Origin of the sequence: Butyricimonas sp. RTP31003st1_G1_RTP31003_210430, from assembly GCF_040920905.1 — a bacterium.
GTDB lineage: Bacteria > Bacteroidota > Bacteroidia > Bacteroidales > Marinifilaceae > Butyricimonas > Butyricimonas paravirosa.
This window is the reverse complement of sequence record NZ_JBCOSQ010000001.1, coordinates 47,426-105,096: the sequence shown is the minus strand read 5'-3', so window position 1 is coordinate 105,096 and position 57,671 is coordinate 47,426. Positions and strand designations below refer to the sequence as shown.

Genomic DNA, 57,671 nt, shown 5'->3' with positions numbered 1-57,671 from the left:
CCGAAATTTATATCTATAAAATCGGGCTGAACCTCTTCAACTATTTTTGCCGCCTCAACCATGGAATCAATAAACCGTCCATAAATCTGTATCGTCACCGGACGTTCATTCTCTTCTATCGTCAACTTCTTAACCGTCTTGTTAATAGAACGCACCAATGCATCCGCCGACACGAATTCCGAATAGAGCCAGTCGGCCCCATAGCGTTTACAGAATTTCCGGAAAGGGGGATTGGTAACCTCTTCCATCGGGGCCAGAATCAACGGCCGATCTCCTACATCTTTTCCTCCGACAATCATCTTCAATTAAATAAGTTTTGCCACAAAAATAATAATTTCTATCTTTAACTCACGAAATAAAGAGAATGGATATGTCGATACTTAAAATTATACTTATCGGAATCCTCTGTCTGGCTCCGGAAAAAGACGGTTGGGTGAGAATAAACGGGGATAACTATATCTCGTTCTCGTTCCCCAGTCGCGGAGAACGCTTTAAGAAAGAGGTAAACAATATGCGGTCATGGATATTCCAGACCAAAAATATTACCTGTGTGTTCGGAGCCGTTTGTACCCAGCTCACCAAAGAAAAAGGCGTGCTGGACGAGTACACGATCAACCAGCTATACATCTCCATGAAAAAAGAATCTGTCTCCATGCCCACGGCAAAACTCACCGGGGAGAAAAGGATTCCCGACGTGGACATGGACATCCGGGAAATATCTTACACCATCATGAAAGACGGGGAAGAAATGACGTATTTCAAACGATTTATCTTCCGGGACAATTGCATGTACCAACTCACGATAGGCGGGAAAACTGAAGACTTGGAAGAACTCGAAAGCCAGAGAGACAAGTTTTTCAACTCTGTCAAATTTGATCAAAACACGCGTAAATAAACAGCTTACAATATAATATCATGAAAAGTATTATTATCACCTTGACCTTATTATGCAGCTTTTCCTTTTTTTCTCAGGCAGAAAAAACGAATCAAGCCGATACCATAAAGAACATACATCTTCAGGAAAAACGAGAAAAAGGAGAAGTCTGGAAAACGCAAGTGCTAAGTGATCCTCTCCATAGTAGGGTATATCAACGCAGCCAGAATCCGCGTTTCCGGGGACACTGGAGTGGTTTCAACCTAGGCTTTGCCGATTTCTCTGTTAGTAATGAACAATTGGATGGAGCCGGAGATTATTTAGATTTGGAACGTAAAAATTCGCTCGTCATGCAATTCAACATGTTCCAGTATAGCATGCGCCTCAACAAGCTAAACAATATCGGTTTAGTTACCGGTTTGGGATTAGAGTATCAACGTTTCCGCTTTGCTAACAAAAATAGCATCGAACGAGGTGACGGCGGACAAATCTACCCGATGGAAGTTGAAAACGTCAAAAAGAGTTCTTTCAAGAACCTTTACCTGACCGTACCCCTTATCTTCGAATGGCAATTCCCGGCCAAGAAATACCAACGTGCCTACGTGGCGGCCGGAGTGATGGGCGGTTTAAGATTGCATACCAAAACAAAAGTCGTTTACAAGAACGAAAACGGTGATACCCGTCGCATGAAAAATTCCGGTAATTATAGTATGAACCCGGTAAAAGCAGATGCCGTGGTTCGTGTCGGATATTACAAACTGGCATTATGGGGAAGTTACACTCTTACGAACATGATGGAAAAGAACAAAGCCCCCGAAATCCACCCGTACACAATCGGGTTTGGGGTAAATTTCTAAGTTTAATATAAGAAAAAGTCATTTTTCAAACTCCCTCCCGGCTTCGCCGTATTGAGCCCGGAAACCGGTCTCGAACCAGCTCTTGCTCGGCAATTCGGAAGCAAGTTTCCCCATTGCTCTCGCTTACTCGCTGGTTTCCCTCTATAAACAGAGGGAGAGTTGAAATACCCCCTGTCTTCGGGAAGAGTCACCAGCACCTCCTCTGTTTATAGAGGAGGTGGCACGAAGTGACGGAGGAGTTTTTGAAATTAAATGACTTTTTGAACTGCCCCTTTTTACTTACCCCCGAAAATCATTTCCAGTTCCTTATCCAACTCCCTGGAATCCCCCAAGTAGCGCCCCACAATCCTCCCCTCCTGATCAATGAGTACCTTCGTCGGGAAAGTAGTTACGGAAAATAACCTCACCACATCACACCCTTCCTGCCCTTCATTATTCAATATCTGGGCCCATGTCATCTTATCTTCCTCAATTACTTTTAGCCAATTATCCCGAAATTTCATATCATTCTCCTGCGCCACATTGATAAAATACACCCCCTTGGGTGCATACTTCTCATGTAATTCCACTAGATGCGGATGAGATCGACGACACGGAATACACCATGTCCCCCAAAAGTCGATAAGAACATATTTCCCCTTCAAATCAGACAAACGAATGGTATTCCCTTCTTTATCTACCTTCGAAAAATCCGGAGCAGGCTGTCCCGGTAATGATTTTTTAGTCATGGCAATCTGTTCTGACGTACTCTTCCCCATCTCCGTGTTTCTCACCCTTTCACTTAAATTCAGAAACAATTGTTCATATTTTTCAAAAGGCAGAGACGTACGGACACCGGGTAACAAATGAAGTGATACATAGCTATCCGGATTCAACGGGATAAATTCGTACTCCATTTGTTGACACGCTTCCCGAATGGCACTGATTTCTTGTTTTAATGGCTCCTTATCCACATCTTCCGAAGAATACAACACCCGCATCAGTTCCCATTTCTTTCGTTCCAACGGCCCCTTTTTGCCCCACAGCCGCATATAGTCCTCATTCACTTTTCCCCCGTCAATTCGAGCAATAGGCCATCTCTCTCCATCAAACTGCACACGAATCCTTTGCCCCATTTCTGCAAAAAAGTTAATAGAAGGAGATGGAATAATTCCATCTCCATAAGTAATTCTCTGCGCAGGATCATCATTAATAATAGACACTAACGTGTATTCCGGCGCAGAAATCTCAACCTCTCCCTTACCATTCTTTAAAGGTACTTTTTCCCCCTTGAACTCCCGGCCTGCCATCCACACGATCCGAACAGTATCAAGCGGGTAATTCTCTGCCGTGATGATCACTTTCGTTTTGTCATTCGAGACACAACCCGTTACCATTCCCACGACTATCCAAAATAGAAAAATGACTATTTTTTTCATCTGAACGATTTTAGTAATTAATTACTACCCGTATCATGGATTTTGCTCCCACCCCGGATTAAATTCCATCACATATTCCGGAATACGCACGGTCAACCGGTTCTCTGTAAGGGTATAAGTTTTCCCATCAAAGGTTCTTGTTTTCTCGATCAAGGCACTCCCCACCGGATCATTCCATAAACGCCGCATATCAAGCCAACGATGTCCTGTTGCAACAAACTCCTTTATTCTCTCCTCCAACACCCACCTTAAAATAACCTGTGAATCAGAAGATGACAATTCTGTATAAGTTGCAGGAGTGAGACGATTCTCCCTCAATTCATTAAGATACTTCAACGCTTCGGTCGTCCGGTTACTTCGCGCATAACACTCGGCTATCATCAAATAGATGTCAGGCATCGAAATACCCGTGTTCGAATAATGCCCCTCCTTAATCACCCGATCAGGCTCATCCGCATCCGTCCCTATTTTACTAAGCATCAATTCCTTCCTTCTGTCCCCATCAGCGGGAAACAAACTCATCAGATGATTCGATGCCAACACGGCAATACCTCCGGGATAAAGAGAACCTTTCGTGGGATCGAACATATATTCATTGATCATCACATCTTCCACGTCAGCGACCGGATTATAAACCGAGGGTAACCCGGATGGGTCGTAAGGTGAAGGTGTTGCATTCTCATAATTAAAAAGAGCATAGCTATAATTAAACCGGGAAGTTGTCGTCGCCAGTAGTTCAAAGAAATTCTCCAACTTGGTCAAAGCACGCCCGTACTCATTCATGTGATAAAGCACCTTTGCTTTTAACCCGATAACATTCAACCCCGCAGCCTGATAGCGGGATGCCTTTGTCGGGTGGGGCGGCAAATACTTGATAGCAGAATCCAAATCACTGATGATAAAGTTGTACACTTCCCGAACAGGCGTTCTCTCCCGTTTGGTTTCCGTCACGTCATTCTTCTGAATAACAGGTATTCCGGGATCATTCTCATTAGCCAAAGCATAAGGTTTCGCATAAACACTGACAAGATTGAAATAAGTCAAAGCCCTGTACGCTCTCGCCTCTGCCTCGATCACCAATAAATTCCCCATCGCCTCGTTTGGCACATTCCTCACTTCGTCAACAATTTTATTGAATGTGTAAATCATCCCATATTGCTGGTTCCAATGTGTGTTACTCATCGTCTGGTCGTATATCTCATCGCTCCATAGATATGCCCTCCGGAACTGTTCATTCCCGGACCAGCTATTGTAGAAACTCTTAGACCAGTAAACATCATCCCCCATAACGGCAAGAATCGGGTTCGCATTATATTTCAGATAAAACGGATAAAGCATATTTTCGTAATCCTCAATAAAGGTAGGAATCGACACGCTTGATGAAGGTGCAACATCCAGAAAGTCATCACACCCGGCAGAAAAAAACATCACCACCACGGACACCAGACAAATGAATGTTTTATGACATTGTTCCGTCAAGATGCTCCATTTATTTATTATTGTATTATATCTCATAGCATTTGGATTAAAAATGAACGTTCAATTTCAACATATACTCCGGCCCGTATTTCAATGTCCGCTGTCCCCCGATCATCGAACCCACAAATCTCGGATCAACCCCTTCCTTATTCGCTTTCCAGCAATACGGGTTAGACACCTGCACGCTCAACATACATTGTTTCAACTTCAACGGGCTTACTATCGAACTTGGCAAATTATAACTCAACGTGATATCGTTGATATAAATGTACGACGCGTTGATAATATTAATATCCGCCGCCGGGTAGTACTCACGAACGTGTCTGGACTCCCCTACCGGCAACCATCTGGGTACATTCGTATCATCCCCGGCCTTTCTCCAAGCATGCTTCATATCCTTGTGAATCGGGTTCTTCCAAATATCCCCATTCAAGGCCTGACTATACAATAAACGTCCGCTGATATTCGTACCGGGAACATCATCTCTCATCTTGTGTCCCAAATTATAAATAATCTGTATCGAAAGAGTCAAGTTTTTATACGAGAACGTGTTGGAAAGACTTCCGGTAAAAGGAGGCTGGGCCGTTCCGGAATGTACGAGAGCATTAATATCACTGATTGCCTTATCAGTCGCCTGCCCGTTCTCATCATAGACCGTCGGTTCCCCGATCTCGTTCAGTCCCGCCCATTTATACGAGAAGATACTGTACGCCTCATATCCCTGTATAAAAACAGGCTGGTAGGTACTGATATACTGCGTGATATTCGGTTCCACGTAAATATCGACAACTTTATTCCTATTATAAGCAAAATTGAAACTGGAACTCCATTTAAAATCATTCTTTGCAATATTGATGGAACTCAACATGATCTCGATTCCCGTGTTCCTCATCTTACCGATATTGGTTGAGATCGTGGCAAAACCTCCTGTCGGGTCTATCGTCTGTTGTCCGATAAGATCATTTGTATTCTTCCGGTAGAAATCAACCGAACCGCTTAACCTGTTTTGCAAGGTAGAAAAATCTATTCCCAAATTGGTGATCGTCGTTTTTTCCCATTTCAGATTCTTCAAGGCAGGAGAAATAATATTCATCGAACTTTGAGTCTGCCCGAACGAGAAGTTCCCATATCCCGCAGAACTAATGATGTCGTAAGGTCCCCCGACTTCAGAATTCGGCGTGTTACCGGCAATTCCCCGGCTGATTCTAAAAGTAAAGCGATCGAACAAGTCCCTGTTCCAAAAATCTTCATGATGCAAGTTCCATAGCACCCCGACAGACCAGATCGGTTTGTAACGAATATCCGTACCGAACAAATTTGCCTGATCAACACGAATACTGGCATTCAGCCCGTATTTACTCTTGTAATCATAAGCCGCATTCGCGTATAAAGAAAAGAAACGCTTATCGTATTTCACGTACCCGGTCCCAAAACCGTTCGTGAAACTTTGCTGTGAACTCGTCTGGCTATTCGGGTCAACAATCGTTCCTCCCGTCACCCCGGCAATCATTTGCTGTTCGTTAAGACTTATATGCTGCTTGGTGTTTTCATTATAGCCATAAACGATACGATTGTCTATTTCATGAATATTTTTACGGATTTCCGTTCCCGCAAGCATCGTTATATTGTGTTCATCCCGGATACTCAAATCATACGAAATCTGATTCCGCACAATCCATTCGATCGTGTTACTCCATGTTTTATCCTGAATAGCGCCAACAGGAACACGGGAAACCGATCCGGCAGTCAGCGGGGTTTGTTGTGCAATCAGATTTCTCACTTTAAACGATTCCGCTTTGTCCAACTTCTCGACTTTACCATACCCGTTCTGGTATTGAAACTGAGATTCGAACGTCAACCCGTCGTAAAGTTTTATATCCAACTTTCCTTGTATTCTGGCATTGAATACACTCTCTTTATTTTTCTGAAAATCAAGCTCATTCAACAACACATAGTCATAATGCATCATGTTCCGTTTATCCAACTCCTGACCTGTCCACGCAACGGCCTCATCGCTATAAAACATATGCATTTGCGAAGTCGGATTCCCGTCAGCATCTTTCAATCGCTCGTAAGGAATCATACCCACCGCATCGGGAAGATACTTGTACTTTTTGTTCATATATGAAATATTGGCCCCCACGGACAACTTTAACCACGAAGTCAAGTTGAAATCATTCTTGGTATCAATGATCAAGCGATCCTCGTTCACCGTTTTTTGCTGGGGTTTTGTATTCCTGTAATTCACGGAGAGAAAATAAGCCGCTTTATCACTTCCGCCATATAAACTGATGTTGTGCTGGTGAACCGTCTTCCAGCGGTAAAGATAATCCTCGATCTGTTTCCTATTATCGGAATTCCGAAGTTTATCCAATTCTCTCTCAACCTCTGTCGCGGAGTATTCACCCGTTTCTCCCTTGTATAAAATTCTTTCCACGGGAGTAATTATCCCGTACCTGCCCAACACGTTCGTACCGTAATTCGTTTTCACCGGGTCAAACACGCTCACGGCAAAGTTCACGTAATCCCTAGCCCGCATGTAATCGAGATAATCGAAATCCGGTAATCCCTGTAATTGCAAAGACCCCGTGTAGCTGATCCGTGTTTTCTCTTGCAATCTCCCCCGCTTTGTCGTTATAACAATCACTCCATTGGCTGCTCTTGCCCCCCAAATGGACGAGGCTGTCGCATCTTTCAGCACACTGACATTCAACACGTCCTCCGGGTTCACCGTTGCCTCCAGCGTGTTTAGCTCCATCGACATTCCATCCACGACAAACAAAGGCTCCCGGGAACTATTGATGGATGTCGCACCCCGCAAAAGGTATTTATCCGTTCCGGACGGATTCACCACGAAACCGGGAATCAACCCGTTCAACCGACCAATGATACTGGGATCGCTTTTCAGGCTAAGCTCCTCTCCCTTAACAACCGAGAAAGAGCCGGCACTCCGTTCCTGTGACAACTGGTAGTAACCGGTAATCACCACCTGCCCCAGTTCCTCCGTATTGGGCAACAACACGATCTCAAGCGGCTTATTCCCGTCCACCACGATCTCCCGTGTTTTCATACCCACGAAAGAAATCACGATCGTGATATTCGGCACGTCCTCCGTCGATAAACTGAAATTTCCATTAACATCCGTGACAACGCCCGTCAATGTCCCTTTAACGAGAACGGTTGCTCCCGGTAAAGGCGCCCCGGTGTCATCCTTGACAATTCCCGTTATACTCCTTTTTTCTTTTTCCTGTTGAGCGTGGATCGAAATCTTTTTTACCACGATCACTTCATCCCGGTATTTATAAGTAAATCCTTTAGGTTCCAACACTTCCGTCAGGATCTCATTCAACGGCTTGTCCACGATGTCCAGTGTGATTTTTTCCTCATTCTCGAAAAGCTCGGAATTATAAAGAAAAGATAATCCTGTCTTGTCCTGAATAACCTGAAAGAACTCTTCCATGCTAGCTTTTTCCAACTTTAAGGAGACCTTCATGTGCTGCGAAAAAACACTCGCCGAAAGATTAAAACAAAACACAAAAAGAAACAAAACATTGAGTTTCATGATTTTTTTCAATTTTTGATACGCTAAAGCCGACGTGCCGGCTTTAATTAATCGCTTTTTTTTCATACATTTGAATTGTATTTAGTTAATAATACATCAAAGAAGGCGGGCTACATCGGTGCAAAAGATTACAGTCCGCTTTCTTTTATTTAGTATAAGGTAATCTCGTTACCTTGTATCTTGTAATTTACCTCCCCGGTTTCCCGTAGTAATTCCAGGAACACGTTGATCGTGTCGTAACGCTTAAGATGCCCCGTAAAAAGAAGTTCTCTCGATTGATCGGATTCAAAAACAATAGAAATATCATACCAACGTTCAAGATCCTTGGCAATTTGTTCCAAGCTCTTCCTGTTGAACACGTAAAGGCCATCCTTCCACCCCGTGTATTCTTTCGTGTTCACGATGTTCTTCTCCAATTCTCCGGAGACACGGGCAACCAACTGTTCACCCGGCTTTATTTCGACCTGCCGAGAACCGGAATAAGTGACCTTCCCGCTTACCAACGTGGTTGCCATATCCTCATCCGGGTAAGCTTTCACGTCAAAAGAAGTCCCGTGTACCCGGATTTCACCCAAAGCGGTTTCGACAATAAACGGCTTACTACCCGATGAAACATCAAAAAAGGCCTCTCCCGCCAATATCACCCTTCTCTCTTTGCCCACAAACTTTACCGGAAACTTCAAACTCGTTCCGGAATTGATCCAGATCTTCGTTTTATCATCCAGTTCCACGTAAAACTCCCCCTTTGCCGGGGTATATAATTCATTATATATCAATTCCTGAATATCGGAGGAGTACCGGATAGAACCGTCCTCGTAGGAGATATGTACGCCCTCCTGTTCATGTTGTACCAAAGATTGTTTATCCACCTGTACCATCCTGCCGTCTGCAAGGCGTAATTGCGCTTGTTTTGAACCGGGCATGATGATTTTCTCCGTCGCATCCCGAATCATCCTATTTTCCACCTTATTGGCCCCACCATCCTGCAAATACCACGTAACGGCTACCACCAAAAGAAACACCGCAGCCACCGCGGACAAGCGATAGATCATTCTCTTTCTCTTCACATGGCGCATACCAGCAACACAAGACTTGAATTCTTTATACCCCTCTGCATAAGGGAATCGCTTATCCTCCTCCATACCTTCCACAAGTAACCGATGATCCATCCATCTCTGGTAAACTTGTTCCAAGGTCTTATCCTCCAAAAGACAATTCAATTCCTTTTGCCCCACCTCGGATATATCTCCCACATAAGATTTCTTAAATAGAGTAATGGCTCTTTCTAATCTTTTATCCATACAACTTTCAATCATAATTTCACTCTATATAGTGAACGACATTTGTTTTGGTATGACAAGAAAGTTGATTTTTTCTTATCTTTTTTAAGCCGACAGACGAAATTATAGCCACAGACGACTAAAGAGGAAGATTTTGTCCGGCCAATAAAAATAAAAGATAAAACGAACCGCCCAATTTTGAACGCAGATACTTGAAACTCCTATTTTTCTGAGTTTTTACCGTGTGTATGCTTATTCCCAGTTTATCCGCGATCTCCTTCCCGGAAAGTCCCTCCAAACTAAGATGGATGATCTTACGCTGTTCCTCCGGTAATTCCTGAATACAAAGGCGTAGTTGACGAGTTAACTCCTCCTGCACTGTCAGGGCAAAATGCTGGTCGGAAATCTCGACTTCCTCTTCCCCGTAAGATTGTAACAACGTGTGATGAAGACGCTCCGTCCTAAGATATTGAATAGCATTCGTGTACACCGCTTTGTACAAATAACAAGTTAACTTCTCCATGTGAGAAAAGTGAAGATCGGCTTTCCAGATCCCAATCAGCGAATCCTGCACCACGTCTTGCGAAACAGATTCATCCCCCACTATTTTATACACGTAACTACACAAGGCAGTATAATAATCCCGATAAAGATACTCCCAGGCCTTTGTGCTTTTCTTGTTGAATCCGTCCAGATAATCTGCCATTGAATTCATATTTAATGCAAAAATAACATTTTGCACTATTTTTCTCAGAATCGTTCACCTTATACTTCCTAAAAATTAATGCTCACGACTACTAATCACAAAGGTAACGGAATTTTTTATAAATTCGTCCCTCAAATACTCAAACACAAATTTTATAAAAATGAGAAAACTATTCCTACTTCTATCTTTAGGTGTTTTTTTGTTCTCTTGTAAAGAGGCCAAGAAAGAAACGAAGCCAAGTCCCTATCAAGCGCTTGCAGATCAGTATGCTGAATTCCCGTTAACAACAGATTTAAACCAATTGACCGAAAACGAGAAGAAAATGATTCCCATACTTATCGAAGTTGCCGATATCATGGAGAACATCTTCTGGCAAAACGCTTATGGAGATAAGAGTGCATTGATGGCACAATTCGCTCAGGATTCTGCCGCTCTGAAATATCTTTCCATAAACTATGGTCCTTGGGATAGATTAAACGACAACAAACCTTTCATCGACGGCGTGGGAGCAAAACCTCTTGGAGCAAACTTCTACCCGGCTGACATGACGAAAGAAGAATTCGATGCACTGGATGATCCTCGCAAAACGGACTGGTATAGCGTTATCCGTCGGGATGCAGCCGGAAAGCTTATCGTGCTTTCATTCCACGAAGCTTACCCGGAAGAAGTGGCAAAAGCATCCAAATTACTGGAAGAAGCTGCCGCACTAGCCGAAGACCCGGGATTGAAAAACTACTTAACATTAAGATCAAAAGCCCTTTTGGACGACGATTATCTGGCCAGCGACCTAGCTTGGATGGATATGCAAAACAACACCCTAGACTTCGTAGTAGGTCCCATCGAAACTTATGAAGACCAACTTTACGGGTATAAAGCTTCTCATTCCGGACAAATCCTCGTGAAAGACAAAGAGTGGAGCAAACGCTTGTCTGAATACGCTCAATACTTGCCCAAATTACAGGAAAATTTACCGGTTCCTGCCAAATACAAAAAGGAAAAAGCAAATGCTAACCCGGACATGAACGCTTACGACGTGATTTATTACGCCGGAGATTGCAATGCCGGAAGTAAAAATATCGCTATCAACCTGCCGAACGACCCGAGAGTACACGCGGCAAAAGGAAGCCGTAAACTGCAATTGAAAAACTCCATGCAGGCTAAATTCGAGAAAATGGTTGTGCCGATTTCCAAATTGTTAATTACGCCCGATCAACAAAAACACATTAGTTTTGATGCTTTCTTCGAAAACGTGATGTTCCACGAAGTCGCTCACGGGCTGGGAATTAAATACACGCTGAATGGCAAACAAGACGTTCGTTCCGCCCTGCAAAACTATTACACCTCTATTGAGGAAGGTAAAGCGGACATCCTTGGGTTATTCTGCGTGACCAAACTTGCAGAATGGGGAGTATTGGAAAACAAAGACCTTATGGATAATTACGTGACTTTTATCGCCGGAATCTTCCGTTCCGTTCGTTTCGGTGCTGCCAGCGCCCACGGAAAAGCCAACATGATGCAGTTCGCCCATTTCATGGAAAGCGGAGCTATCAGCAAGGATGAAACCACGGGATACTACACCGTAGATTTCGAAAAGATGAAAAAAGACATCGAAGTGATTGCCGGAGAGTATATCACGATCGAAGGAGACGGTGACATCCAGAAAGCTAGTAAATTAGTGGCAGAAAAGGGTATCGTTCCCCCGACTTTACAGAAAGACCTGGATCGTATCGCAGGAGCTAACATCCCGAAGGATATTTTCTTCAAACAAGGAACTAAAGTTCTAGGGTTATAATCCGGAATGATATTATACAAAATACCCAAATTCAAAATCAACATGAACTTGGGTATTTTTATTATTTCAAATATTCACGAAAGAAAGATTCTATCTTGTCAAAAGGAATAACATTTGCCTGATTATCGTACAAATCCACGTGGCTTGCACCGGGAATAATCAAAAGTTCCTTGTTATCACCTTTCAATTTTTTGAATGCATCTTCACTAAAATAGCGAGAATGAGCCTTTTCACCATGAATCATAAGCACGGCATTCCGTATTTCATCGCTGTAAACCAACAAGGGCATATTGATAAATGAAAGTGACGATGTCTTATTCCAGCCATTATTGGAATTAAGTGAACGTTTGTGGTAACCACGCAGCGTTTTGTAGTAAGCGTAATAATCCTTCACGAATTGCGGGGCATCATCCGGTAATGGATCGACCACTCCCCCGGCTAGTTCATACGTGCCATTCTTGGCATCAAGTGTACGCTGGGCATTGAGTTGCCGACGAAGCTCATACCGTTGGTCGGCATCCATCGCGTCAAAATACCCGTTGGCATTCACACGGCTCATGTCATACATCGTGGAAGTAACCGTAGCTTTAATACGCGTATCCATGGCGGCAGCGTTAAGAGCCATACCACCCCACCCGCAAATACCTAAAATTCCAATACGTTCAGGGTCAACATCATCGCGAGTCGAAAGAAAATCAACAGCAGCACTGAAATCTTCCGTGTTAATGTCCGGCGAGGCCACGTACCGGGGCTGACCTCCGCTTTCACCCGTGTAGGAAGGATCGAAAGCGATCGTCAGAAAACCACGTTCCGCCAGCGTTTGCGCGTAAAGCCCGGACGATTGTTCCTTGACAGCCCCGAAAGGACCGCTCACCGCAATGGCAGCCAACTTTCCCCCGGCATTTTTCGGTATATACATATCCGCAACAAGCGTGATACCGTAACGGTTACGGAATGTCACTTTCTCGTGAACAACCTTGTTGCTCTGTGGAAATACTTTATCCCATTCTTTCACTAATTCTAACTTTTCCATATTCTTCTCTTTTACTTGATTTGTACTTGTTTGGCCGCTTACGATTGTTCCGGCAAGGAACAACATTCCTGTTGCTACAATTGTCTTTATACTCATACTATTTCAATTTTAAATTTCATATCCATTACTTCTGATTTTATGATGTAAAGGTATGAGATTCAATCGGTATGGATTGTATACAAATTACCGTAAAAATAACCACTTTTACGGTTTCTATTGAGGGTGTGTCAAAAGGTATTTTATCCTCAAAAAACTCCTCCGTCACTTCGTGCCACCTCCTCTACAAACAGAGGATGAGCTGGTGACTCTTCCCGAATATAGATAGCATTTCAACTCTTCTTCTGTTTATAGAGGGAAATCGGCGAGTAAACGAGAATAGACAGCGAGTTTACTCGTTGTCTGTCGAGCGAGAGCCGATTCGAGACTGCTTGCAAGCTCAATACCCCGAAGGGAGGAGGGAGTTTGAAAAATGACTTTTGACACACTCTCCTGTAACTAAACGACTCTTCACGACGATATAAACGAAAAAAAGAAACATGAAGAAATTATTTTCCAGTACCATATTCAAATTAATCATCGCCGTCATTATCGGGATTCTTCTCGGATTCGTCGCTAACGAGGGCTTTATGAACTTTGTCGTTACCGTGAAATACATCCTCGGGCAACTGATCTTCTTCATGGTTCCACTTATTATTTTAGGATTTGTTTCCTACTCGATCGCCAAGATGAAAGATAACGCCTCCAAAATGTTGTCTCTGGCTCTCATCATCGCTTATCTTTCCTCCATCGGTGCAGCCTTCTTTGCCATGGTCTCCGGGTACACCCTGATCCCACACCTCTCCATCGAACCAGTGAAAGAAACCTTACGACAATTACCGGAATTAATCTTCCGCCTTGATATACCCCCTGTTGTCAGCGTGATGACCGCCCTCGTACTGGCCATCATGATCGGTCTGGCCACAGTGTGGACCAAATCGGAAGTGTTCGAAAACCTACTGGACAATTTCCAGAAGATGGTGTTGTTACTCATCAACCGCATTCTTATACCCATCCTCCCCTTCTTCATCGCGGCCAATTTCTGCGCGTTAAGTTACGAGGGTGCCATCACGAAACAACTCCCCGTGTTCCTTGGGGTTATGGTTATTGTTATCATCTCCCAGTTCGTGTGGCTTTCTTTCCTGTACGTCCTTGCCGGGGCCATCTCGAAAAAGAATCCTTGGCAGGTATTGAAGTACTACGGCCCCGCCTACCTCACTGCCGTTGGCACGATGTCATCGGCCGCCACGCTGGCTGTCGCGTTGAAATGTGCCAAGAAAAGCCCGGTATTAAAAGACGATGTTATTGATTTCGCCGTTCCCCTATTCTCGAATATCCATTTATGCGGCTCCATCCTAACGGAAGTCTTCTTCGTGATGACCGTATCACTCATGCTTTACGGCTCGCTCCCGTCATTAACCGTCATGATCCTGTTCATCATCCTACTCGGCATCTTCGCCATCGGGGCTCCGGGAGTTCCCGGTGGAACTGTGATTGCCTCGCTGGGAATCGTGATCTCCGTTCTCGGATTCGATGAGGCCGGAACAGCCCTTCTACTAACTATATTCGCTTTACAGGATAGTTTCGGAACAGCCTGCAACATCACGGGAGACGGGGCATTGACATTAATCATGACAAAAGCATCCAGCCACCGTTCTACAAAACAAAAAAGTATTAATAGTTAGAAATCACCTTCCGCCAAGAAACACGACATATTACGAATTCCATCAAGAAAACGAGAAACGACATCACCACGATAGCTCCCCAGATTCCAAACCATGACAACCGCATAGCCAGCGTATGCGCTCCCCCGACAAGAACCAGCATAAGCATCAGTACAATAACCCGCAACATATTCCGCCCGGAATCCACGGAACTTTTCTCTTTCGAGAATGGAAAAAGCATCCCGGAAAACCATAGATAAATGTAACTCACCAACGTACTCACGACCAGAATAAACAACAGGTCCGAAAGAATCGCCCAGTCCAGCATCGCAACAAAAATCCCGCAGAGCAACACGTAAACCGGAAGATAATATTTCACGAACAAAGCCTTGAAACACCCGAGGATCAAGGCCCCCGGACGCTCCAATGGCTTGGAACGATAAAGCCAAAGTAAATCACCCTTATCCGTGATTGACATATTCATCTGGATTCCGATACTAATCATCGCCATCATGTAAAGAGGCATATAATAAGCAATGCCGCCAGCTTCCTCCTGCCGTCCCTGGTATAAAAAGAAAACTGCCAAGAACATCGTGTAAATCATCATGGGCAAAACACCTTGTCTGAACTTCAAATTATCACGGGTCATACGCCATCCCAAGACAAACCCGGTCACCTGCATCGGGCTCCGACCAAACACCCGTGCTAAACCGTAAAGCCATCCCTCCTTTCCCCCCTTACGTTTCTTGCTCACGGGTGAGTACGAATTCAACACACCCGCTTTTGCCGCAAAATAAGGAGCAAGATAAGCCACCGTGATATAACCAAGCACGACAACAAGCCCTACCCCGATCAACGCCAGCAACAAGGCGGGTCCCGTCGGTTGCTTAACCATCACCGTCAAGGACATAAAATAACAAGGTGGCGTAAAATACATCCAAGTCCCCGGCTGAAACATATCCAATTGAATATTATGAATTAACTGCCCGACCAACTGGTAGCTCAAAGCCACCCCGGCAATCAACACCACCTGAACATAGCTCATCACCCGCTGAAACCTCTCCACGGAAATAAAGCGCATCACCCCGAGATAAATAACATTAGCAAAAAGCAACGTGAAAATCGTGTTCAGAAACACTGAAATAATGAAAAAAGCCCCGGACATCACCCCTTTCCAAAAACAGACAATCACCAGTGGGATCACCGACATACAACCGGAAAGAAAAAACATGTACACCAACATCGACACGAGACGAGCAACCAGTATCGTTTTAGAATTCACGGGCAAACGCTGCAATATATGATTATCGTTCCCGTCAAAAAGAATCCGGGAATATTCCATCATAAAACTCATCATCAACATCAGAAACAGGTACGACTGGAATAACAAAAGCGACACCCCAAAAGCTCCCGACGCTATTCCCGTCAAGAAAAAGATCGGCCCGCAAATTCCGAGTAAAATTCCCTGCCTCATCAATGCGTTCGACGCATTTTTCTTGTTCCGTCCACTCCGGTCAATCCGGTTATCCACCGTCAGTTTCACCGTCACGATGGCCAGCATCCGGTCGAAATCAACGCCCATACGGGTAAACACCCCTTGAAAGAGTCGCAGAATTTGTGTCACCACCCTAATCATGACTCCCTGTTTTCAAAAGCGTTTACAATCTGTTCCGCTTTTTCCGACTGCCCCGTGGCTCCTATTAACTTCGTGAACAATCCCTCCAAAGAACTCGTTCCGGCCTCCTCCATCAACTCCCGAACCGAACCGTTAGCGATAATCGTACCCTCATTAATCAGGATCACCCGACTGGCTATTTTCTCCACCACATCCATCAAATGTGAACAATAAAAGATCGTTTTCCCCTCTTTTGCCAAACGAGCAATGACCTCCTTCACGATAATCACCGCGTTAGCATCCAACCCATTCAAAGGTTCATCCATGAAAATCACTTCCGGGTTATGCAGCAATCCCGAAATAATATGCACCTTCTGTTTCATCCCCTTCGAGAAATTCACCATTCTCTCGTCCCGGTTCTCCCTCATTTCGAACAACGAGAGCAACTCGTCAGCCTTCCGGTTCACCTCCTTCCGGTCCAGCCCGTACATAGCTCCAATAAACTCCAAATACTCCATCGGGGTCAAATGCTCGTACATCACGGCATTCTCCGGGATATACCCGATCCGTTTCTTCACCTCTATATCATTTTCCCGAACATCATACCCCAACACGTCCACCTTCCCTTCAAAATCCTCCAGTAACCCGCACATAATCTTCACGGTCGTGGACTTCCCCGCCCCGTTACTCCCAAGGTAACCGATCACCTCTCCCGACCGGATCTCCATATCGATACCCTTCAACACGTGTAAAACCTCTTTCCCCTTGGGAAAACTCTTTTTCAGACCGGTCACCCGGATCACGCAATCATCTGCCATATACTGACGTTATTAATTATTCTCTGAACACATCATGACAAAGATAAAGGATAATTTAAGAAATGAGCATAAAAATTCCCCAAAAGCAAACACCTTTGGGGAACTCTCTTGGACATCACTCGCCGGATAAGCCTGCGCTAGCAATGACGGTTCCACCATTGGGTTCGTTCTTCATCCAACGAAATCAATACCCCATGCTTACCCATTTCATCCACAGCAATAACTAATCCTTGCACTCCATAATTCTTTATTTAAGTAACTTACGGCTGCTATTGTCACCACTTTCCAATATACTCATTTGATGAATGGCTATTTGGTTTAGCCTAACAAGACGCTCTCTTTGTGTCATACACTGTTCGATAAACACTGCATTCAGGTTCTCCATATTCGACAAGCAAATCAGTTCGTTGATAGTAGCATAATCACGGATATTTCCTTTCAGTTCGGGATTGGCTTCCCGCCATTGTTTTGCCGTCATACCGAACATTGCCACGTTCAGGACGTCGGCTTCATTGGCATAAATAATGCTCACTTGTGCCGCTGTGACTTCTGCCGGAATAAGGTTTTTCTTTATAGCATCAGTGTGTATGCGGTAATTGATTTTCGACAATTCACGCTTCGCCGACCAACCGAGTAGCCTTTGCTCTTCAGTCTTTAATCGTTGGTATTCCTTAACAAGAAGTAATTGGAATTTAGGAGAAATCCACATACCGAAATGGTATGCAATATCCCGATGTGCGTACGTGCCGCCGTAGCGACCAGCTTTAGAACGGATGCCGATTGCATTCGTCCGTTCTATCCACGTTTTCACCGAAAGCACGAAATTGTTGCTTCCCGCCGCATTTTTAATTGTACCGAATTCGGTACAATTAAAATCAGGATTATACAGCATTTCCCATTCTCCAAGGTATTCGATCGTGCTTTTAAGACTAAGCCAACGGAAGATAATATGCTCTTGCAGTTGACTTCTTGCCATATCCGTAAGGCTGATGTAGTCTTCTTCATCGTACTTGACAACACTAATGTCTGTATTTTGAACGGTAATTTTTGCCATTGTAATTGATGCATTAAGTTTCAATCACAAAAGTCGCTATAATTTATAAGATTATATCCTTTTTAATTGATTAAAATAAAAATAGCAAACCTGCAAATCGTCATTATAAATTGCAATCAACCTGACCACATCCCCTAAATCGCAACCAACTAATAACTGACATCCCGTTTCATCACTCGCTTAATCTGCCTCATTCCGGGCAAACGTCCCACCGTGTTCCGATTCAGATACCTGTAACTCAAAAGCATCAGCAAAAAGAAAATTCCGATAATACACGTCCAGCCATAGAGTTCCTTCACGCTGACCAACATCACCTGCCTCATCGTCTCGCCATAGAGCTGTCCCGTCGGGATATGAGTGGCAACAGGATTCACCGCATCCAGATCGGCAGCCAACAACTGATAGTTCCCCGGCAGAACGTGTTGCATCACCCGCCCATAAATCGCACTTCCGAATGCCGAACCGAACCCAGTCCGCACGAACCCCAGCAAAGACAACACTTGAAAGAAGTGCTGGAACGGCACGAATCCTGAGATATAAACCGTCAACGATATATAAATCATCACGTACCCCGCCCCTCTTAACAACGTCGGCAGGTAAAGCCATTCAATATTCATCCGCGGATCGACCAGAAAATACATGAAACACTGGTATATCACGATCAGTGCGAACCCGGTAAACACGGCCCTTTTGTAGCCCCCATGCAAGCGGGCGTGCCAGTAATAAACTGCCAAAGCTCCCAAAACGATTCCCAACAGGTTCCACCAGTTCAGAGATACCGAATTCAGCACATCATATTTCAAAATACTCCCGGTAAATATATTTTGTAGAATGGTTGGCGTCGTCTGCAAACAACAGAGAACCAAAAAGGCAAGCAATATCGCCCCCATATTCCGATACCCCAGCGCCTCCTTCGTGATATAAGGATGTCGCAACGTGTGCATCCGGTTAATATTCAACAACAACGCCACGACCGCCACCACGATCCCCGAACGGATATAAGGAGAATACAACCAATCATAAAACTTACCATATTCAAAAACGAAAGCCAACGCCAAAAGAAAGATCGCCCACAAAATACCGCCCAACCAATCTATCCCGTACAACGGCAAAGCTTTCATAAACCGGAAATGGCGGGTAAACAGAACCGCGCACAACCAAACGACAAGCAATAACCCAATAATCAACCCATGCATATATCGCCAGTCAGCCCAATAGCCTAAATAAACAGTCACCAACCCCGACAACTGGATACTTCCCAACACGATAAGATACACGACCGGAAAGAACACCGCGAAATTACGGGTCGGCGTGATACTGAGTTGCACGCTCGACAAACACTCGAACGTCCCCCACATACGCAACATCCCGGCAATAAAGCAAACCCCGACCAGCACCGGGAGACTCCCCGTACTCATCGTGATCAAGTTACAAACAATCAACGCCGGGCAGACCATCAAGAAAATCGACCGGGACGTGAAACGAAACTTCAAGCGAAAAAGAATAGGAAAAACAACCGTTGTCCCCACGAACGAGGCATAACCGGCCATCATAATATCCTCCTGCATCAACGCCAGCGACCCAACCATCTGCGAAACGGATGCCAAATAAATTCCCCCACTAAATTGAAAGGTCACGGCAAAAAACAAACAAAGAAACACACGTACCCGATCCGGGACAAAATCCCGGAACATCATGATACGTGTCGGTATATTCGGTGCAGACATCTTCTCTAGTAATTAACCTTACATTCCACGTTCATCCCGGCACGCAAGCGGTTCATATCCTCCGGTCTATTCGTCCCCGTGAATTCAATACGAACCGGGATACGTTGTTCCACCTTCACGAAATTTCCGGCAGAATTATCCTGCGGAATCAGCGCAAAAGAAGCTCCCGTGGCCTCCGAAATTGACGCGACACGCCCCTCAAACCTTACTCCCGGAATAGCATCCACCTCGATCTCCACCATCTGCCCTTCCTCCATGCGAGTCGTCTGCGTCTCCTTGTAATTCGCGATCACCCATTTCTCGGTCACATCCACGAGATTAACCATCGTCTGCCCCGGTTGCACGAGTTCCCCCTCGTGTATATTCTTACGCCCGGTCACCCCATCGGTCGTGGCCAGAATCACCGTGTACGAAAGATTCAGTCGAGCCAAATTCAACGCGGCCTCGGCAAGCTTGATATTCGCCTCGTTCTGTTCCAAACGCTGCGTTTGTTCCTGTTTCACCAGTGAAACCGCCTGTCTCTGACGAAGGATTTGCTCGTAGCGGGCCTTTGTCGCCTCGAACTCAGTCTTCACTTGATCAAATTGCTGCACGGTAACCGCCTCCTGTTTCAACAACTCCTTGTAACGCTCGTAGTCTTTCTCCGCATTCGCCAATCTCACCCGTGCTTCCTCGATCCCGGCATCCGTCACCAGAACATTACTCTGCGCCGCATGAACCGTCGTGTGCATCGCATCCATCCCGACCAGCGCGTTCCGGTAATCCGCCTCCGCCTGTGCCAACCGCAGGCAATACTCGGCATCCTCAATCACCACCAAGGTATCACCTTTACGCACACGCTGGTACTCTTCAAAATATATCTTCTTGATAAATCCCTGTACACGGGTATTTATCGGGGTAATATGTTGTTTCACCTGGGCATTATTCGTGTATTCCACCCGTCCCAAATGAATAAAACGACTGGCTACCCAACAAATACCGACAACAATAACAAGGATTAAAACCACGTTAGGAATCAATTTCTTTCTACTTGTACTCATAACTGAAATATCAATTAAAATAATTATAAACTACCGATTGTTCTCTTCAACAAATAATACTGATACAGAATACCGATCCGGGCATTCGTCAACTCCAACTCGCTACTTAACTGGATATTACTGGCATCCAGCATATCCGTCACCAAGGACAACCCGTTCAGGTAACGGTAATGCACCACATCATAATTTTCGTGAGCCAGTTGCACGCTCTTCTCCCGTGTACGTAACCGGGAATAAGCCTCGTCCAGTTCAACCCATGCGGCATGAATCCCGTTAGAGACCTGTTCATCCGCCAGTAACCGATCCTCTTCCGCCTTCCGGGTAGCAATCCGGGCTTGCTTCAACTTTTTATTATTCTTGAAAAGAGCGTCAAACTTGTACGAGATACCGATCCCGACATACCAATAATTAAAATTCTTGTCAATCGGTGGTACCTCAATCAATATCGGTCCGTCAAAATTATTCGCGGCCACGAGTCCGATATTCGGCCTACGCCCGGCACGTACCAAATCCTGTTGTTTCTTACTCATCTCTACCCCCAAATCTGCCAATTTCAAACGTGGAGATTCATTTTTCATTCCCTGCCAGGACAACTCATCCCGCCTCTCGATATTCCTTGCTAACACGGTCGTATCGGGCAAAATAACCGTCTCCGGGGCCAGACCGATCGTCGTGGTCAACTGACGGTTCAAAATTTTAATCCGGTTCCGGGTATTCGTCAACCCCTGCTCCAGATTCTGTAATTGAAGTTCATAACGGGTAATATCGCTCTTCAAGGCCGTCCCCTGTTGAAAGGCAGCTTGAATCTCTTTCACCAACAAGCGGGTTTGCTCGATATTTTTCTCGTAGACCTCTTGTTGGTTATACAACTGGTAAAGTTCCAAGTAATACCCCACCAACAGAAACCGCACCTCCTGGCGGTTATCCTGTAATTCCAGTTCTGCCACCTGTTGTTGCAACTCGCTCAATTGAATACTACGGTTGATAGCTCCCCCGGCATATACCACCTGTGTCGCTTTAATCGCGAAATTATTCCCGTAATGCGGCATTGAGGCCTTCTGCCCGTCAGAAAAATCCCGATCCGTCATCCAGCCGTTCCCGATATAACTGAACGATAAATTTGCCTCGATAGAAGGCAGTTTATCACTTTTAGCCGTTTTTATCCCCTGTTTTGTTTCATCAACAGCCAAGCGATGCGAGCGGATACTCCGACTATTCGTGTCGGCCAAACGAAACATTTCATCCACGCTCAAAACCCTTTGTTGCGCACAAACCGGTAACAGACCGGCCATACACAATAGTCCTGTCACAATTTTCTTCCTATTCATCTTGCATTCTCTTTCTTTAAGACGCTGCAAAATTCCTAAAAAAGCCACAACAATCGGATGTTCGAAAACCGAGAGAATTTGTTTTATTTGAAACTACCGACCCGCAATTATTCCTATTTTCATCGAAAAACAGTATCTTCGTGCGTTTTTTACAAAGGGAGAATTAACTATGAAGGAACTTTTAAAAAAGTATTTGATATTCGTTATCGGATTGTATTTTCTAGCCGCGGGAATCGTATTAATCATCCGTTCGGCACTAGGCACCACTCCTATTTCCAGTGTAAACTACGTATTGAGCCTGAACAGCTCTCTATCCTTGGGAACCTGCACGTTCATCATCAATATGCTATTGATCATCGGGCAATTCTGGCTAATCCGGAATAATAAAAGTAAACGGGACATCATCGAGATTTTACTCCAGTTACCTTTTTCTTTCATATTCTCGGCATTTATCGATCTGAATATGCTTTTGACAAATGGTGTACACCCCTCGAATTACGGGATGTCCATCGCCTTGCTACTCGTTGGCTGCCTCGTGCAATCCATCGGTGTTGTCCTCGAAATAAAACCCCATGTTGCCATGATGAGTGCCGAGGGATTCGTAAAATATGCCTCCCGCAGTTGTAACAAAGAATTCGGAAAATTCAAAGTGTACTTCGACGTTACCCTAGTCACGTCAGCCGTCATCCTTTCCCTCATCTTGAGCCAACGTGTAGAAGGTGTGCGGGAAGGTTCCATCATCGCGGCCTGCATAACGGGTTATCTGGTAAGCTTTCTGAACCAAAAAATCATGACACAAAAAACATTACACAAACTTCGCTCCATCATCATAAGATAACCCTTCAGCATGGAGTCTTACAATATTGTCAACATCCAAGAAATCGAGACCTTCAAAAAAGGTGAATCCTACAAGGGGGAGATCACCGTGTTCACCTCTGATATCGGCCCTAAATTCCTCCTGTTCGGAAATAAATCCGTTTACCTGAATGCCTTTTCCTATATGCTGGTGCTATCGGGAAGAGCCACGCTTTTGGTCGATAGCGTGGAATACCCAATTGACGCTCATTCATTGTGCATCCTGTCCCCACTGCACCTCACAAATTTTCGTCAAGTAAGCCGTGATTTTCAATGCCTGTGCCTCTGTTCCCGTAAGAATTTCATCGATCGCCTACCCATTCTCAACATCCAACACCGAATTACCCACGGGATGAATATGTACCACTACCCGATCGTGCAAATTTCTGAGGAAGAGAAACACCTACTAGCCTCCACCATGGAAGACCTCCGGATTCAACTTTTCCGGACGAAACATTCCTATCAGTTGGAAATGATCCAGAACGCCCTAACCCGCTATTATCTGGAAATAGACAATATATTGGATAACAAAGGAATAAATGAAGTTACTGAAAGAGTCCCACAAACCCGATACGCCAATATATTACGGAAGTTTATCTCGTTACTCATGCTCCATTACAAAACGGAACATTCCGTTCCTTTTTATGCCCGGCAAATGAATATCACGCCCCAATACTTGACTTCTATCATCAAAGCACAAACCGGTCGCACCGTGAATAATTTCATTTGCGAAATGTTGTACAGCGAGGCCCGTAACCTTCTCGCCTTATCCGAATTTTCCATCCAACAAATCGCCACCGAGTTACATTTCTCAGATCAAGCCTCCTTCAGTAAGTTTTTCAAAAGATGGGCCGGCATTTCACCCCTAGAATTCAGAAACGTGATGGTGAAATCCAAAAAGTAAAAAATAGTTTCTTCAAAAAAGAGAAATTTCAAACATAATAGGACCGTAACTATGTGAAAATTAACAGCTAAATGATAAGAAATTCAGTTCTAATTACATTGTCATCAATTGAACAATACTTGATCACTACCGTCATGAACCTTATAGATACCTTATAGTAACCTTATATGAACCTTATATGTAATAAGGTTCATAAAGTATTTATAAAATGTAATAAAAATATTATATTCGGTAGTCATCCGTTAGTCATTATCTATTAATTACAAATTCAGAATAAACCTTAGCACAAACAAGTATAATCCTCACTTATTCCTTCCAAACATACATAAGAAAAATGAGGCACACTCGTTCATTATCATAATATTCACTCGTAAAACACTAACAATAAATACATTAACATGATACCTGAATTTATTGGCAAAACGGGGAAATGATACCTAAAATGATACTAGAACTACATCAAATTATCCCTTAATCCTAATATCACAAATCATTCAGACAAAATAGAAAAGAGAAGTAACAGCACTGATAATCAACAAATTTCATTAAAAAAACAAACCCTCACAGTTTTCCAACTATAAGGGTTTTCTTCATGTTGTTGCCCCACTAGGATTCGAACCCAGACAGACAGAACCAGAATCTGTAGTGCTACCATTACACAATAGGGCAATTGTTTTATTGCGGTGCAAAGATAGTAGTTTTTTGGGATTTCAAAAAACTACTATCTATTTTTTCATGCTACTTCAATATTTTTTGATACTCTTCGTTGTTCGACAAAACCTCCAACGCCTTAGCTATATCCTTGTCATTACGGATATGATACTCGATCACACCCTCTTGCATATAATAACGTTCCATCAACTGGTCGGACAATATATCGGAAATCTCTTTCTTGAAAACATCCAAATCCCGATCGATAGAGTGTCCGAGACTATTCTTCAATTGCTCTACCTGGCTGGATACTTGATCATAGTATTTCTCGTCTTGAGTCGCCTTTACCAATCTTTCCAGAACAAGCTGGGAGGCTGTCTCGTATTCAAATTCACGCTTTTTCAAGTATTCCTTGAACTCGTTGAACAATTCATCCGACAAAACAAATTCAGAAGGAGCTGCAATCGTGGGATGAGTTGCCGCGTATTCATTGACAAAATCAAAGATCATATCCTGTAACACCAGTTCCTGGGTTACTTTAGCGTATTTCTCCGGTTCAATCTTCACGTCCGGCGTAATACCACCACCGTCATACACAGTTCTCCCTGCTTTCGTTTTAAAGGGTTTCATTAAAGAATCGGGAATCGTACCCACGCTACCATCCGGATTACGGTGGGAATAATCTACTGCTTGAATACAGCGTCCGCTAGGGATATAATATTTCGCCGTAGTTACCTTTAATTTCGTGTTATAGACCAGATCACGGGTTGTCTGCACCAATCCCTTACCGAATGAACGTTCACCGATTACAACCGCCCGATCGTAATCCTGCAAAGAACCGGAAAGGATCTCCGAGGCTGAGGCAGATGCCCGATCAATCAGCACGGCCAGTTTCATATCCGGCAACAAGGGATTTCTCGTCGTGCGATATTCCTTATCCCATTGTTTCATCTTTCCTTTCGTGCTTACAATCAAGGAACCTTTGGGCAGGAAGAAATTGGCAATCTCCACCGCCTGATCCAGCAATCCTCCCCCGTTACCGCGAAGATCAAGAACAAGGGACTGCGCTCCCCGGTTTTTCAAATCCATGATCGCACTTCTCACATCGTCGGCAGCCTTATCCGTAAAACCGGTAAAATAGATGTACCCAATCTCGTTATTCAGCATCCCGTAGTAAGGAACACTGGGAACCTGTACGACCTCCCGAAGAACCCGCTTCTCCAAAGGCTTTTCTTCCCCGACACGTTGCAGTTTAAGGACCACCTCTTTACCGGGTTGTCCTTTCAGACGGGAACTCACGTACTCGACATTCTTTCCCTTCATATTTTCCCCGTCAACAGCCAGAATTAAATCACCCGGAAGTAACCCGGCCTTGTAAGAAGGAGATCCCTTATAGGGTTCGCGGATCACCACGTAATCATCCTTCATACCGATCACGGAACCGATCCCGGCGTATTCGCCCGTTGTCATCATCTTGAACTCATCCAACTTAGTTTCCGGGTAATAAACCGTGTAGGGGTCCAGTTTCTTCAACATGGCGTCAATCCCGTCCTGCACCATTTTCTCCGGCTGCACGTCATCCACGTAAAAAAGATTCACGTCCCGGAAAAGCGTGGCAAAAATATCCAATCCCTTACTAATCTGGAATCTTTTATCGTCTTCCTTCAAGCCAAGCATCCCGAAAGCCAGTAACAAGACTCCCGAAATGAAGATAATTACACGTGTATTTTTTCTCATAATCTTATTTTAATAACAATCTAGCGAAAATAGTATATATCCAACAAAATAACAAATTTCACGGCACCGGATCGTAGCCCGAACCTCCCCATGGATGGCAGGAACATATCCGTTTTATCGCAAGGTATAATCCTTTTACCGGACCGTGTTTCCGTAACGCCTCCACCGCGTATTGTGAACACGTCGGGGTATAGCGGCAACTCGGGGGTGTCCAGGGGGAAATGCATAACTGATAAAATTTAATAGGTATCAGCAATATCCCCACCACTATCTTTTTCAATATAGCTCCTAATTTTTTTAATAGCACCGGTTATCGCTTTTTCGATTTTACCATATTCAAAAATTTCGTCATGCAAATATATGAACAATATATCCATCGTTTTATCCTCCGGGATATAAGAGTACAATATATTTTTATTCAGACGATAGGTCTCCCGAATCAAACGTTTTACCCGGTTACGTTTCACGGCTCGTTTGAAACGCCTTTTAGAAACGCTCACGGCTATTCGAGCCGGGAAATCTTTTTCTTCCCTCGGGTATAACCGGATTACCACTCGTAACGGATAAGACACGAAACTATAACCCGAGGACAGAAGTTCCTCGAATCCCCCCTTCCGGCATAGCCGTTCTTCCTTGCAAAACGTGTATTTTATCGTTTCATCCATATACGAGTGCAAACATACAAAAAATGGACATCGTTTGATGTCCATTTTCCTATTTTGATTTATTTTCTTTGTTGTAAGCCTTAATGAACTGTTCCAGCGCCATGGTCATCGAAGGGGCTTTTTCCGTGGGGGCTTTTATATCAAGCCTCAACCCGGCCTCCTCAACCGCCTCGGCTGTCGCCTCCCCGAAGGCCGCGATAATTGTCGAACCCTGTTCAAAATTCGGGTAGTTGTGGAACAATGACTTGATACCGGCCGGAGTGTAGAATGCCAATATATCATACTCTTTCAAATCCGGAATTTCAGAGGCTACATCACTGGACACGGTTTTATAGAATACGGATTTCGTGTACTTCAGGTGTAGTTCATCCATCAAAGCGGGGATATTTTCTTTATGCACGTCGGAAACCGGAACTAGGAAGTTTTCGGTCTTATGCTTTAACAGAATTTTCGTCATATCCTCGACTTTCTTGTCCCCGTAGAAGATTTTTCTCTTACGGTACACGATATATTTCTGAAGATAGAAAGCAATAGCCTCTGATATACAGAAATACTTCATCGTGTCGGGAACGGTTACCCTCATTTCAGTACAGATCCGGAAGAAATGGTCGATAGCCGTACGACTGGTGAAAACGATCCCGGTAAAATCAAGAATATTTATCCTTTCTTGACGAAATTCTTTTGCCGTGACACCTTCTACCTTTATAAATGATTTGAATTCTAATTTCAATCCAAATTCTTCTGCCAAATCAAAATACGGAGATTTCTCGGTTGTCGGCTTTGGCTGCGAAACTAGTATCTTCTTTATTTTCAACTTCTTCTGTTTTAAAATTACACTAACTTCTCTAACTTATTCCAATAGCTTGTACAAGACAAGAATCGGCAATATTTCAAGCCCACAAAGGTACAAAATCATATACAAAATTGAAACTCTATATCCATATAATATTTTAATCAATCTTATAAATCTGAAAACCAGAATAATGATACCAAGCCCTAAAATGACATATAATAACATATTTATCGCCGAAGTTTGCACGTAAAACAAGGCCAGCACGAACGGGGATATGGATAATCCCAACACGATCGCACTTGTGCGCAAATTCAAGATGATCTCCGATGCACAATGCCTTCTATTAAATGCCCACCCGAAAAGCCGCACAAGTCCCAAGACTAAAAAATAGTAACCGAAGATGATCAGAAAATAGATTAAGGCATTAAAGAATACAAAGGGAGGATCGATTAAAAAAGCCATCAACATGGACAAGATTGAAAAAGAAAGGCTAACCGACAAGAAAACGAAGAAGTAGTTCGGAATCCCGCCTTCCGATTGTAAACTGGCCCCTCTTTTCCGGTTGAAAAAATAGGTATATACAGTAGTGAGGAAACCTCTTCCTCGCAGGCGCAACAAAGCGATAAAAACGAGATACACGACCGTGTAAATCAGAATACTGGAAATAAATTCAATATTCATTTTCTCCCCGCTCAAAGGAATTCCGTCCACTAATTCCACCTGATTCGTCAGCGTGTCAAAAGGTAAGAAAGGTTTCCAAGAGACCGTTTCTCTTAACAAAGAGGCCGGAAACACCACAGAATCCGACACCGGCACGATACTATCCGTTATAACTGAATCTATTTGCTCGTCCAACATTCCCAACAACATCTTTATATTCTAACATTAATGTGCCTCGTACCAGCTTTTCCCGTAGCCCGTACCCACGGTTAAAGGCACCGCTAAGCTCACGACGTGTTCCATGCAATCCACCACGAGATTCTTCAATTCCTCGATTTCCTCGTGATGACATTTGAAGTTCAACTCGTCATGCACCTGCAAAATCATCTTGGAACGTAATCCCCGTTCTTTTAATTTCTGATGAATACATATCATCGCTTTCTTAATAATATCGGCTGCCGATCCCTGGATAGGAGCGTTTACCGCGTTTCGCTCGGCAACCCCCCGTACAACCGCGTTCCGGGAATTTATATCTCTCAGATAACGACGGCGGCCCATGATCGTCTCCACGTACCCTTTTTTCCGAGCTTTCTCCACGGATTCCTCCATATAACGTTTCACTCCGGGATAAAGGGCAAAATAGCCTTCAATCAGTTCCTTACCCTCTTTCCGGGAAATTTTCAGCCGTTCCGCCAATCCCCAAGCCGAAATACCGTAAATAATCCCGAAATTAGCCGTTTTCGCCCGTCGTCTCATCTCCGGGGTCACCTCGTCCAAAGGCACATGATAAATTTTAGATGCCGTTGCAGCATGGACGTCTTCCCCTTTCAGGAAAGCATTGATCAGCTCCGGCGTACCACTTAAATGTGCCATCAATCTTAACTCTACCTGAGAATAGTCGGCCGAGAAGAACCCATAATCCGGATCTCCCGTGATAAAAGCTTTCCGAATGTTCCGACCTTCGGCTGTCCGGATAGGTATATTTTGCAAGTTCGGATTCAAGCTACTCAATCTTCCGGTTGCCGCCTCCGCTTGGTTAAAATGCGTGTGAATCTTTCCGGTTGCCGGATCAATATACGTGGGTAAAGCCTCCGCATACGTGGTCAACAATTTCTTTAATCCCCGGTAATTAAGTATATGTCCTACAATCGGGTGTGCATCTTCTAATTTTGACAACACCTGTTCGGATGTACTGTATTGGCCTGTTTTGGTTTTCTTGTTGCCGGGATCAATATTCATCTGGTCGAACAAAATCTCGCCCAACTGCTTGGGAGAGCTAATATTGAATTCTTTACCGGCCATTTCATATATGATTTTCTCTGTCTCCGCAATTCTTATTTTCAAATCCTCGGATAGCTCATCCAGTGCCACCTTATCAATGGACACACCCTCGTACTCCATATCGGCCAGAACAGATACCAAGGGCATTTCAATTTCTTCGTACAGCTTATAAAGCCCGACTTCCTGTAAAGCCTCTTCCAGTTTTCCTTTCAAGCGGAATAATATATCCGTACGTTCGGCGAAATCCTTGTCTTTCTTAGCTCCTTCATCGGGAAATAAGGATAATTGAGGATTCTCGGTATTATCTCCTTTTATCAAACGATAATTCAGCATTTCCAAAGCAACACGTTCCAGTTCGTGGGAACTATCCGGTTGTAGAACGTAATGTGCAATCTTGACATCAAATATTTTATTTAGAATCTCTACCCCGGCTCTTCTTAACCAAATAATATCGTCCTTCACGTCATTCGAAATCAAAACTTTGTTCTGATCTTCAAGAATAGGTTTAAATAAACGAATCACGTCCTCGGCCTTATCCTTTGCTGAAGGTAACCGCAGATAACAGGCAGTATTAACGGCTGTTGAAAAACAGAGATAGTCCGGATAAGAGTTATAAATCGTGCCATCTCCAAAGATCACGTTCAGCACGTATTCCGGGGCCTCACTCAACTTCTGAAGTAATTCATCCCGTTCCGCCACGGTAGTGATTTCCTGGTAATCGACTTCTTCCGGGTGAATGGTTTCTACCAAATTTTCCTCGTGTTCTATCATGAACACTCGCTTTGCCAGAGAGAAAAGCTCCAATTCATTGAAGATCGGCTTTAACACATCGTCTTGAATCTCACCCAATGCCAAATCTTCAGCATTTACATCCGTGGGTACTTCCGTGTTGATTGTCACCAGTTCCTTTGATAAAAAGACAGTATCCTGACAACACAACAAGCGCTCTTTTTGTTTGCCTTTCAGTTCATCTATATGTTGATATACCCCTTCTATACTTCCATATTTATAAATCAATGTGGCAGCACTTTTCGGTCCGACACCATCACATCCCGGCACGTTATCCGCCGTGTCACCCATCAAACCAAGAATATCGATCACCTGTTCCACCCGCTCGATCCCGAAATGATCCAATACTTCCGGAATACCCCACACTTCAGATTTATTTCCGGCACGCCCCGGTTTATACATGAACACTCGTTCGCTGACCAACTGGGCGTAATCTTTATCCGGCGTGATCATATATACCTGAAACCCTTCTTTCTCTCCCCGCTTAGCCAGCGTACCGATCACGTCGTCCGCCTCAAACCCGCTGACAACAATAGATTTAATGCCTAATCCTTCAATAATACTTTTAATATAAGGAACCGACTTTTTCAGATCCTCCGGCATCGGGGGACGCTGGGCCTTGTAGGGAGGGTACATTTCATGACGGAAAGTAGGACCTTCCGGGTCAAAAACTACTGCCAGATGAGTCGGTTTTTCCAATTCAAGCAATTCCAGTAAAAAATTAAAAAAACCGAAAGTGGCCGATGTATTTATTCCCGTCGTCGTGATCCGGGGATTATTGATAAACGCATAATATGAACGGTAAATCAACGCATAAGCATCCAGCAAGTACAATTTTTTCTCCTCGTTAGTCATCATCTTTCCTTTTCAAATTAATCCACACAAAGTTAGACTTTTTCTCCTAACTTTTCTGCTTACTTATTTGTTTTATATTTCAGAATACCTATATTTGTCCCGAACAATGAAAAGAAAATGAACACGATGTACACCTCATATTACTATTTCTATTATTACTTTCCGGAAAAGTAAAGGGGGAATATTGTGATCATATAAAATATACAGGCCCCGAATTTCGGGGCCTTTTTTATTTAAAACCATAGACATGAATACTATTTTTTCACATACAGGTCGTTATTATTACTACTATTATTATTACCTCAACAACAGCTGGGATGACCTTGTATTACCTGTAAAAATGTAAGTAACACGTATTATATTCATTCAACCCGGCTGATCCCAGCCGGGTTTTTTAATTTAAATCCATAAATCATGACAAACAACATTCAATTTTACAGCGGAGAGAACATACCCCTGGAACTACATAAAGTCCGGGTCGTTCAAAAACTACATCTCGTACCCGTGGAACGACGCCTGAAAGCTTTGCAGGAATCCGGGTTCAATACCTTCAAGCTAAATACGAACGATGTGTTTCTGGATATGCTCACGGATAGTGGAACAAACGCCATGAGTGATAACCAAGTGGCCGCCATGTTTCGTGCCGATGACGCTTACGCCGGATCGCAAAGTTTCACCCGCCTGTTGAAAGCCGTGCAGGATGTACTTGGAAAAGAATTTCTACTCCCGGTACATCAGGGAAGAGCGGCAGAAAACATCATTTGCCGTACTTTTATCAAACCGGGACAAATAGTGCCGATGAATTACCACTTCACGACGGCCCTCGCCCATATCACGGAAAACGGGGGAAAGATCGCGGAACTTCTTTGTGACGATGCCTTGGAAATTCAGTCAACAAACCCGTTTAAAGGAAATATAGACATCCATAAACTGGAAAAATGCATTCAAGATCACGGCTCCGAAAATATCCCATTTATCCGGATGGAGGCCTCCACGAATTTAATCGGGGGCCAACCTTTTTCTATCCATAATCTTCAACAAGTCCGGGAAATTGCCGACCGACACGGAATCATACTAGTGCTGGATGCCAGCCTATTAGGTGAAAATGCCTTTCTCGTGAAACAACGGGAAAAAGAATGGAAAAATGCCTCTCTCGCCGAGATACTGAAAACTATTACGGGACTGGCCGACTTGGTTTACTTTTCTGCTAGAAAACTCAGTTCTTCCCGGGGCGGGGGTATTTGCACGAATAACCGGACGTTATACGCGAAGATGGAAACCCTTATCCCTCTTTTTGAAGGTTTTCTCACTTACGGGGGAATATCGGTCCGGGAAATTGAGGCCATGGCTGTAGGTCTCTACGAAACACAAGATGAAACCATCATCCGACAAAGCCCGGATTCTATCGCGTTCCTCGTGAATGACCTACAACAAAAAGGAATTCCTATTGTTACCCCTGCCGGTGTACTGGGATGCCACGTGGACGCCATGTCTTTCTGCAAGCACATCCCTCAATCGGAATACCCTGCCGGAGCTTTAGCCGCGGCCTTTTACCTCATTTCGGGTATTCGGGGAATGGAAAGAGGCACGATTTCCAGCGTGAGAGACGAGCAAGGAAACGAAATTCCCTCCGATCTGGAATTACTGCGCCTTGCCCTACCCCGGCGGGTGTTCACGCTATCGCAAATCAAATACGTGAGTGACCGGATGCAATGGTTATTTGATAACCGCCACCTGATCGGAGGACTACGTTTCGTGTATGAACCCCCGGTTCTACGTTTTTTCATGGGGACATTAACTCCTACCTCCGGATGGCCGCTACGTCTTCTAGCCAAATTTAAAGAAGATTTCGGAGAAAGTCTTTAATGAAATAATATTATATAACCCATTAAATAAAATACAATTATGAAAACAAAAAAATCAAATCTTCAAAAAGGAAACAAGAATACGCAAAATCGCCTATCAATTTCAAAACAAACAAGTAAAAAGACTTCTACTAAAAAAGAATCTAAATTCAGTTTTAAACACGGAACGTTCTGTTGAAATACATCATCCGCCGGGAGCTATCCAAAAAGTAAAGGGATAGCTCCATTTTTAGAAAAGAAAAGAATATCTTTGAATTTTAATTTTGTAGTTAAAATGACCAAGCCATTAGAAATACAATCCTATTCCGAATGGAATCTGTTCACCCGCCAAGAACGTCCGTTAATGATCGCGGGTCCTTGCAGTGCTGAGAGTGAAGAGCAACTCTTTAACACGGCAACTAAACTGAAAAACAATGGAATAGAAGTTTTACGAGCCGGAATATGGAAACCTAGGACCCGTCCGAATTGTTTTGAAGGAGTCGGAGTAAAAGGATTGCCTTGGCTACAAAATATCCAAAAGGAACTGGGAATGAAAATTTCCACGGAAGTTGCTAATGCCCATCACGTGGAAGTCGCACTGAAATACGGGATGAATATGGTATGGATTGGCGCCCGTTCCACGGCAAACCCGTTTGCCGTTCAAGAAATTGCGGAATCATTAAAAGGAGTTGATATTCCGGTTCTCGTCAAGAATCCGGTAAACCCGGACATAGAACTATGGATCGGTGCTTTTGAACGTCTCTATTTGTGTGGTATTACAAAATTAGGAGCTATTCATCGCGGTTTTTCATCCTATAACAGCACTCGCTATCGTAATATGCCTCAATGGCAAATACCGATTGAATTAAAGCGACGCATCAAGAATCTACCGCTTTTCTGTGACCCCAGCCACATCAGCGGCCATCGGGAATATATTCAGGAAATATCCCAGAAAGCAATGGACCTGGGATTCGATGGATTAATCATCGAGTCGCACGTGAATCCGGATTGTGCATTAAGTGATGCTTTTCAACAAATTACCCCCGATCAATTAAATCAAATTCTATCCCATCTGATCATCCGGGAAGAACATCCTAACAACTCAAATAATACCTTAATCATCGAAGAACTCCGGGAAAAAATAGATACTCTGGATAACACGATCATGGAAGTCCTTACCAACCGGATGAAAATTATTGAAGAGATCGGGACGTATAAAAAACAAAACAATATTACCATTCTCCAACCGGATCGCTGGGAAAAAATCCTAACCCGTGTTCTTGAAGAGGCCCGCAAGAATAATTTGAGTGAAGAACTCGTGGAGCGCGTGTTCAAAGCTATCCACCAAGCCTCTATCGATAGACAAACAGATATTATGAACGAATAAACCCCTTAAAAGTTTATACACTCTTAAGGGGTAATAGTTTATATTAATCTCAGATTACTTCAGTTTAATCATTTTCATACCACCGGGACCTTTTATCTCTTTCGGTTTGGACAATTGTTCCTCTATAAACGGAATCAGTTTACCGTTAGAAGGTCTCATCGCATTGATCGTGATAATTTTACCTTCACTATCAAACATCATAAAACGAGGTATACCGGTTATTATGTATTCATTGTACAATTTATCCTTTAAAGCTCCATCAACTATATATTGCGGCCATTGGGGTTTGTCTTCATCTAATTTTTTCTCCCAAAGGTTCTTTTTACTATCCACTGATACACTCACCAATAGAACCCGTGGATCATCTTTATAGTGTTGGTATAATTTTTCCATGTTAGGAATCTCTTCCACACACGGCCCACACCATGTAGCCCAAATATCCATATAAACAAGTTTTCCCTTAAAATCTGAGAGTTTCACCAGATTACCATCACGATCACGCATTTCAAAATCCTTAGCTACCGATCCAGCCTCAAGATTATTATCCTTTGATGGTAATGGTCGTGCTTTCACAAAAGCAAGATGTTCCGGGTCTGTATTTATTTTATTAAAAGTTTCAACGAACTCTCTCGCATGAGCATTTCCCCCTCCCATATAAAACATAATGGCATAATAGTGAGAAACACTATTTTTAATCTCTTGATTACTTACCAGTTCATCAAGGATCAATAACTTTCTAATAAATGATTTAGCTGGATCATCTTGAGCGGTAGCCCTGTTTCTTGCCTCCCAAGATATTCGCCTTTCCACCACTCCCGTATAACCTAATGAGGCTTTGCGAGGATCTTTTCTAAAAGTGATACTATCATTCACATCCATTGACTTCATAAATTTTATGTAGTCAGCGTCCGTAAGAGTCAGTTTTTCGTCACCCCTTCCAAATCCAATTTTAGCCGAAATAATATCCACATTCTTTTCCACCCGATACTCCTCGACAAGATCCTGATCTCCCTTAATTTTATTCAATAATTGATCCAATTTTTTATCCAAACGATCCAAATTTGCCGAATACTCTTTAAACGTGGTAAATTTCTGTCCTCTAGCTCCTTTCAATCCAGATAACTGATTCGCATGAACAAATAAATAGGTATTAATATCCGTCCTATCCCCTGCAAATTTTGCTATTGTATTTCCATCCTTATCTTTTGATACTTCCAACCGGACTTCTTCCCCTTTACCTACTAACACGGGAATCCGGGTTTCATCAGGCATATTTATAGTAAACTTTTGTCCTTCATACCTGATCACCGGGTTAAATACAAACGATCCGTCACTTCCTATTTTAAGGGCCTCCCGATCACAACCTCCAATATTAATTTTTATCGTTTCGCCCTGATAATCATTAAATTTTCCTTTAATCACCTGTGCATTCACGGTGAACACTCCAAGCAATATAATGCTTAATAAAATTAGTTTTTTCATCCTCATCAATATTTTATTGTTATTTATTATTTTGCCAATCATTATTAAATACAAGTATTTTCGGTGGAATTTGATAAACAAGCCGATCTTCTGTCAGCGCATAAGTACTTTCCCCATCTGTATGTGTATATTCAGCCTTCCAATCTTGAAAAAGCGGATCATTCCATAATCTTCTCATATCAAACCAACGTATTCCGGTCATCATATATTCCCGCAACCGTTCTTCCACGACAAAGCGGATTAGTTTTTCCTGAGAAGTTATATCGGCAGGAATCACCGCAGCCTCTTGAGACATTCTATGACGCCGGAATTCTTCAAGATTTATCCGGGCCTCATTCTGCAAAGCCTGATCCATAGAACGAGCCTGACACTCTACTAGCATTAAATATAGGTCTGGCATTTCAACCCCTAAATTAAAGACAGTCCTGCAAGGTAATCTTCTATATCCCTCCATAGCAGCCCCGGTCCTCGTTTTATTCGAAAAAAAGTTTCTTCGAAGATCATCTTGCCCGTACATATCCATATATTTTTCCTTTATAAATAATTTAGGTTGGCCCGTTGCACTGGAAATAGAAGAGATTGAATACTGATAGTTGTAAACAACCTCTTTATTGGCTCCCGTATTATTAGCCGGGAAACCGGAAGTCCATGCGTATGGCTTAGCGGAATTATATCCCCATTCACTCAACATTTGATTATAATCCCACAGAGTGATACCCGTGGTGTTTATTTCAGAAGATTTAAGTGCTTTCTCTAAGGCAATTCTTGCATTCTCATAATCTCCTTTAACCCAGTAAGCCCTACCCAAGAAAAACCATCCTGCACATTGATAAATTCGTAATGGATGATTCGTTGATTCCACCAAATCGGGACAAGATTCTTCCAATTCTTTAATGATGAAATCATAAACTTCCTGAACTGTACTCCGTTTCAGATTTTTCAAATTCATATCATCCTCAACAACAAGGGGAACACATAAATCCGAATTCGCCGTTGATTCATTATATGGTTTTCCAAAATACTGGGCAAGAATCAGATATCTAAAAGCCCTATTTACCCGTGCTTCAGCTTGAAGTTCCAGCTTTCGTTTATTCGTCCCACCCGATGCATCCATCACATTATTAATGATAACATTGAACGTGTAGATTTGCTGGTACATTGTTGCCCATTCACAAACATCATCCTCTTCACCGAAAATTTTCCCCTCCCACTGATATGCCTGATTCATCTTGAAATCAAGTTCAGAAACCGAAGTTTGTGTCGCCGTAAGTTCATCCCCCATAAAAATATTATACAGGGTACTCACACCTAATTTCGTCCCGAGTTCCGTTACTTGAGAATAGGTTACAGAAGTCAGATTTGTACTATTGAACATTCCGTTATAGTGTTCAATTGTTTCGGGAATATCCTTTCCTTTAGGTTTTACATCAAGGAAATCCTTACAACCTCCAAGCAACAAGACAACACTCAATATAGTTGCCAATCCGTGATATACATGATTACATTTCATAGGTCAACCTTATTTAAAATTAATAGTAAGCCCAAATGACCACGACGGACCGTATTTTGTCCCGCGTAAGCCACTTCTGTAATGGTGATATTCAGGGTCTATCCCATCATTATTTGCCGCTATCAAGAATAAATTAGAGGCTTGTGCCCGTAACGTTATTCTATCCATGAATAGTTTATCACACAAACTTTTAGGCAGAGAGTAGGATAATGTAACATCCCGTAACTTAACATAAGATGCATCCAAGACATTAATATCCGCTAATTCGTAAAAAGTAATGTCCCGTGACTTCGTTTTATTTTCAACCGTTTTAGAAACATATTTCGGCACATCCGTGTATTTCTCATCACCGGGTTCCCGCCAACGGTCCAAAAACTTCTTACTTACATTACGTGCCAGTCGCCCGTACCAAAAATTATTTACATCACGACGCATTTTGTGACCAAAATTATACACAAGCATAAACGAAAAATCAAACCCCTTGTAAGAAAAGTTGTTCGTTAATGCACCATACCATTTCGGCTGAGTAACACCCATAAACTTCACGGCATCCTCGGTCAAAGATTCATCTTGATAATCACTGATTATTTGTCCTTCTGCGTTGTAAACCTGAGGGTTTCCTTCCTCACTCAAACCTGCCCACCGATACGCAAACAAGCTATTACCTGCATAACCTTCAATATAGTCCATGTACACTTTTTTACCCGCGGTCATTGCACCATCAAGATTGAGTTTCAGAACTTTATTACGGTTATTCGTCATTGTCAGTACGGTTGACCAACTAAAATTTCGTGTAAAAATATTCTTCGTCCTAAGAGATACTTCAAATCCCTGATTTTTCATATCTCCGAAATTAGTATAAAAACTCTCCCACCCCAGCGTCTGATCGGTCGGCTTTGTTGCTAACAATTCTGTTGTCAATTTATGGTACACGTCTATTGATGCGGTAATCCGATTATTGAACATGGCCACATCTACCCCGCCATTTATAGTCCGAGTTCTTTCCCAATGAATCTTATCATTTGCCGGATACATGATGTCATAACCTATACCCAATCCTGCAAACATCGTACTGGCCTTTGCATTCAACAGATTATAAGGGCCTCCTTTACCCGGTTTAGGGGAATTTCCTCCCAAACCATAACTAAACCGGAAATCCAGACGATTCAGGAAATCAACCTGATCCATAAAACTTTCCCTCTTCAAGTTCCAAGCCACACCAACAGACCAAATGGGTTTAAACTGGACACTAGGATCACTTCCGTATAAATTTGACTGATCCACTCGAATACTGCCGTTTAAAGTATATTTGCTATTGTAAGTATAGGCAACATTCGAATAAAAAGAAACAAACCGTTTTTCCGTTTCACTTTGGGAAAACATTTTCGTTACCAATGTATTACGGGGTGTTCCGAAATTACTATACACGGCACCTGAAACTCCATTTGTGGCAAGTTCCTTTTCGTCATACGCTTGGTAAGTTTGCGATTGCGGATCATATCCCCGTCGTGTATTCGAATTGGACGTAGATACTCCCGACTGTATTTCCATACCGGCAATCGCCGTTATTTGTTGCTTATCCTTACCGAAAACACGGTCATAATTGAACTGATTTCGAATCGTCCAGTTCATCCCGTCAATATTAGCAAGGGTATATCGGCCTCCGGTAGTGGGAAGATAATAAGTCGGAGCCGTGGTAGAAGGCGGATTAGCCGGTTTTGTGTATCTTGCTAACTCTATTCTGACTAGCGACGAATTTTGACTGTAAAATAACTCGCTCTTGCTATAATTTTGCTGGTACTGGAAACGTCCCTCATATTTTAATCCCTTGATCAAATTGATAGCTATTCCCAAATTTACACGGCCATTCACTGATTTTGACTTATTAAACCCTTCTTTCATATCATCCAAGGGGACATAACTCAAATCAAGAAGACTCTTTGTTTCAAGCTCATCTTGATAATCTTTATAAAAAACCGTGTGGGAATGGTCAATTGGGTTCCCTTCTTCATCTGCCAACATCTCATAAGGTAAAATCGTATTTTCATTCGTGTATGCCGGCATGAGACCTGTTTTTACATTCTGCACGGAAAGATTCGTTGTCAAGTCAATTTTCAACCATTTTTTCAACTGTATATTATGCTTAAAATTGAGCATGATCTTGTTGGTATTCGCCCGTTCGGTACTTTGGTTGTACTCGTAACCAACCGATCCATAGATGGAATAAATATCATTGGCTGCACCCGAAAATGATACCGTATGTTTCGTGAATAAAGCCGGCTGCAATAAATATTTTTCAATTTGTGAACGATTATTCAACTTGGCTAATGCATCAAGCTGCCGATCTCGTTCAATCTCATCTATCTCACCATTAGCATACTGATATAACGGTATTTCATGCGGATAGACCAAAGCTCCCCCATTTTTGGTTGTTACCGTAGCCCACGGATAAGCTTCCGGATCAAAAATCTCCTTTGCAGATTGGATGATCTGTTCACTACTCATAAGTCCCCTATATCCAAAATCAGGAAGTCCCTTGTAGGTAAATGAACCATCATAAGTGATTTTTAAACGATGATCCCCGGTTTTCCCCGATTTCGTAGTTATCACGATTACCCCATTTGCGGCTCTCGCCCCCCAAATTGAAGCAGAAGTCGCATCTTTAAGGAAGGTCACGCTCTCTATATCGTTACTGTTTATAAGTTCTTCAATATTTCCTTCCTCTAATGCAACCCCATCAACCACGATAAGTGGTTCGGTTGACGAGTTGATCGAAGTGGTTCCCCGGATCAGGAATTTGTCTTCTCCCGTTCCGTAATTCACGCTTAATCCGGGAGTAAGTCCCTCAAGAGTTTCAAGAATATTCCCCGTTAGATTCGCTTTTTTGGACACTTCTTCACCTGAAACCCTCGAATATGAACCCGCACTTCTTTCCCTGGAAATAGTCTGGTAACCAGTCACTATTACATCATCAAATTTTTGCAATTTAGCAGTTAAGACAACTTTATAGTTATCTTTTTCCGAAACTTTCAATTCCTGTGGCTCCATCCCCACAAACGAAAGAACAAATACCGGTTTCGTACCATCTTCAACTGCAACATTAAACTTCCCGTTAACATCCGTTGCAACACCTTTATGTGAACCTTTAATAACAACGTGAACACCCGGTAAGGGTTGCCCGGTTTCATCCGTTACCACACCTGTAATCATTCTCACCGCTTTCAAGGGACGATCAACAGGAGCTTTCCGAATAACAACAACGCTATCTTCGAAAACATAAGTCAATCCCAATGCAGGTAAAAATTCTTTTAATACTTTTTCTAATTCCTGATTATCAGCCTTTACAGAAACTTTTCCTTTAGATTCAACCAATTTATGGTCGTACAAGAAAACCATTTTAGCCTGTTTTCCCAATTCTGCAAAAACTTCTGAAAGTGGAGTTTCCGTGAAATTAACTGAAATTTTAGCTGTCTGGGAAAAAGCAACTGTATTTACTGATAAAAATAAAATCATCAATAAAAAAAGTGGCAATTTCATTTTAATTAAAAATCTCCGGACACTCAATTCATCCGTCAACCTTTTCTTGGTTCGCTTTTTTTTCATAACTTTGTTTTTTAATTATTACTACTTAGCAAAATAGTCTCACTACCATTTAAGCTATTTTGCAGGTTTAGCTTGCTAAGGATGCAACCTTAGCAAGTTTATTTTTTCCTGACGGTTAATTTCTTACCATTCAGTTCAAATGTAACATTATTGGTATATTCGAATTTTTTAAGCAGATTCATGAGATTGTCGTAACGAGCCATCTTGCCTGAACTCGTGAAACACAAGTCTTTAACTGATTCATCTGCATAGACCACGTCCACATCATACCACAATGACAGCATCGCTAATATATCTTCAAGTCTCGTTTCATTGAATTTATAAAAACCATTTTTCCAGGATGTATATAATTCAGTGTCAACTTCCTGTATCTTTACTGATCTCGTCTCTTTCTCAAAAACAATTTGTTGACCCGGGAGAATCGTATGGGTATTACCGGAACATTCCACGTCAATTTTTCCATTAACGAGTGTCGTCCTGACAATTTTATAATCCGGGTAGGCATTTATATTGAAAGAGGTTCCCCGAACTAAAATATTCATATCATTTGTTTTAACAATGAATGGTTTATTCGGATTATGCGTTACTTCAAAATAGGCCTCTCCTTCAAGAAATACTTGCCGACTTCCACCTGCAAACGAAACAGGGTATTTCAATGTTGACGAAGAATTTAAATAAACCCGAGTTCCATCTTCAAGCGTCACGTTCCATTCTCCTCCCCTTTCCGTTTTCAATATATTATACTCCATTTGCCGCAAGCTATCAGCACGTTGATATGTCAATGTTTTGTCACTGGATGAAACATTCACATGATCCATTCCCGTCAAACGATTCTCTTTAATCGTATCCAGATCTAGCCAGTTACCATTTGCAAGTTGTAGTTGAACTTTCGAATGTTCGCCACTTTCATTCAAGTTTACAGATCCCGGCTCCGGATGATTTAAAAACAAGGTAAATAAGGCAACAAGAGCAAAAACAGCCGCCACCGAAGTTGATACAAGAATTTTCCGACGAATGAATCTCCTATTCCGATGCTGTTTTAATCGGGATAGTACATTTGTATATTCTGACCTCCATTGTTCAAATTTCTCATCACTGAGTGAATACGAATCATATGCTTTTATTTTCTGATATAATGCACGATGCTCAGCCGACTCGGCTAACCATTCTGATAGTATTTCCGATTCCTGATCATTTAATGATCCATCAAGACTTTTATTAATAATAATCCAATCTATCGAGTCCATTTTTTGAGTTTATTTGTATATACAATCCCAAGAACTCAAAAAGGTTTACAAATAATTCCGATTTTTTTTTCTACTCTTGGAAAAATTCTAAGTACGCACTAATCAAAATAAAGAAAGCAGAATCAGCAGCCAATTGTTCTTTTATCTTTAATATTGCCCTATGTACTTGCACTTTAGCTGTATTTTCAGAAATTGAAAGCTCCGACGCAATTTCGCTATATTTCATTTCTTTGATCAATCGCATTTTAGCTATCTGACGACATTTACCCGATAAATGTTCTATCGCAAGATAAATCTTTTCTAATAACTCTTCATCATCAATCCATTCCATGGATTCGGAATTCAACATTGCCTCTGCATAGAGAACATTTCGACGATCTTCAACTTTCCGATCCCGCAAATATTTCAAACATGAATTACGGACAGATACAAATAACCAACCTGAAAGATTACTCCGGGCAGATAATTTCTTGCTATTTTCATATAAACTGATGAATACATCCTGTACTAGATCGTGAGCAACCTCGGTATCAAATACCATTCGCTCGGCAAAATGATGTAACTGTTTGAAATAAATCTCAAACAACTCTTGATAAGCCGCCTCATCATTAGCCTTTAATCTTTCTAGCAGAATATTAGTTTCATCCATTACACTGAAATACACACAAAGATATAAAATTATTAAGAAACAGCAGAATGAAAATAATCATACACGATATTTCCTTTAGCCGGACCTATGGCTTTTGCTAACTCTTCACGAGATGCCTCTTTTATAGCATTTACAGATTTAAAATATTGTAATAAAGATACTTCTGTTTTCTCACCTATACCTTTAATTTCACTTAATACACTGATTGTCTGTTTTTTCTCTCGTAATTTACGATGAAAAGTGATACCAAAACGGTGAGCCTCGTCCCGGATGTGCATTAATGTCTTTAAAGCCACGGAAGTTTTCGCTAACAAATAAGGATCTTTATCTCCGGGATAATATATTTCTTCCATTTGCTTGGCCAAACCAATGATAGGTACTCTTTCCAACAAATCCAATTTACGTAATGTGGCCACGGCTGAACTTAATTGCCCCTTTCCACCATCCACCACAATCAAATCAGGCAACTCCCCACCCTCTTCAAGTACCCGGTGATAGCGACGGTACAATATCTCTTCCATCGAAGCGAAATCATTTGCCCCAATAACAGTTTTCACGTGGAAACGTCTGTATTCCCGCTTTGCCGGTTTACCGTCAATAAAAACAACACAAGAGGCTACAGGATTGGTCCCTTGTATATTAGAGTTATCGAAACATTCCATCCGGTGAGGTAATCGAGGTAATTTCAGATCATTTTTTATCGTATTTAGTAGATCTAATTTACTATCCTGCCGCCGTAATCCCCGCTGCCGCTCCCGATCCATTTTAAAGAATTTCACATTCCGTTCAGATAACTCCAATAGTTGTTTTTTCTCCCCTCTTTGCGGGATAGCATAGTTCATTCCTTCCATCAAAACATCCGGGTAGAAAGGTACTAGAACCTCCCTAGAGCGACTATTTACCAATTGGCGGATCTCAAAAATGGCAAAAGAAAGCAAAGACTCTTTTGATTCATCCAATTTTTTCTCTAATTCAATAGTATGCACTTGATTCACAGCTCCATGAACAATTCTCAAGTAATTCACATAGGCATATTTTTCATCTTCCAAGTAAGAAAATACATCTATATCGTTTATTGAGGTACTTACTATCGTGGATTTTGTTTGATGAGTTTTCAATGCTTCTATGGCCTCCTTCATTTCCTGTGCCTTTTCGAATTGAAGAGAAATAGTATATTCCTTCATTTTTCGAGTCATAAAATCGATCACGGAAGAAATATTTCCTTTCAAAATATTCCGGATTTGTGCAATATACTCCATGTATTCCTCTTCCCGCACGTACCCGACGCAAGGCCCCATACAATTTCCGATGTGATATTCCAGGCATACTTTATACTTTCCACTATAAACAGCTGATTTATTGAGAGATAAATTACAAGTTCTCAATTTATACAGTGATTTTATCAAGGAAATCAAGGTGTTAGCATATTTAGCCGAAGTGTAAGGCCCAAAATACTCTGAACCGTTCCGGATAAATTTCCGAGTGGTAAAAACTCGTGGAAAAGCCTCTTTTGTAATACAAATCCAAGGGTACGTTTTATCATCTTTCAACAGAATATTATACCTAGGTTTGTATTTTTTTATCAAATTATTCTCTAGTAATAGCGCATCTTCCTCTGTATTAACCACAATGTACTTCAAATCCCGTATTTTACGGACCAAAACCATTGTTTTAGAGGTCTGATTTGTCTTCACAAAATAAGATGAAACTCTGTTTTTCAGATTCTTAGCCTTACCTATATATATAATTACTCCATTTGCATCAAAAAATTGATACACTCCCGGAGTCGTAGGTAATTTACTGACTTTCTCTTTCAATCCAAATTCATCTTCTGCCATATACTATTTCACAAAATCAAACTTCTCAAAATCAAAGATTCCTTTTTCTCCTATTTTTAAAGTAGGTATTACAATTAATGCCATAAATGAAAGTGTCATAAAAGGAGATTTTAAAAGTGTTCCCATTTTTGAAAGTATTTCATTCAATTTCATGTAGCGATCTGCCACTTCCTCCCCACTTTTATCACTTATAATACCACCGATAGGAAGGGGTAAAGAGTGTAATTTGCCCTCTTCATTCACGACTAAACCACCTTTTTCTTTTATCAATTCATTTATTGCAAGCATTAAATCTTGATCGGTACAACCCACCGCAATAATATTATGCGAGTCATGTGATATAGAAGAAGCAAAAGCTCCCCGCTTTAAACCGATACCCGAAATAAAACCGACCTGCGGTTTAGAATTAAAGTAACGATTTAAATAAACTATTTTCAAAACATCTCTATCTAAATCCGATTGAAAATCTTCTATCTTTTCATCGAAATGAAGAATTTTACGGTCTGTCAAAAGACTATCAGGTTTTACTTGAATACAGGTAACATCTCCAAAAACATTAGTATGGAGATCAGATAAACTTATTTCATCATGATGAAACTTATTTAATAAAGGTACATCACAAACCGGATTATTTTTAGAACTGTTTTCACCATAGACTACCTCCCCACGAATATAAGTAGAACGTATATTCAAAGATTCTATATCATCCAGAATAATGAAATCCGCACTATCCCCAACATGCAAAGTTCCTATATTTAGATTATAAAAACGTACCGGATTAAGACATGCAATCTGCAAAATATCAAAAATACCAAAACCATCAGTCAATGCTTTTCTGACAATTTTATTAATATGACCTTCATTTAATAAGTCGTCAGCATGTGAATCATCCGTGCAAAACATGACGCTATCCGTACGTGTAGCAATCAATGATTTTAACGCATCATAGTTTTTAGCAGCACTTCCCTCCCTGATCATAATGTGCATTCCTTTCGAAATTTTCTCTTCTGCCTCTTCTAGGGTCGAAGATTCATGATCGGTTTCTATACCATGAGCAATATATGAACTCAATGGATCACCCACGAGTTCTGGTGCATGACCATCTATTTTTAATCGGTATTTCTTGGCTATTTCTATTTTTCCAATGACATCCGGATCATTATTTATAACGCCAGGAACGTTCATGACCTCAGAAAGCATTGTAAATTTTCCAGTTTTTGCTAATTTATCAGTGTCTTCTATGGATAAAATGGACCCCGGTTTATCGAATGAAGTTGCGGGAACACATGAAGGAATACCCCAAAAGAATTTTAAAGATGCCTTTTCTCCATTATTTACCATCAATTCCACCCCTTCTACCCCTAAAACATTGGCAATTTCATGCGGATCGGCAACCACTCCCACTGTTCCATTCGGAATTACTAATTTGGAAAACTCGACAGGCATTAACATGGAACTTTCCACATGGACATGCGCATCTATAAATCCCGGCGAAATATATTGATCATACGAATTAGAATTCCTTTCTATATTTATGATCTTTCCTTCAGATATAGATATAGCGCAAGGATAAAATTCCCTGTTTTCTATATCAATTAAATTCCCTTCAATAATTTCCATTTTATACCTCGGTTTTTGTTTGTAATTTTTACCCTACAAATATACCTTTTTACCCGGATTTATTCAATAGTGCCCTTCGCACTATTTTCAATGTTCCACGTGAAACATTTCTTTTATCTTCCCAATAAAATCAATAAAACATTGATGTCAGAAGGTGATACTCCTGTAATACGTGATGCCTGTCCAATAGTTTTCGGATTAATCTTTGTCAATTTTTGACGAGCTTCATAAGAGAGAGAAGTTATCTCCATATAATTAAATTTATTCGCAATAACTAAATTTTCTAACCGATTCAATTTATCAGCTATTAATTTTTCTCTCTCGATATATCCCGAATATTTAATTAAAACTTCGGCAGCTTCTATGATTTCTTCCCGCAAATTATTATCAAAAATAAATTCTTTCAAAGAAGGAATTGAATCTACAATTTTAGGAATAGTTACCTGTGGTCTCGAAATAATATCAATCAATTTTATTTTTTGGCGAATAGGCGAAGATTGTAAACTTTCTAAAGTCGGATTAATTTCTTCGGGTGAAATACTAAAATTAGTAACAAAATCCATCAACCGATCACGTTTCAAAATTTTATCTTCAAACACGGCAAAACGATCTTCTTTCACAAGACCTAGAGAATATCCTAAAGGAGTCAACCGGGCATCCGCATCATCCTGCCTCAATAAAATTCTATACTCCGCACGAGAAGTAAACATACGGTAAGGTTCATCTACCCCTTTTGTAACTAAATCATCAATCAGCACTCCAATGTAAGCCTGATCTCGATTCAGTACGAAATCTCTATTTTCATGAAGTGAAAGATGGGCATTTATTCCGGCCATCAATCCTTGAGCCGCTGCCTCCTCGTATCCGGTAGTCCCGTTTATTTGTCCGGCAAAATAAAGTCCCTTGATTAATTTTGTTTCTAAAGTCGGATACAATTGAGTAGGTTGGAAAAAATCATACTCGATAGCATAACCCGGTCTGAAAATTTTTACATTCTCAAAACCCTCCACATTTCTCAATGCCCGCAATTGAATATCCCAAGGTAAAGAAGAAGAAAATCCATTCAAATAATATTCGGTTGTCTTCTCCCCTTCCGGCTCCAAAAACAAATGATGACTATCTCGATCTGAAAAAGTATCTAATTTAGTTTCTATACTCGGACAATAACGAGGACCTATACTTTTTATCGTACCATTAAATAAAGGACTATCATCAAATCCTTCCCGTAAAATATCATGTACGACTTTATTCGTGTAGGCGATATAGCAAGGTCTCTTCTCAAGTGAATTCGTATACGCGAAACTCAGAAAAGAGAATTTATGGAAATCATTATCTCCATCCTGACGGGTTAATTTAGAAAAATCAATACTTCGACCATCTATACGAACCGGAGTACCCGTTTTCATCCGCCCGACTGCAAAACCATATTCTTTCAACTGATCGGATAAACCATAAGTAGCCGGTTCTGAAATTCGACCACCGGGAAAGCTAACTCGTCCGATATGCATCAGACCATTTAAAAAGGTACCATTAGTCAAAATCACTCGACGGGAACTAAAAGAAATCCCTAATCTAGTTTTGACCCCGGTAACTCTATCTTTATCCAAAAGAAGTTCGATCACATCATCCTGCCACAAATCCAGATTATCGGTATGCTCTACCCTATCTCTCCATTCGGCAGAAAAAATCATTCGATCACATTGAGCCCTCGGACTCCACATAGCAGGCCCTTTAGATAAGTTCAGCATACGGAATTGGATTGTACTTTTATCTGTTACAATGCCAGATCCACCACCTAAAGCATCTATCTCTCTAACAATCTGACCTTTAGCAATACCACCCATAGCCGGATTACAAGACATTTGCGCTATCTTATTCATATCCAATGTAATAAGTAGCGTCTTCGATCCTAAATTAGCTGCAGCACAAGCTGCCTCACAACCAGCGTGTCCGGCCCCTACTACAATAACATCATATACGGGCAGTAATTGTGACATAATTATATCGTTTTAAGCAATTCTAAGCAATGATTTTCATTTTGACGCATCTCTTTCGCGTCAGCATCTGATTTATCTTTAAAACCTATTAAATGAAGTACAGAGTGTACGACAACCCTATGTAATTCATCTTCATAAGTTGTATTGAATTCTAAAGCATTGGATTGAACTGTATCAAGACTGATAAAAACATCACCTGACAATATTTTTCTCTCGGAGTAGTCAAAAGTAATAACGTCGGTGTAATAATCATGATTCAAATATTTCCTGTTTACATCCAAGATATAATCATCATTACAAAAAATAAAAGAGATCGTTCCTAATTGAAACGAATAATCATCAGCAACAGCTTGTAGCCATTGTTTCACTCTCTCTTCATTAAAAAAAGAAGGAATATCACATTCCTCACTAAAAAAAAGAAGTTCGCTCATCTATATATTATAAATTGAAAACCATGGTCACCTTTGATCCACCGTCTTCAAAAATCAAATCATCAGAAAGCGTTTTCATCAGGTAAAGACCACGTCCTGCATCTTTTTCTATATTATCCGGTAAAGTAGGGTCCGGGATATAAGAATAATCAAAACCTTCTCCCTCGTCTTTCACGGCCACGAATAAACGCTTTTCTTCTTCGTAAACCGAAAACTTAACATGCTTTGAAGAATCCAGTTTATTTCCGTAAAGAATTGCATTATTAACAGCTTCAATAACACACAAACTTATCTTGCCGAACACATCCGGTTCGACATTATAAACATCCGAGAAATAATCGATAAAGTTCTCAACTTTAACGATATTACCAATTTCAGAGGCAATCGAAAACTCTAATTTGTCCATCGCTTTTTCAAATAATTAATAACGATCATCGCAATCATAACCAAGCCTTTTTACTCACCATTTTACTCATATTCCGCAGCTATAAAAAGCATTATTCTCACTATCTACCGTCTAGCGAATGTAAGTAAAATATTTTTAAATACCAACCACCAATAAAGTATATTATTAATCTTTCAAACATACTCCTACTCTACCAAGGCGTTAACCATAATTGTGGATCTAAATTGTCTTTATCTCTCCAAACTTGAAAATTTAACGTACTGTTATTACCACTACTCACAGCCAGCTTGCCAATTTTTTGTTTCACATTGACGGTGTCCCCCTTCTTAATAAATATCTCCACCAAGTTCGAATACACCGTCAGATAATTTCCATGCCGCACAATCACAACGTTATTATCCCCCGGGATAAACATTATTTCCGTCACCACACCCTTAAATACCGCTCTAACATCAGCATTCCGGGATGTCGTAATAGTAATTCCTGCATTATTTAACTTCACCTGTTTAAAAACAGGGTGTACATTCACCCCGAATTTCTCCGACACAAATCCCTGTTCAACAGGCCAAGGTAACTTTCCTCTATTTTTAGCGAAATCGTCGGAAATAAGTTTCTCTTCTGGTGTTAATTTATATGTAGAATTTTTACTCCCCGACTTTTTAGCCTGAGCAGCAATGAGTTTCTCCAATTCTTTTTTAAAACGTTCTCTGTTCTTAATCTCAATATTCAACTTTCGAAGAAGTTCTTTTTCCTTTTTCTTCAAATCCGCTATATACGTATTCGCCTCATTTTGTTCCCGGATCAATTGATTATTTTGAGAGGTAATTTTAGACTGAGTTTCACTTTTCAGAGTCATCAATTTACTCAATTCTTTATTAATGGCGGTCAATGAATCGTTTGTCTGTTCAATTAACTGAATTTGCCGCTTGGAATAATCCTGAACCTGTTCAAAATATTTATACCGGGCATAAGCCTGAGCAAAACTCGAAGAAGAAAATATATAGATTAATTTATCCGATTCATTCCTCTTCTTCCAGGTCTCGTACACCATCTTAGAATAGAATTCCAGCATCCGTTGTTTATCGGATTCCAAACCGGATTTAACAGACTCATTCTTTTTAATCTGACCATCAAGGTAATTCACTTCGTTCGTGAGAGATTGAATCATCTCTTTTCCCTTACCGATTTTCTGGTTGATGATCGATACTTTCTGTATAGTGGAAGATTTATCTTTACGGGCATTTTCCAGCAACTTATTCAAATACGCGATTTCCTTCTCCGTCTTTTCATTTTTCTTTTTAATCGCATCAATAGACTGCGAGTAAGAAAAAGTGAAAGAAAACAAGAAAATCACGATCAATATGTTACGACAAATATCCATGCTAATACATTCTTTTATACTTACTAGGTATTTTAAAATTAGGTGAAACTTCCACATCAAATTCCAACCGGTCAAAATTCAATATAACTTCCCAATTATCATTATCCGAAAATACATTAAAAGTTATTTTCCCGGGAAACAATTTTCCACCAAAATCCTTTATATTCTTGTATTTCACGCTCATTCCGACACCCTCTTCCAAATCCTCGATAGAAACAGCATTAGGTCTGAAACAATCCGGATCAATATGTATTTTCTGTAACACTAAAGAAAATTCTTTATTCTTTCTCCTTTTCTTGTATAATTTCTTCAATTTTCTCCCCAATGCTTTCTCTTCTAGACTATACAATACATAATCGTTGCCCGACTTATCAAATTTATAACGCTTTCCCCGCACAGCCTCCGTGGTACAAGATTCAAAATCAAAAAATTGATTTGTCAGTATCCGTTGAAAACAATCAAATGTCAAACCCACGTCAAAACGTTCTGCGAAATAACTATAATCAGAAACAAAATATTTTTTCTCCCTAGGACTGATAAATTTCACGCTATCCGGGGTCAATAGCAGTCTAGCCACATCAACTCCTAAAGAGGCACTAACTGAAACCCATATAAAACTATCTCTTTGTATTCGTAAAATAGCTTTAAGACTATGGGAATTCTTGTTATCCTTCAAAGATAAATCAACTTTTTTCGCATATATCGTATTATAATCTAACTCATTAGAAATAATATTTTTAAACAATTTTCCTTCGGTAATATTCGGTAAATCTCTACGACTTTCCGTAATCTCCTTCACGGATCTACACGACACGAAACACAATAAAATCAATAATAAAACACAACTACTTCTCATGATCTACCGGTAAACCATTCTCTATCTTATATTTTAAATCACCACATTCTTCATCTCTAAATTCCAATGCTTTCTGCCACATTTTCACAGCCTCCTCCTTTTCCCCGTTCATGAATAAAATATCTCCATAGTGTTCGTATAAAACTCCACTTGGGTTCTTCTCGTTCTCAATAGCTGAACGCATATAAAATTTAGCCAAAGAATAATTTTTACTTTTAAACAAAACCCAGGCATAAGTATCCAAAAAAGTCGAATTATTCGGATCAGCACTCAATGCCGTTGAAATCATTTTTTCAGCTTTATCCAAATGCTCATTTCGTAATGAAAGATAATAGCTGTAATTATTTAATGTCATTATATCACCCGGATTTATCAACAAAGTACTGTCAAACATGGCAAAAGCCTGTTCAACACTATCCTGTTTATAATATACCTCACCAAGATAGGCAAAAAACTGAGCCTTAATAGGAGAATTATCCGGAGACAAGGCAAGTCCTTGTTCTAAATATCCTTTTGCTCGCTCTAAATCTTTCCGAATCAGTAAAGGCAAACTGATCATCACGTAGGGTAACGGCTCATTCGGGAAATATTTCAAACATTCCAACCCACCACGATACATGGCAGTCGTGTCTTCCAATTGATTATATAACATCAACAACTCTTCCCAAACCAAATAATTATTCTTCTCCTTAGAAATAAGAAATTCCAGTTCACCCTTACATTCCTCCAGTCTATTATACCGTTTCAGAAAATCAGCATTCAAAGTCCTAACGGCTATATCTTCAGGATATTTCTCTAACAATAATTGCACGTAGGAATAGATATGATCCAAAGAGATATTCGCATCGTTTTGGTTAACTAATAACTTCAGCAAATATTGAACCTTCAATCCATTTTCAACCTTATCATTCAACAAGGCCGAACGAATATATTTTTCCGTGTTTAAAGTATCATTCTTTGTACGATAATAATCAGCTAGATAAAGCCGCACAAAACCATTATCCGGATCATTTTTTACGATTTTATTCAATAATTGAAGACCTTTCTTCTCTTGATCATGTGACAAATACAGTTCGGCTAATAAACCCAAATAATCTGTTTTTTCAGGATATTTCTTCACCAACTTCATGATTTCCGCCGAAGCATTCTTTACATCATCCATCTTGGAATATAATTTAGCCTTTTCAATAATAGCCGGCTCACTTATTCCAAACTGTTTCTCGTAACGGTCCAACACGTTTATAGCCTTATCCCACTTCTCAACAGAAGAATATAAATCAGTCTCCACGATGTAAAAATCCTCTCTCTCGGGATGTAATAATATCAATTTATCATACACCTTACACGCCTCTTCAATCATTGATTTTCTCTGCAAAATATTAGCCAACAATAAATTATACCAAATATTTGTCGGCTCCAATTCCACAGCCTCCCGCATCAGTTGTAAAGGCAGCGTATAATCCTCTCCTAATACCAATATACTAGATAATTCATAACGTACCGCGGCACTTTTGTTATAAATTTTCATACACTGATCGAAATAAGCAATAGCAGATTTCAAGTCACCTAAAACCTTACAACGTACCCCTTCCATGAAAGCATAATCGAACTGTACTTTAGCCTCACCTTCTAAAGTAGGTTCTACCACTTTCTTTTTATCAGCAAAAAGCTGAGTAGTACACAAAAGCAATAAAAAAACAAATAATAATCGACCTAATTTAGTCATTATAAATGATTTATTGTTTACCCGTGTGACCGAAACCTCCTCTCCCTCTCTCCGTCTCGCCCAATTCCTCCACTTCAATTAATTCAGCCTGTTCAACCTTATTAATCACCATCTGGCAAATTCTGTCCCCGTCATTAATCTGTGTTACTTCATGAGACAAATTCACTAAAATAACTCCGATTTCTCCTCTATAATCAGCATCAATCGTTCCCGGCGTATTCAATAAAGTGATTCCTTCGTTTAAAGCCAATCCACTCCTTGGACGCATCTGAGCCTCGTAGCCATCAGGTAATTCGATAAACAAACCCGTCGGAACAAGTTTCCTTTCCAACGATTTCAACATGATAGGTTCATCAATATTAGCCCGTATATCTAAACCGGCAGATGATTTTGTCTTGTATTCCGGAAGCGGATGCTTCGATTTATTCACTATTTTAATTTTCATTCTCTCTGTAACTTTGGATGTTAATCACATTTTTAACTACTCCCATAAATTGCGCTAAGATAGCTATTTTTTATGAATTAACTTGTACATAAAATCTTTTGTCAGCAAAAAACTCATCTCTTTTTTTATAAAAATATACACGAAGAGTACGAATAACGGTAAACGAGCCAAACAAGTTACCAAGTTATTGTCAAATTTTATATATCCACCAACAAAATAGAACAATAAACAAATCGCAAAATAGAAAATAATCTTAGGTATATCATAATTGATCTTGTAAAAATGTCTTCCCAGAATAAAAGATAAAATCGTCATAACCAAAAAACACGTGAAAACGGAATAGGCAGAAGCCATAAAACCTATTTTCGGCAAAAAAATCACGTTTCCTCCTATAGTGATTACGCAACCGATAATCGCCATGTAAGCCCCATATATCGTTTTATCCGTCAATTTATACCACAAGGATAACGAATAGTAAATTCCTTGGAACAAATTAGCCATCAGCACCCAAGGCAATATCGTCAACCCGCTGAAATATTCTGATCCCAAGAAATATTTTAATACATCCAAAAAGTACATAACCCCTAAAAAGATCATTAAACCGAATCCGGTAAAATAGAGCAGTACATCCTGGTATATTTTTTTTGAATCATTATGCTTGGCGTAATTGAAAAAGAAAGGTTCGAAAGCGAAGCGGAAACCTTGCGTAAAAATATACATCACCAAAGCCAATTTATAGCTTGCCCCGTATATCCCAGTTATAGCCAAAGCCTCTTCCCCATCTCCTAAAATTTTAGGCATCAAAATCTTATCTCCCTGTAAATTAATCATCCCGGCAACACTCACGATCAAGATCGGGTATGAATATTTCAAAATATCTTTCAGCAAAGAGAACGAGAAAACAAATTTGAACCGAAAAATATAAGGAAACAACATCACCAACGTACAAACAGAAGAAACCAAATAGGAAATGAAAATATAAACTACCCCACCATCAGCCTGATAGAAAGGAACAGAAATCCCTTTCTTCTCCAAAAATGGACAGAGCAAATAAAAAAACAAGTTCAACCCCACGTTAATGAGTATATTCACGAATTTAATAACCCCGAAACGAAGGGCTTTCCCTTCCATTCTCAATAGAGCGAAAGGCAAAGTACTCACCACATCAATTGCGATCGTTACAATTAATAAAACGAAGTAAATCGGATGATTCCCCACCTCAAGAAAACTGACAATTTGCGGGAGAAACGAAAAACAGAGTAATAAAAACAAAGTCGAAGTAAAGAGTAAAGAGGTCAACAAAGTCGAAAACACCCGGTCTTTATTGTCTTTAGTTGCAAAGCGGAAGAACCCTGTTTCTGTGCCATAAGTCAACAATACAACTAACAAAGCAACATACCCCATCAAATTCGTGAATATACCATTATCGACCGGAGAAAGTACCCTGGTATATAGTGGAACCAGCAACCAATTTATAAACCGTCCGAGTATTGTCGAGAAACCATAAATCACGGTTTCTCCCATTAGTTTCTTTAAAGGATTCATAATAACTTTGTCTTTATCAAATATGATTCAACAGACAAAAGTAACAAGTTCCCAACAACAATATCATATATATATTATCTTTTATTTTTTTTAAAAAGAAATATGAGTATTATGATAGGCTGTGAGTTTTTGGTATAAAAAATAAGCGATTCTTTTGTTTTAATCGTTATTATTAATGGAGTGAAGAGTTATTCACAGGTTATAATTTTATTAATCCTTGATAATGAGATTTATTTTTGAGTTATCCACAATTGTTAGTAAAACAGGCTTTGGAAAAGTATTCGGTGAAATTCCCGTGAATTGATGTTAGTATTTTGTAGAAAGGAATTGGAATAATTTGAATAACTATTCTTGCATTTTTTAATTCTATTATTACTTGAATTCGAAATCGAGAAATCAAAATAAAGTTATTCTTTTTAGTTCTTTTTTATTCCACCATGAATACACGAGATACTAACAGTTACTAACAGGTATAATATAAAAAAATTGGAAATAGAATATAACGAATTTCTATTTCCAATTTATTATGACAGAACGTGTTACTTCCTATAAGAGAAATGCACGATTATTTGTTCATCTTTTCGATTGTAGCGGTAGTTGAATATCCTTCGATAAAATCAATAGTAATCACTTCTCCCCCTTTGGCCTTTACTATATCGTAACCTACAATCTCTTCAGGTTTATAGTCTCCTCCTTTTACTAACACGTCCGGTTGAACGAAATCAATCAGATCACGGGGTGTATCCGTATCGAAAAGGATCACTTCGTCAACAAACATGAGAGAAGCTAGTAATAACGCCCGGGCATTCTCGTCGTTTACGGGTCTGGAATCACCTTTTAACCGTTTCACAGAATCATCCGTGTTCAATCCGATCACTAATTTAGTTCCCAGAGAGGCCGCTTTGGCCAGGTATTCTATATGTCCTTTATGGAGAATATCAAAACAACCGTTTGTGAAAACGATCTTGTCATCTTTGAATCTCCACAGACTCAATATATTTTCAGCCTCTTTCGCCGTGTGTGCGATTTTTTTCTCGATAAGTGGTAAATAATCCATGATCATGTCAAATAAGTTTATTTGTTGCGGTGTCCGGGAAAACCAATGTAGGTTTGTGTGATTTAGCCTCTTCAAAATCCATTGAAGCGTATGAGATAATAATGATCACGTCGCCCACGGCACATTTACGTGCTGCCGGACCATTCAGGCAAATAATGCCCGAATTGCGTTCTCCTTTGATGATATAGGTATCGAATCTCTCACCATTGTTAATGTTCACGATCTGAACTTTTTCGTTTTCGATCATGTTAGCTGCCTCTAACAGAGCTTCATCAATAGTGATACTGCCCACGTACTGAAGGTTAGCATCAGTAACGGTAACCTTATGAAGTTTAGATTTTACTACTTCTATAAACATCTTCGTGTTAGTTTAAAATACAATATTATCAATTAATCGGATTTTACCGGCATAAACCGCTATACATCCAACTTTTACATTGTTTTCACTCCAGTCTTGAATAGTTTTCAGTTCTGTGTCGTCCACGATCTCAAAATATTCAGTTTCCAGATAAGGGTTTTTATTGATTTCATCTACTACCCATTTTTTTAATTCTTCCACGTTCATTTGGGAAGTTAAGTGAGTAGCTTCTTCGAGTACTTTATGAATATGCGGGGCATTTTTCCTGTATTCCGGTTCCAGTAAAGTATTTCTGGAACTCATGGCCAGCCCGTCTGTTTCCCGGATAATGGGACATGGGACAATTTCCAGATCATAATGTAATTGTTTCACCATGTTTTTGATTACTGCAACTTGCTGGAAATCCTTCATCCCGAAATATGCCCGGTGTGGTCGTACAATGTCAAATAACTTACTTACGATTTGTCCCACGCCGTTAAAATGTCCCGGACGTCTTGCTCCTTCCATGACACTCTCCACGTATCCGAAGTCAAATACACGGGTATCTTCTTCCGGGTACATCTCTTCCACGCTGGGAGCGAACACGTAATCACATCCGTTCTTTTCCAATAAAGTAACATCTTTGTCCAAAGTACGGGGATAACGTTTCAAATCTTCTTTATCATTAAACTGCGTCGGGTTCACGAACACGCTGACCACGGCAATGTCATTTCCTTTTTTACATGCTTTCACGAGGGATATGTGACCTTCGTGAAGTGCGCCCATTGTTGGCACTAAGCCCACCGTTTTCCCTTCACTTTTCAACTTCTCGATAAC

At 41.0% G+C, this 57,671-nt stretch carries 45 protein-coding genes and 1 tRNA gene (1 of these 46 cut by a window edge); 8 read left to right on the top strand and 38 right to left on the bottom strand.

Translation table 11 applies throughout. The features are described 5' to 3' along the window. Nucleotides 1-299 carry the start of a tRNA dihydrouridine synthase DusB gene (gene dusB, locus AB5542_RS00385; protein WP_279038650.1) on the bottom strand. 706 nt of this gene lie to the left of the window's left edge, so the window shows 299 of its 1,005 coding nt (coding positions 1-299); it begins with the start codon at nt 297-299; its stop codon lies off the left edge, out of view. Nucleotides 300-370: 71 nt separating this feature from the next. Here dusB and AB5542_RS00380 point away from each other — a divergent pair, with 71 nt between their 5' ends. Together AB5542_RS00380 and AB5542_RS00375 are read left to right on the top strand one after the other, a co-directional pair. Beyond that, entirely contained in the window at nt 371-895 is a 525-nt protein-coding gene (locus tag AB5542_RS00380) for a hypothetical protein (RefSeq protein ID WP_147344494.1), read from the top strand. A gap of 20 nt (nt 896-915) precedes the next feature. Beyond that, a complete protein-coding gene (locus tag AB5542_RS00375) occupies nt 916-1,731 on the top strand; it encodes an outer membrane beta-barrel protein (protein WP_279038625.1) in 816 nt (271 codons plus the stop codon). 275 nt (nt 1,732-2,006) lie between these two features. Here the strand turns inward: AB5542_RS00375 and AB5542_RS00370 are convergent, their stop codons facing one another. The 5 genes from AB5542_RS00370 to AB5542_RS00350 form a co-directional block, all read right to left on the bottom strand. Beyond that, nucleotides 2,007-3,149, bottom strand: coding sequence for a TlpA family protein disulfide reductase (locus AB5542_RS00370; protein WP_279038626.1), 1,143 nt, complete (start codon nt 3,147-3,149; stop codon nt 2,007-2,009). Nucleotides 3,150-3,182: 33 nt separating this feature from the next. Then, nucleotides 3,183-4,664, bottom strand: coding sequence for a RagB/SusD family nutrient uptake outer membrane protein (locus AB5542_RS00365; RefSeq protein ID WP_279038627.1), 1,482 nt, complete (start codon nt 4,662-4,664; stop codon nt 3,183-3,185). Nucleotides 4,665-4,674: 10 nt separating this feature from the next. Continuing rightward, nucleotides 4,675-8,256: a SusC/RagA family TonB-linked outer membrane protein gene (locus tag AB5542_RS00360; protein WP_279038628.1), complete on the bottom strand. Its 3,582-nt coding sequence runs from the start codon at nt 8,254-8,256 to the stop codon at nt 4,675-4,677. A gap of 83 nt (nt 8,257-8,339) precedes the next feature. Further along, nucleotides 8,340-9,491, bottom strand: a complete 1,152-nt coding sequence (locus tag AB5542_RS00355) for a FecR family protein (protein ID WP_279038629.1) — start codon at nt 9,489-9,491, stop codon at nt 8,340-8,342. Between the two features lie 118 nt (nt 9,492-9,609). Further along, nucleotides 9,610-10,176 carry an RNA polymerase sigma factor gene (locus tag AB5542_RS00350; RefSeq protein ID WP_229128147.1) on the bottom strand — a complete coding sequence of 189 codons (567 nt, stop codon included), beginning with the start codon at nt 10,174-10,176 and terminating at the stop codon, nt 9,610-9,612. Nucleotides 10,177-10,336: 160 nt separating this feature from the next. On the opposite strand from AB5542_RS00350, the gene AB5542_RS00345 reads away from it, so the two are divergent. Next, nucleotides 10,337-11,968, top strand: coding sequence for a dipeptidyl-peptidase 3 family protein (locus tag AB5542_RS00345; RefSeq protein ID WP_279038630.1), 1,632 nt, complete (start codon nt 10,337-10,339; stop codon nt 11,966-11,968). 61 nt (nt 11,969-12,029) lie between these two features. Here AB5542_RS00345 and AB5542_RS00340 read toward each other — a convergent pair whose 3' ends face one another. Next, nucleotides 12,030-13,067, bottom strand: coding sequence for an alpha/beta hydrolase (locus tag AB5542_RS00340; RefSeq protein WP_279038651.1), 1,038 nt, complete (start codon nt 13,065-13,067; stop codon nt 12,030-12,032). A gap of 470 nt (nt 13,068-13,537) precedes the next feature. Here AB5542_RS00340 and AB5542_RS00335 point away from each other — a divergent pair, with 470 nt between their 5' ends. Next, a complete protein-coding gene (locus AB5542_RS00335; protein ID WP_117774671.1) occupies nt 13,538-14,722 on the top strand; it encodes a dicarboxylate/amino acid:cation symporter in 1,185 nt (394 codons plus the stop codon). Here AB5542_RS00335 and AB5542_RS00330 read toward each other — a convergent pair. The 6 genes from AB5542_RS00330 to AB5542_RS00305 all read right to left on the bottom strand — a co-directional run bounded on the left by AB5542_RS00330 (nt 14,712) and on the right by AB5542_RS00305 (nt 22,283). Beyond that, complete coding sequence (locus tag AB5542_RS00330; protein ID WP_279038631.1) at nt 14,712-16,337, bottom strand: hypothetical protein; 1,626 nt, start codon at nt 16,335-16,337, stop codon at nt 14,712-14,714. The genes AB5542_RS00335 and AB5542_RS00330 overlap by 11 nt on opposite strands. Continuing rightward, nucleotides 16,334-17,134 (bottom strand): ABC transporter ATP-binding protein, encoded by an 801-nt coding sequence (locus AB5542_RS00325; RefSeq protein ID WP_279038632.1) that lies wholly within the window; start codon nt 17,132-17,134, stop codon nt 16,334-16,336. Before AB5542_RS00325 ends, AB5542_RS00330 begins: the two co-directional genes overlap by 4 nt. Before the next feature lie 247 nt (nt 17,135-17,381). Continuing rightward, nucleotides 17,382-18,188 carry a KilA-N domain-containing protein gene (locus AB5542_RS00320; protein WP_279038633.1) on the bottom strand — a complete coding sequence of 269 codons (807 nt, stop codon included), beginning with the start codon at nt 18,186-18,188 and terminating at the stop codon, nt 17,382-17,384. A gap of 149 nt (nt 18,189-18,337) precedes the next feature. Beyond that, the gene (locus AB5542_RS00315; protein WP_279038634.1) at nt 18,338-19,915 is read right to left on the bottom strand and encodes a hypothetical protein; all 1,578 of its coding nucleotides are present in this window, start codon (nt 19,913-19,915) and stop codon (nt 18,338-18,340) included. Nucleotides 19,916-19,920: 5 nt separating this feature from the next. Further along, nucleotides 19,921-20,955, bottom strand: a complete 1,035-nt coding sequence (locus tag AB5542_RS00310) for an HlyD family secretion protein (protein WP_279038635.1) — start codon at nt 20,953-20,955, stop codon at nt 19,921-19,923. 23 nt (nt 20,956-20,978) lie between these two features. Next, entirely contained in the window at nt 20,979-22,283 is a 1,305-nt protein-coding gene (locus tag AB5542_RS00305; RefSeq protein ID WP_279038636.1) for a TolC family protein, read from the bottom strand. A 169-nt stretch (nt 22,284-22,452) separates the two neighbouring features. Between AB5542_RS00305 and AB5542_RS00300 the strand changes: the two genes are divergently transcribed. Further along, a complete protein-coding gene (locus AB5542_RS00300) occupies nt 22,453-23,121 on the top strand; it encodes a YczE/YyaS/YitT family protein (RefSeq protein WP_087419246.1) in 669 nt (222 codons plus the stop codon). 9 nt (nt 23,122-23,130) lie between these two features. Further along, a complete protein-coding gene (locus AB5542_RS00295; protein WP_279038637.1) occupies nt 23,131-24,042 on the top strand; it encodes a helix-turn-helix domain-containing protein in 912 nt (303 codons plus the stop codon). Between the two features lie 598 nt (nt 24,043-24,640). On the opposite strand, the gene AB5542_RS00290 is transcribed toward AB5542_RS00295, so the two are convergent. From AB5542_RS00290 to polA, 7 genes are all read right to left on the bottom strand, one after another. After that, nucleotides 24,641-24,711, bottom strand: a tRNA-Gln gene (locus AB5542_RS00290). Between the two features lie 69 nt (nt 24,712-24,780). Then, a complete protein-coding gene (locus tag AB5542_RS00285) occupies nt 24,781-26,430 on the bottom strand; it encodes a S41 family peptidase (RefSeq protein ID WP_270544937.1) in 1,650 nt (549 codons plus the stop codon). 58 nt (nt 26,431-26,488) lie between these two features. Further along, complete coding sequence (yidD, locus tag AB5542_RS00280) at nt 26,489-26,710, bottom strand: membrane protein insertion efficiency factor YidD (RefSeq protein ID WP_106481061.1); 222 nt, start codon at nt 26,708-26,710, stop codon at nt 26,489-26,491. Beyond that, the gene (gene rnpA / locus AB5542_RS00275) at nt 26,670-27,140 is read right to left on the bottom strand and encodes a ribonuclease P protein component (RefSeq protein ID WP_118305227.1); all 471 of its coding nucleotides are present in this window, start codon (nt 27,138-27,140) and stop codon (nt 26,670-26,672) included. Before rnpA ends, yidD begins: the two co-directional genes overlap by 41 nt. A gap of 4 nt (nt 27,141-27,144) precedes the next feature. Further along, nucleotides 27,145-27,909 (bottom strand): uroporphyrinogen-III synthase, encoded by a 765-nt coding sequence (locus AB5542_RS00270; RefSeq protein WP_027202147.1) that lies wholly within the window; start codon nt 27,907-27,909, stop codon nt 27,145-27,147. 36 nt (nt 27,910-27,945) lie between these two features. After that, nucleotides 27,946-28,758 (bottom strand): DUF4271 domain-containing protein, encoded by an 813-nt coding sequence (locus tag AB5542_RS00265; RefSeq protein ID WP_118305226.1) that lies wholly within the window; start codon nt 28,756-28,758, stop codon nt 27,946-27,948. Between the two features lie 15 nt (nt 28,759-28,773). Next, complete coding sequence (polA, locus tag AB5542_RS00260; protein ID WP_279038652.1) at nt 28,774-31,473, bottom strand: DNA polymerase I; 2,700 nt, start codon at nt 31,471-31,473, stop codon at nt 28,774-28,776. 414 nt (nt 31,474-31,887) lie between these two features. Between polA and AB5542_RS00255 the strand changes: the two genes are divergently transcribed. Next, a complete protein-coding gene (locus AB5542_RS00255) occupies nt 31,888-33,339 on the top strand; it encodes a tryptophanase (RefSeq protein ID WP_279038639.1) in 1,452 nt (483 codons plus the stop codon). A gap of 273 nt (nt 33,340-33,612) precedes the next feature. Further along, entirely contained in the window at nt 33,613-34,704 is a 1,092-nt protein-coding gene (locus AB5542_RS00250; RefSeq protein WP_279038640.1) for a bifunctional 3-deoxy-7-phosphoheptulonate synthase/chorismate mutase type II, read from the top strand. A 54-nt stretch (nt 34,705-34,758) separates the two neighbouring features. On the opposite strand, the gene AB5542_RS00245 is transcribed toward AB5542_RS00250, so the two are convergent. The 18 genes from AB5542_RS00245 to panC form a co-directional block, all read right to left on the bottom strand. Then, nucleotides 34,759-36,186 carry a TlpA family protein disulfide reductase gene (locus AB5542_RS00245; RefSeq protein ID WP_279038641.1) on the bottom strand — a complete coding sequence of 476 codons (1,428 nt, stop codon included), beginning with the start codon at nt 36,184-36,186 and terminating at the stop codon, nt 34,759-34,761. Nucleotides 36,187-36,205: 19 nt separating this feature from the next. Beyond that, nucleotides 36,206-37,696 carry a RagB/SusD family nutrient uptake outer membrane protein gene (locus tag AB5542_RS00240; protein ID WP_279038642.1) on the bottom strand — a complete coding sequence of 497 codons (1,491 nt, stop codon included), beginning with the start codon at nt 37,694-37,696 and terminating at the stop codon, nt 36,206-36,208. A gap of 9 nt (nt 37,697-37,705) precedes the next feature. Further along, the gene (locus AB5542_RS00235) at nt 37,706-41,299 is read right to left on the bottom strand and encodes a SusC/RagA family TonB-linked outer membrane protein (protein WP_279038643.1); all 3,594 of its coding nucleotides are present in this window, start codon (nt 41,297-41,299) and stop codon (nt 37,706-37,708) included. A 98-nt stretch (nt 41,300-41,397) separates the two neighbouring features. Beyond that, on the bottom strand, nt 41,398-42,546 hold the full coding sequence (locus tag AB5542_RS00230) for a FecR family protein (RefSeq protein WP_279038644.1): 1,149 nt from the start codon (nt 42,544-42,546) through the stop codon (nt 41,398-41,400). A 70-nt stretch (nt 42,547-42,616) separates the two neighbouring features. Next, nucleotides 42,617-43,210 carry an RNA polymerase sigma factor gene (locus tag AB5542_RS00225; RefSeq protein ID WP_140402526.1) on the bottom strand — a complete coding sequence of 198 codons (594 nt, stop codon included), beginning with the start codon at nt 43,208-43,210 and terminating at the stop codon, nt 42,617-42,619. A gap of 17 nt (nt 43,211-43,227) precedes the next feature. Further along, nucleotides 43,228-45,033: an excinuclease ABC subunit UvrC gene (gene uvrC, locus AB5542_RS00220; RefSeq protein ID WP_279038645.1), complete on the bottom strand. Its 1,806-nt coding sequence runs from the start codon at nt 45,031-45,033 to the stop codon at nt 43,228-43,230. Nucleotides 45,034-45,036: 3 nt separating this feature from the next. Beyond that, entirely contained in the window at nt 45,037-46,653 is a 1,617-nt protein-coding gene (ade, locus tag AB5542_RS00215; protein WP_279038646.1) for an adenine deaminase, read from the bottom strand. A 113-nt stretch (nt 46,654-46,766) separates the two neighbouring features. Then, nucleotides 46,767-48,650 carry a tRNA uridine-5-carboxymethylaminomethyl(34) synthesis enzyme MnmG gene (mnmG, locus tag AB5542_RS00210; RefSeq protein ID WP_279038647.1) on the bottom strand — a complete coding sequence of 628 codons (1,884 nt, stop codon included), beginning with the start codon at nt 48,648-48,650 and terminating at the stop codon, nt 46,767-46,769. Nucleotides 48,651-48,652: 2 nt separating this feature from the next. After that, nucleotides 48,653-49,081, bottom strand: coding sequence for an rRNA maturation RNase YbeY (ybeY, locus tag AB5542_RS00205; protein WP_118305212.1), 429 nt, complete (start codon nt 49,079-49,081; stop codon nt 48,653-48,655). 7 nt (nt 49,082-49,088) lie between these two features. After that, nucleotides 49,089-49,487 carry an ATP-binding protein gene (locus tag AB5542_RS00200; RefSeq protein WP_027202137.1) on the bottom strand — a complete coding sequence of 133 codons (399 nt, stop codon included), beginning with the start codon at nt 49,485-49,487 and terminating at the stop codon, nt 49,089-49,091. 190 nt (nt 49,488-49,677) lie between these two features. Next, a complete protein-coding gene (locus AB5542_RS00195; protein ID WP_087419264.1) occupies nt 49,678-50,868 on the bottom strand; it encodes a murein hydrolase activator EnvC family protein in 1,191 nt (396 codons plus the stop codon). Between the two features lies 1 nt (nt 50,869). Beyond that, nucleotides 50,870-51,724 (bottom strand): DUF4292 domain-containing protein, encoded by an 855-nt coding sequence (locus AB5542_RS00190; RefSeq protein ID WP_118305211.1) that lies wholly within the window; start codon nt 51,722-51,724, stop codon nt 50,870-50,872. After that, nucleotides 51,714-53,450: a hypothetical protein gene (locus AB5542_RS00185; RefSeq protein ID WP_279038648.1), complete on the bottom strand. Its 1,737-nt coding sequence runs from the start codon at nt 53,448-53,450 to the stop codon at nt 51,714-51,716. Before AB5542_RS00185 ends, AB5542_RS00190 begins: the two co-directional genes overlap by 11 nt. Nucleotides 53,451-53,460: 10 nt before the next feature. Beyond that, on the bottom strand, nt 53,461-53,895 hold the full coding sequence (dut, locus tag AB5542_RS00180) for a dUTP diphosphatase (RefSeq protein WP_087419267.1): 435 nt from the start codon (nt 53,893-53,895) through the stop codon (nt 53,461-53,463). A gap of 63 nt (nt 53,896-53,958) precedes the next feature. Then, nucleotides 53,959-55,440 (bottom strand): lipopolysaccharide biosynthesis protein, encoded by a 1,482-nt coding sequence (locus tag AB5542_RS00175; RefSeq protein ID WP_087419268.1) that lies wholly within the window; start codon nt 55,438-55,440, stop codon nt 53,959-53,961. A gap of 565 nt (nt 55,441-56,005) precedes the next feature. Continuing rightward, complete coding sequence (gene rfaE2 / locus AB5542_RS00170) at nt 56,006-56,503, bottom strand: D-glycero-beta-D-manno-heptose 1-phosphate adenylyltransferase (RefSeq protein WP_229128151.1); 498 nt, start codon at nt 56,501-56,503, stop codon at nt 56,006-56,008. 1 nt (nt 56,504) lies between these two features. Further along, a complete protein-coding gene (panD, locus tag AB5542_RS00165; protein WP_027202130.1) occupies nt 56,505-56,855 on the bottom strand; it encodes an aspartate 1-decarboxylase in 351 nt (116 codons plus the stop codon). Between the two features lie 12 nt (nt 56,856-56,867). Beyond that, nucleotides 56,868-57,668, bottom strand: coding sequence for a pantoate--beta-alanine ligase (gene panC / locus AB5542_RS00160; RefSeq protein WP_368242949.1), 801 nt, complete (start codon nt 57,666-57,668; stop codon nt 56,868-56,870). Between the last annotated feature and the right edge of the window lie 3 nt (nt 57,669-57,671).

Excerpts from the sequence above, each read along its gene's own strand:
- AB5542_RS00380 (WP_147344494.1), top strand. The coding sequence starts at position 371 with ATGTCGATACTTAAAATTATACTTATCGGAATCCTCTGTCTGGCTCCG.
- AB5542_RS00375 (WP_279038625.1), top strand. The coding sequence starts at position 916 with ATGAAAAGTATTATTATCACCTTGACCTTATTATGCAGCTTTTCCTTT.
- AB5542_RS00370 (WP_279038626.1), bottom strand. The coding sequence starts at position 3,149 with ATGAAAAAAATAGTCATTTTTCTATTTTGGATAGTCGTGGGAATGGTA.
- AB5542_RS00365 (WP_279038627.1), bottom strand. The coding sequence starts at position 4,664 with ATGAGATATAATACAATAATAAATAAATGGAGCATCTTGACGGAACAA.
- AB5542_RS00360 (WP_279038628.1), bottom strand. The coding sequence starts at position 8,256 with ATGAAAAAAAAGCGATTAATTAAAGCCGGCACGTCGGCTTTAGCGTAT.
- AB5542_RS00355 (WP_279038629.1), bottom strand. The coding sequence starts at position 9,491 with ATGGATAAAAGATTAGAAAGAGCCATTACTCTATTTAAGAAATCTTAT.
- AB5542_RS00350 (WP_229128147.1), bottom strand. The coding sequence starts at position 10,176 with ATGGCAGATTATCTGGACGGATTCAACAAGAAAAGCACAAAGGCCTGG.
- AB5542_RS00345 (WP_279038630.1), top strand. The coding sequence starts at position 10,337 with ATGAGAAAACTATTCCTACTTCTATCTTTAGGTGTTTTTTTGTTCTCT.
- AB5542_RS00340 (WP_279038651.1), bottom strand. The coding sequence starts at position 13,067 with ATGTTGTTCCTTGCCGGAACAATCGTAAGCGGCCAAACAAGTACAAAT.
- AB5542_RS00335 (WP_117774671.1), top strand. The coding sequence starts at position 13,538 with ATGAAGAAATTATTTTCCAGTACCATATTCAAATTAATCATCGCCGTC.
- AB5542_RS00330 (WP_279038631.1), bottom strand. The coding sequence starts at position 16,337 with ATGATTAGGGTGGTGACACAAATTCTGCGACTCTTTCAAGGGGTGTTT.
- AB5542_RS00325 (WP_279038632.1), bottom strand. The coding sequence starts at position 17,134 with ATGGCAGATGATTGCGTGATCCGGGTGACCGGTCTGAAAAAGAGTTTT.
- AB5542_RS00320 (WP_279038633.1), bottom strand. The coding sequence starts at position 18,188 with ATGGCAAAAATTACCGTTCAAAATACAGACATTAGTGTTGTCAAGTAC.
- AB5542_RS00315 (WP_279038634.1), bottom strand. The coding sequence starts at position 19,915 with ATGTCTGCACCGAATATACCGACACGTATCATGATGTTCCGGGATTTT.
- AB5542_RS00310 (WP_279038635.1), bottom strand. The coding sequence starts at position 20,955 with ATGAGTACAAGTAGAAAGAAATTGATTCCTAACGTGGTTTTAATCCTT.
- AB5542_RS00305 (WP_279038636.1), bottom strand. The coding sequence starts at position 22,283 with ATGAATAGGAAGAAAATTGTGACAGGACTATTGTGTATGGCCGGTCTG.
- AB5542_RS00300 (WP_087419246.1), top strand. The coding sequence starts at position 22,453 with ATGAAGGAACTTTTAAAAAAGTATTTGATATTCGTTATCGGATTGTAT.
- AB5542_RS00295 (WP_279038637.1), top strand. The coding sequence starts at position 23,131 with ATGGAGTCTTACAATATTGTCAACATCCAAGAAATCGAGACCTTCAAA.
- AB5542_RS00285 (WP_270544937.1), bottom strand. The coding sequence starts at position 26,430 with ATGAGAAAAAATACACGTGTAATTATCTTCATTTCGGGAGTCTTGTTA.
- rnpA (WP_118305227.1), bottom strand. The coding sequence starts at position 27,140 with ATGGACATCAAACGATGTCCATTTTTTGTATGTTTGCACTCGTATATG.
- AB5542_RS00265 (WP_118305226.1), bottom strand. The coding sequence starts at position 28,758 with ATGTTGTTGGGAATGTTGGACGAGCAAATAGATTCAGTTATAACGGAT.
- polA (WP_279038652.1), bottom strand. The coding sequence starts at position 31,473 with ATGACTAACGAGGAGAAAAAATTGTACTTGCTGGATGCTTATGCGTTG.
- AB5542_RS00255 (WP_279038639.1), top strand. The coding sequence starts at position 31,888 with ATGACAAACAACATTCAATTTTACAGCGGAGAGAACATACCCCTGGAA.
- AB5542_RS00250 (WP_279038640.1), top strand. The coding sequence starts at position 33,613 with ATGACCAAGCCATTAGAAATACAATCCTATTCCGAATGGAATCTGTTC.
- AB5542_RS00245 (WP_279038641.1), bottom strand. The coding sequence starts at position 36,186 with ATGAAAAAACTAATTTTATTAAGCATTATATTGCTTGGAGTGTTCACC.
- AB5542_RS00240 (WP_279038642.1), bottom strand. The coding sequence starts at position 37,696 with ATGAAATGTAATCATGTATATCACGGATTGGCAACTATATTGAGTGTT.
- AB5542_RS00235 (WP_279038643.1), bottom strand. The coding sequence starts at position 41,299 with ATGAAAAAAAAGCGAACCAAGAAAAGGTTGACGGATGAATTGAGTGTC.
- AB5542_RS00230 (WP_279038644.1), bottom strand. The coding sequence starts at position 42,546 with ATGGACTCGATAGATTGGATTATTATTAATAAAAGTCTTGATGGATCA.
- uvrC (WP_279038645.1), bottom strand. The coding sequence starts at position 45,033 with ATGGCAGAAGATGAATTTGGATTGAAAGAGAAAGTCAGTAAATTACCT.
- ade (WP_279038646.1), bottom strand. The coding sequence starts at position 46,653 with ATGGAAATTATTGAAGGGAATTTAATTGATATAGAAAACAGGGAATTT.
- mnmG (WP_279038647.1), bottom strand. The coding sequence starts at position 48,650 with ATGTCACAATTACTGCCCGTATATGATGTTATTGTAGTAGGGGCCGGA.
- ybeY (WP_118305212.1), bottom strand. The coding sequence starts at position 49,081 with ATGAGCGAACTTCTTTTTTTTAGTGAGGAATGTGATATTCCTTCTTTT.
- AB5542_RS00200 (WP_027202137.1), bottom strand. The coding sequence starts at position 49,487 with ATGGACAAATTAGAGTTTTCGATTGCCTCTGAAATTGGTAATATCGTT.
- AB5542_RS00195 (WP_087419264.1), bottom strand. The coding sequence starts at position 50,868 with ATGGATATTTGTCGTAACATATTGATCGTGATTTTCTTGTTTTCTTTC.
- AB5542_RS00190 (WP_118305211.1), bottom strand. The coding sequence starts at position 51,724 with ATGAGAAGTAGTTGTGTTTTATTATTGATTTTATTGTGTTTCGTGTCG.
- AB5542_RS00185 (WP_279038648.1), bottom strand. The coding sequence starts at position 53,450 with ATGACTAAATTAGGTCGATTATTATTTGTTTTTTTATTGCTTTTGTGT.
- dut (WP_087419267.1), bottom strand. The coding sequence starts at position 53,895 with ATGAAAATTAAAATAGTGAATAAATCGAAGCATCCGCTTCCGGAATAC.
- AB5542_RS00175 (WP_087419268.1), bottom strand. The coding sequence starts at position 55,440 with ATGAATCCTTTAAAGAAACTAATGGGAGAAACCGTGATTTATGGTTTC.
- rfaE2 (WP_229128151.1), bottom strand. The coding sequence starts at position 56,503 with ATGATCATGGATTATTTACCACTTATCGAGAAAAAAATCGCACACACG.
- panD (WP_027202130.1), bottom strand. The coding sequence starts at position 56,855 with ATGTTTATAGAAGTAGTAAAATCTAAACTTCATAAGGTTACCGTTACT.